The organism is Polaromonas sp., from assembly GCF_041689105.1.
In the GTDB taxonomy this organism is placed as follows: domain Bacteria; phylum Pseudomonadota; class Gammaproteobacteria; order Burkholderiales; family Burkholderiaceae_C; genus Polaromonas.
This window is the reverse complement of record NZ_JBDNGU010000157.1, coordinates 1-56,070: the sequence shown is the minus strand read 5'-3', so window position 1 is coordinate 56,070 and position 56,070 is coordinate 1. Positions and strand designations below refer to the sequence as shown.

At 64.2% G+C, this 56,070-nt stretch carries 53 protein-coding genes and 1 pseudogene (1 of these 54 only partly in view); 19 read left to right on the top strand and 35 right to left on the bottom strand.

What is annotated here, in order from left to right:
• The 11 genes from ACESMT_RS16540 to ACESMT_RS16490 form a co-directional block, all read left to right on the top strand.
• Positions 1–519, top strand: partial view of a hypothetical protein gene (locus ACESMT_RS16540; RefSeq protein ID WP_372827695.1) — the 3' portion only. 252 nt of this gene lie to the left of the window's left edge; only the last 519 of its 771 coding nucleotides appear in the window; its start codon lies off the left edge, out of view; the stop codon is at positions 517–519.
• On the top strand, positions 519–1,319 hold the full coding sequence (locus tag ACESMT_RS16535) for a hypothetical protein (protein WP_372827694.1): 801 nt from the start codon (positions 519–521) through the stop codon (positions 1,317–1,319). The genes ACESMT_RS16540 and ACESMT_RS16535 overlap by 1 nt, the downstream gene beginning before the upstream one ends.
• Complete coding sequence (locus ACESMT_RS16530; RefSeq protein ID WP_372827693.1) at positions 1,316–2,563, top strand: helix-turn-helix transcriptional regulator; 1,248 nt, start codon at positions 1,316–1,318, stop codon at positions 2,561–2,563. Before ACESMT_RS16535 ends, ACESMT_RS16530 begins: the two co-directional genes overlap by 4 nt.
• Before the next feature lie 219 nt (positions 2,564–2,782).
• Complete coding sequence (locus ACESMT_RS16525; RefSeq protein ID WP_372827692.1) at positions 2,783–3,676, top strand: type II secretion system protein; 894 nt, start codon at positions 2,783–2,785, stop codon at positions 3,674–3,676.
• An 18-nt stretch (positions 3,677–3,694) separates the two neighbouring features.
• The gene (locus ACESMT_RS16520; RefSeq protein ID WP_372827691.1) at positions 3,695–4,366 is read left to right on the top strand and encodes a hypothetical protein; all 672 of its coding nucleotides are present in this window, start codon (positions 3,695–3,697) and stop codon (positions 4,364–4,366) included.
• On the top strand, positions 4,296–5,195 hold the full coding sequence (locus ACESMT_RS16515) for a prepilin-type N-terminal cleavage/methylation domain-containing protein (RefSeq protein WP_372827690.1): 900 nt from the start codon (positions 4,296–4,298) through the stop codon (positions 5,193–5,195). Before ACESMT_RS16520 ends, ACESMT_RS16515 begins: the two co-directional genes overlap by 71 nt.
• A 30-nt stretch (positions 5,196–5,225) precedes the next feature.
• Entirely contained in the window at positions 5,226–5,705 is a 480-nt protein-coding gene (locus ACESMT_RS16510) for a hypothetical protein (protein WP_372827689.1), read from the top strand.
• Positions 5,702–6,970 (top strand): hypothetical protein, encoded by a 1,269-nt coding sequence (locus ACESMT_RS16505; protein ID WP_372827688.1) that lies wholly within the window; start codon positions 5,702–5,704, stop codon positions 6,968–6,970. Before ACESMT_RS16510 ends, ACESMT_RS16505 begins: the two co-directional genes overlap by 4 nt.
• Positions 6,967–8,652, top strand: coding sequence for a GspE/PulE family protein (locus tag ACESMT_RS16500; RefSeq protein WP_372827687.1), 1,686 nt, complete (start codon positions 6,967–6,969; stop codon positions 8,650–8,652). The genes ACESMT_RS16505 and ACESMT_RS16500 overlap by 4 nt, the downstream gene beginning before the upstream one ends.
• A complete protein-coding gene (locus tag ACESMT_RS16495; protein ID WP_372827686.1) occupies positions 8,649–9,863 on the top strand; it encodes a type II secretion system F family protein in 1,215 nt (404 codons plus the stop codon). The genes ACESMT_RS16500 and ACESMT_RS16495 overlap by 4 nt, the downstream gene beginning before the upstream one ends.
• Positions 9,860–11,425 carry a hypothetical protein gene (locus ACESMT_RS16490; protein ID WP_372827685.1) on the top strand — a complete coding sequence of 522 codons (1,566 nt, stop codon included), beginning with the start codon at positions 9,860–9,862 and terminating at the stop codon, positions 11,423–11,425. Before ACESMT_RS16495 ends, ACESMT_RS16490 begins: the two co-directional genes overlap by 4 nt.
• A gap of 173 nt (positions 11,426–11,598) precedes the next feature.
• Here ACESMT_RS16490 and ACESMT_RS16485 read toward each other — a convergent pair whose 3' ends face one another.
• Both ACESMT_RS16485 and ACESMT_RS16480 read right to left on the bottom strand, forming a co-directional pair.
• Positions 11,599–12,234: a hypothetical protein gene (locus tag ACESMT_RS16485; RefSeq protein WP_372827705.1), complete on the bottom strand. Its 636-nt coding sequence runs from the start codon at positions 12,232–12,234 to the stop codon at positions 11,599–11,601.
• 348 nt (positions 12,235–12,582) lie between these two features.
• Positions 12,583–12,909: pseudogene (locus tag ACESMT_RS16480) on the bottom strand (DEAD/DEAH box helicase family protein); the annotation flags it as partial.
• Here ACESMT_RS16480 and ACESMT_RS16475 point away from each other — a divergent pair.
• Positions 12,888–13,235, top strand: coding sequence for a site-specific integrase (locus ACESMT_RS16475; protein WP_372827684.1), 348 nt, complete (start codon positions 12,888–12,890; stop codon positions 13,233–13,235). The pseudogene ACESMT_RS16480 and the gene ACESMT_RS16475 overlap by 22 nt on opposite strands.
• Positions 13,236–13,400: 165 nt before the next feature.
• On the opposite strand, the gene ACESMT_RS16470 is transcribed toward ACESMT_RS16475, so the two are convergent.
• The gene (locus tag ACESMT_RS16470; protein ID WP_372827683.1) at positions 13,401–14,636 is read right to left on the bottom strand and encodes a patatin-like phospholipase family protein; all 1,236 of its coding nucleotides are present in this window, start codon (positions 14,634–14,636) and stop codon (positions 13,401–13,403) included.
• 82 nt (positions 14,637–14,718) lie between these two features.
• Between ACESMT_RS16470 and ACESMT_RS16465 the strand changes: the two genes are divergently transcribed.
• The gene (locus ACESMT_RS16465; RefSeq protein ID WP_372827682.1) at positions 14,719–15,249 is read left to right on the top strand and encodes a YgjP-like metallopeptidase domain-containing protein; all 531 of its coding nucleotides are present in this window, start codon (positions 14,719–14,721) and stop codon (positions 15,247–15,249) included.
• Here the strand turns inward: ACESMT_RS16465 and ACESMT_RS16460 are convergent.
• The 24 genes from ACESMT_RS16460 to ACESMT_RS16345 form a co-directional block, all read right to left on the bottom strand.
• The gene (locus tag ACESMT_RS16460) at positions 15,235–15,516 is read right to left on the bottom strand and encodes a BrnA antitoxin family protein (RefSeq protein ID WP_372827681.1); all 282 of its coding nucleotides are present in this window, start codon (positions 15,514–15,516) and stop codon (positions 15,235–15,237) included. The genes ACESMT_RS16465 and ACESMT_RS16460 overlap by 15 nt on opposite strands.
• Entirely contained in the window at positions 15,497–15,799 is a 303-nt protein-coding gene (locus ACESMT_RS16455; RefSeq protein ID WP_372827680.1) for a BrnT family toxin, read from the bottom strand. The genes ACESMT_RS16460 and ACESMT_RS16455 overlap by 20 nt, the downstream gene beginning before the upstream one ends.
• 58 nt (positions 15,800–15,857) lie before the next feature.
• The gene (gene nagZ / locus ACESMT_RS16450; RefSeq protein WP_372827679.1) at positions 15,858–16,916 is read right to left on the bottom strand and encodes a beta-N-acetylhexosaminidase; all 1,059 of its coding nucleotides are present in this window, start codon (positions 16,914–16,916) and stop codon (positions 15,858–15,860) included.
• 25 nt (positions 16,917–16,941) lie between these two features.
• Positions 16,942–17,343 carry a holo-ACP synthase gene (gene acpS, locus ACESMT_RS16445; protein ID WP_372827704.1) on the bottom strand — a complete coding sequence of 134 codons (402 nt, stop codon included), beginning with the start codon at positions 17,341–17,343 and terminating at the stop codon, positions 16,942–16,944.
• A 130-nt stretch (positions 17,344–17,473) separates the two neighbouring features.
• Positions 17,474–18,268, bottom strand: coding sequence for a pyridoxine 5'-phosphate synthase (locus tag ACESMT_RS16440; protein WP_372827678.1), 795 nt, complete (start codon positions 18,266–18,268; stop codon positions 17,474–17,476).
• A gap of 24 nt (positions 18,269–18,292) precedes the next feature.
• Complete coding sequence (gene recO, locus ACESMT_RS16435) at positions 18,293–19,042, bottom strand: DNA repair protein RecO (protein WP_372827677.1); 750 nt, start codon at positions 19,040–19,042, stop codon at positions 18,293–18,295.
• A 128-nt stretch (positions 19,043–19,170) separates the two neighbouring features.
• Entirely contained in the window at positions 19,171–20,100 is a 930-nt protein-coding gene (era, locus tag ACESMT_RS16430) for a GTPase Era (RefSeq protein ID WP_372827703.1), read from the bottom strand.
• A 173-nt stretch (positions 20,101–20,273) separates the two neighbouring features.
• Entirely contained in the window at positions 20,274–20,957 is a 684-nt protein-coding gene (gene rnc, locus ACESMT_RS16425; protein WP_372827676.1) for a ribonuclease III, read from the bottom strand.
• Between the two features lie 15 nt (positions 20,958–20,972).
• Positions 20,973–21,314: a DUF4845 domain-containing protein gene (locus ACESMT_RS16420; protein WP_372827675.1), complete on the bottom strand. Its 342-nt coding sequence runs from the start codon at positions 21,312–21,314 to the stop codon at positions 20,973–20,975.
• A gap of 82 nt (positions 21,315–21,396) precedes the next feature.
• Entirely contained in the window at positions 21,397–22,374 is a 978-nt protein-coding gene (lepB, locus tag ACESMT_RS16415) for a signal peptidase I (RefSeq protein ID WP_372827674.1), read from the bottom strand.
• Positions 22,374–24,185, bottom strand: a complete 1,812-nt coding sequence (gene lepA, locus ACESMT_RS16410; protein WP_372827673.1) for a translation elongation factor 4 — start codon at positions 24,183–24,185, stop codon at positions 22,374–22,376. The genes lepB and lepA overlap by 1 nt, the downstream gene beginning before the upstream one ends.
• Positions 24,186–24,734: 549 nt before the next feature.
• On the bottom strand, positions 24,735–26,192 hold the full coding sequence (locus ACESMT_RS16405; RefSeq protein WP_372827672.1) for a DegQ family serine endoprotease: 1,458 nt from the start codon (positions 26,190–26,192) through the stop codon (positions 24,735–24,737).
• Positions 26,193–26,310: 118 nt separating this feature from the next.
• Positions 26,311–27,330, bottom strand: a complete 1,020-nt coding sequence (locus ACESMT_RS16400) for a MucB/RseB C-terminal domain-containing protein (protein WP_372827671.1) — start codon at positions 27,328–27,330, stop codon at positions 26,311–26,313.
• A 45-nt stretch (positions 27,331–27,375) separates the two neighbouring features.
• A complete protein-coding gene (locus ACESMT_RS16395) occupies positions 27,376–28,005 on the bottom strand; it encodes a sigma-E factor negative regulatory protein (protein WP_372827670.1) in 630 nt (209 codons plus the stop codon).
• A 96-nt stretch (positions 28,006–28,101) separates the two neighbouring features.
• On the bottom strand, positions 28,102–28,737 hold the full coding sequence (gene rpoE / locus ACESMT_RS16390) for an RNA polymerase sigma factor RpoE (protein ID WP_372827669.1): 636 nt from the start codon (positions 28,735–28,737) through the stop codon (positions 28,102–28,104).
• A 2-nt stretch (positions 28,738–28,739) separates the two neighbouring features.
• The gene (locus ACESMT_RS16385) at positions 28,740–29,252 is read right to left on the bottom strand and encodes a hypothetical protein (protein WP_372827668.1); all 513 of its coding nucleotides are present in this window, start codon (positions 29,250–29,252) and stop codon (positions 28,740–28,742) included.
• A gap of 63 nt (positions 29,253–29,315) precedes the next feature.
• The gene (gene fabF / locus ACESMT_RS16380; protein WP_372827667.1) at positions 29,316–30,560 is read right to left on the bottom strand and encodes a beta-ketoacyl-ACP synthase II; all 1,245 of its coding nucleotides are present in this window, start codon (positions 30,558–30,560) and stop codon (positions 29,316–29,318) included.
• A gap of 81 nt (positions 30,561–30,641) precedes the next feature.
• Positions 30,642–30,881 (bottom strand): acyl carrier protein, encoded by a 240-nt coding sequence (acpP, locus tag ACESMT_RS16375; RefSeq protein ID WP_007873885.1) that lies wholly within the window; start codon positions 30,879–30,881, stop codon positions 30,642–30,644.
• A 179-nt stretch (positions 30,882–31,060) separates the two neighbouring features.
• Positions 31,061–31,807, bottom strand: coding sequence for a 3-oxoacyl-ACP reductase FabG (gene fabG, locus ACESMT_RS16370; protein WP_372827666.1), 747 nt, complete (start codon positions 31,805–31,807; stop codon positions 31,061–31,063).
• Between the two features lie 78 nt (positions 31,808–31,885).
• Positions 31,886–32,836 carry an ACP S-malonyltransferase gene (gene fabD / locus ACESMT_RS16365; protein WP_372827665.1) on the bottom strand — a complete coding sequence of 317 codons (951 nt, stop codon included), beginning with the start codon at positions 32,834–32,836 and terminating at the stop codon, positions 31,886–31,888.
• A gap of 52 nt (positions 32,837–32,888) precedes the next feature.
• Positions 32,889–33,866 (bottom strand): beta-ketoacyl-ACP synthase III, encoded by a 978-nt coding sequence (locus ACESMT_RS16360; protein WP_372827664.1) that lies wholly within the window; start codon positions 33,864–33,866, stop codon positions 32,889–32,891.
• Positions 33,867–33,874: 8 nt separating this feature from the next.
• Complete coding sequence (gene plsX, locus ACESMT_RS16355) at positions 33,875–34,978, bottom strand: phosphate acyltransferase PlsX (protein WP_372827663.1); 1,104 nt, start codon at positions 34,976–34,978, stop codon at positions 33,875–33,877.
• A gap of 85 nt (positions 34,979–35,063) precedes the next feature.
• On the bottom strand, positions 35,064–35,246 hold the full coding sequence (rpmF, locus tag ACESMT_RS16350; protein ID WP_372827662.1) for a 50S ribosomal protein L32: 183 nt from the start codon (positions 35,244–35,246) through the stop codon (positions 35,064–35,066).
• A gap of 159 nt (positions 35,247–35,405) precedes the next feature.
• Positions 35,406–35,948, bottom strand: coding sequence for a DUF177 domain-containing protein (locus tag ACESMT_RS16345; RefSeq protein WP_372827661.1), 543 nt, complete (start codon positions 35,946–35,948; stop codon positions 35,406–35,408).
• A gap of 26 nt (positions 35,949–35,974) precedes the next feature.
• Between ACESMT_RS16345 and ACESMT_RS16340 the strand changes: the two genes are divergently transcribed.
• Together ACESMT_RS16340 and ACESMT_RS16335 are read left to right on the top strand one after the other, a co-directional pair.
• Complete coding sequence (locus ACESMT_RS16340; RefSeq protein WP_372827660.1) at positions 35,975–36,625, top strand: Maf family nucleotide pyrophosphatase; 651 nt, start codon at positions 35,975–35,977, stop codon at positions 36,623–36,625.
• A complete protein-coding gene (locus ACESMT_RS16335) occupies positions 36,622–37,389 on the top strand; it encodes an SAM-dependent methyltransferase (RefSeq protein WP_372827659.1) in 768 nt (255 codons plus the stop codon). The genes ACESMT_RS16340 and ACESMT_RS16335 overlap by 4 nt, the downstream gene beginning before the upstream one ends.
• 64 nt (positions 37,390–37,453) lie before the next feature.
• Here ACESMT_RS16335 and ACESMT_RS16330 read toward each other — a convergent pair whose 3' ends face one another.
• From ACESMT_RS16330 to ACESMT_RS16315, 4 genes are all read right to left on the bottom strand, one after another.
• Entirely contained in the window at positions 37,454–38,506 is a 1,053-nt protein-coding gene (locus ACESMT_RS16330; protein ID WP_372827658.1) for a S49 family peptidase, read from the bottom strand.
• A 10-nt stretch (positions 38,507–38,516) separates the two neighbouring features.
• Positions 38,517–38,885, bottom strand: coding sequence for a Rieske (2Fe-2S) protein (locus ACESMT_RS16325; RefSeq protein ID WP_372827657.1), 369 nt, complete (start codon positions 38,883–38,885; stop codon positions 38,517–38,519).
• A 304-nt stretch (positions 38,886–39,189) separates the two neighbouring features.
• Complete coding sequence (locus ACESMT_RS16320; protein WP_372827656.1) at positions 39,190–39,855, bottom strand: HAD family hydrolase; 666 nt, start codon at positions 39,853–39,855, stop codon at positions 39,190–39,192.
• A complete protein-coding gene (locus ACESMT_RS16315; RefSeq protein WP_372827655.1) occupies positions 39,830–41,029 on the bottom strand; it encodes an RluA family pseudouridine synthase in 1,200 nt (399 codons plus the stop codon). Before ACESMT_RS16315 ends, ACESMT_RS16320 begins: the two co-directional genes overlap by 26 nt.
• Positions 41,030–41,550: 521 nt before the next feature.
• On the opposite strand from ACESMT_RS16315, the gene ACESMT_RS16310 reads away from it, so the two are divergent.
• Positions 41,551–44,730 (top strand): Rne/Rng family ribonuclease, encoded by a 3,180-nt coding sequence (locus tag ACESMT_RS16310; protein WP_372827654.1) that lies wholly within the window; start codon positions 41,551–41,553, stop codon positions 44,728–44,730.
• A gap of 195 nt (positions 44,731–44,925) precedes the next feature.
• Here ACESMT_RS16310 and ACESMT_RS16305 read toward each other — a convergent pair whose 3' ends face one another.
• From ACESMT_RS16305 to hemC, 4 genes are read right to left on the bottom strand one after another with little or no spacing between them, the layout of a single operon-like run.
• Positions 44,926–46,215 carry a heme biosynthesis HemY N-terminal domain-containing protein gene (locus tag ACESMT_RS16305; protein ID WP_372827653.1) on the bottom strand — a complete coding sequence of 430 codons (1,290 nt, stop codon included), beginning with the start codon at positions 46,213–46,215 and terminating at the stop codon, positions 44,926–44,928.
• 7 nt (positions 46,216–46,222) lie between these two features.
• Positions 46,223–47,344, bottom strand: a complete 1,122-nt coding sequence (locus ACESMT_RS16300) for a uroporphyrinogen-III C-methyltransferase (RefSeq protein ID WP_372827652.1) — start codon at positions 47,342–47,344, stop codon at positions 46,223–46,225.
• Entirely contained in the window at positions 47,341–48,168 is an 828-nt protein-coding gene (locus ACESMT_RS16295) for a uroporphyrinogen-III synthase (protein ID WP_372827651.1), read from the bottom strand. Before ACESMT_RS16295 ends, ACESMT_RS16300 begins: the two co-directional genes overlap by 4 nt.
• Positions 48,150–49,082, bottom strand: coding sequence for a hydroxymethylbilane synthase (gene hemC, locus ACESMT_RS16290; protein WP_372827650.1), 933 nt, complete (start codon positions 49,080–49,082; stop codon positions 48,150–48,152). The genes ACESMT_RS16295 and hemC overlap by 19 nt, the downstream gene beginning before the upstream one ends.
• Before the next feature lie 113 nt (positions 49,083–49,195).
• On the opposite strand from hemC, the gene ACESMT_RS16285 reads away from it, so the two are divergent.
• The 3 genes from ACESMT_RS16285 to ACESMT_RS16275 form a co-directional block, all read left to right on the top strand.
• Complete coding sequence (locus ACESMT_RS16285) at positions 49,196–52,150, top strand: phosphoenolpyruvate carboxylase (protein WP_372827649.1); 2,955 nt, start codon at positions 49,196–49,198, stop codon at positions 52,148–52,150.
• A gap of 195 nt (positions 52,151–52,345) precedes the next feature.
• Complete coding sequence (locus ACESMT_RS16280; RefSeq protein ID WP_372827648.1) at positions 52,346–52,567, top strand: hypothetical protein; 222 nt, start codon at positions 52,346–52,348, stop codon at positions 52,565–52,567.
• 4 nt (positions 52,568–52,571) lie between these two features.
• On the top strand, positions 52,572–56,070 hold a 3,499-nt coding region (locus ACESMT_RS16275), incomplete at its 3' end, for a DUF3131 domain-containing protein (protein ID WP_372827647.1).

The following is a 56,070-nucleotide window of genomic DNA, read 5'->3' as shown; positions in this document are numbered from 1 at the left end:
GCCCGGCCCATGCGGCGCGGGCAGTTCGTGCTGGCTTACTGGCTGGCCGGTGCCGCCGTGGCCTGCCTGCTCGCGGTCATCCCGATCGCCGGCCTCTTCCTGCTGAGCCCGCCGTCGCTGGCCGGGCTGGCTGTCTGGTCGGCCAGCCTGATCCTCGAGAGCCTGCTGGTGGTGGCGCTGGCCCTGACCATCTCGCTGGCCATGGGCAGCGCGGTCGCTGCCACGCTGGCCACGCTGGCGGTCTACGCGCTGGGCCGGGAAATCGGCTTTTTGCTCGCCATCACCGGCAGCCAGAGCGGGGCCCTGCAAAGCAGCGGCGCTGCGGCGGCCTGGTCCGACACCCTGCTGCAGGGTCTGGCCCTGCTGGTGGCCCGGCTCGACATGTTCGGCCAGAGCGCCTGGCTGCTCTACGGGCCGGCAGGCGGCATCGGCGATTACTGGTTTGCAGCCCAGGCGGTGGTGTACACCGGCTTGCTGCTGGTGCTGGCCAGCGTTGACCTGCGGCGCAGGAGGTTTTAGTGCAGCGCGTTATCGCCCTGCTGCGACGCCCCATCAGACTGCGACGCCTTGCACGCCCGACCGCCACCACCTGGCTGCTGCTGGCGCTGTTCGCGCTGCAGTTCGCCCTGTGGCAAGGTCGGCTTGCCGGCATCCAGCCCCGGCTGGATGTGGTGCCCCCGGCACCGCAGCGGCAGGCGCTGCTTGCCTCCACCTTTGGCGATGCCCAGACCGCTTTTCGCTGGCGGGTGCTCGAGCTGCAGGCCTTCGGCGACGCCGGTGGCCGCACCACCCCGCTGCAGCAGTACGACTTCGCCGAACTGGTGCGCTGGTTCGAAGCCCTTGATTCACTGGACGGGCAAGCCAGCGTGGTGCCGACCATGGCCGCCTTCATCTATGGGCAGACCCCGGATCCGGCCCAGCTGCGACAGGTCGTCGACTACCTACGCCGCCGCGGTGCCGCCAACCCGGCGCGCGAATACCGCTGGACCACCCACGCCGCCATGCTGGCGGCGCACAAGCTGGGCGAGCCGGCCCTCGCCCTGGACATCCTCAGCGACCTGAAACAGGTGCCGGAGTCGGCGCTGCCCCGATGGGTGCAGATGATGCCGGCCTTTGTGTACGCCCAGGTCGGCGAGCGCCAGTCGGCCGCCGACTTGCTGCGGGCCATTCTTGGCGACGGCAAGCCGCTGGCGCCAAGCGATCGCCAATACCTCGAGTGGCAGATCGGCCGGCTGACCAGCCCACCCGGCGCGCCGCCGGCGGCGCGCGCCCAGGGCAGCCGCGCCCCGTCAGCGCCATCAGCCCCATCAGCGCAATGACCCCGCCGCTGATACCGCTGATCCTGCTGTCGCTGTGGGGCTCGCTGTTGCTGCAGGCACTGGCGATTTCGGGGGCCATGCTGCCCGGCGCACGGCGCAGCCCGGATGCCGGCACCCTGCTGCTGGCCATGCTTAGTTTGGCGGGCCTTTCGGCGGCCCAGTGGCTAAGCCTGCTGCCCGGCATGGATCCGCGCTGGTCAGGCATCGCCTTCCTCGGCGCCCTGCTGCTTCCGTCGGTGGCCTTGATGCGGCTGGAGCAGGAGTCGGGCATCAGCCGTGGCCCGCTGGCCCGCAGCATCACCTTCGCCGGTGCCTTCCTGCCGGCCTTGCTGCTGCCAGCGCAGATTGTCGGCACGCTGGTTTGCCTGGCACCGGGCAGCTGCTCGCCGGCCGGGCCGCTGATCTTGCTGCTGCACCTGGCCACCGGGGCGCTGCTGCTGATGCTGGCGCTGCCGGCAATCGCGGTGCTGTCGCGGCCTGGCCGCAGCCGCAGCGGGCCGTCGTTTTGGCGCAGCGCCGGCGGCGCGCTATACCTGATGGCCCTGCTGCACCTGGCCAATGTCTTTATGCGCATCAGCGAGACGGCGCGGCCCGACCTCAGGCGCGAACTCGCGGTTGGCGCGCTCCAGCTGGTGCTGATGTACCTGCTGAGCGCGCACATTTTGGCATCGCTGAGCCGGCCAGCCCAATCCAGCGCCGCCGCCGCAGTCGAACCGGCGGCCTGCGCGGCGCAGCCGCTGGCCGAGCTGGCCTTGCTGGCCGAGCCCGCCAACGGCTGCAGATTGCAGCAGATCGCAGCACCCGACGAGCCCTTATCGGGCGAAGTCGATGCAGCGGCGGCGGTCCAGATGCAAGACCCGGTGCTGTTTGCCCGGATCAGCGAGGCCGCGCTGGCGCTGCTGCGTGATCAAGGCCTATACCGGCAACCGCAACTGCGGCGCAAGGACCTGGCCGAGCGGCTAAAGGTGGCTGATTACTTGCTGTCGCGGGCGCTCAACGCCAGCACCGGCCAGTCTTTCGTCGACCTGGTCAACGGCTTGCGCGTCGAGGAGGCGCAGAGCCGCCTGCTGCAGCTGGGCAGCGAGCGCATCACCACCATCGGCTACGATGTCGGCTTCAACAGCCTGGCCGCCTTTAACCGCGCGTTTCGCGAGGCCACCGGCCAATCACCCACCGAGTACCGCCAGCAGCCCGCCAGCACTGCGCCGCTGCCGCTGGGCCAGGCCAGCGAGGCCACGGCATGAGCGCGCAATTCGCAATCTGCACAGCCGCGCTTAAGGCAGGCGCAGTCGCAAGATGCGCAGCCGCTGTTGCAGCATGCGCGTGCAAAAACAAAGCCTCCTTGCTTCGCGAAGCAGGTAGCCTCCGCAGCGCAGCGGCGGTGAAATACAGGCTGCTACTTCACTATGGGTATGCCGGCGGCATCAAGACGTCGTTATTTTCAAAACTTCAGGAGTGTTCAAATGTCCCAATCCCTTAGCCGCCAGCGCGGCTTTTCTCTGACCGAAATGGCTGTTGCCCTGTCGGTGGCCGGCCTGCTGACCGGCGGCGTGCTCAAAGGCGTTGAGCTCATGGAGCAGGCCCGCCTGCTCAAGTCCGGCGCACTGCTGGAGGCCACTAGCACCGGCCATCAGCTGTTTCTTGACAAATACCAGTACATGCCGGGTGACCTGCCAGGCGCCACGCAACTCATCGCCGCCAGCCTGGTCAACGGCAATGGCGACAACATCCTCACGGTCACCGGGGATGACAAAGACAACGACGGCTGGACTGGCGAGGCTTACAATTACTGGGCCCACCTGAGCGCCGCCGGACTCGGCCCCGGTGCGCGTGGCGAGACGGCTGCGGACATGGCAACAGCCGCTGCTGCCGCAGGACTCCAGAGCATGGTGGACGGCTCGCAATACCCCATGTTTCCGCTGGGCGGCTATATGCAGGTGATCAGCGGCGCTACCGCGCGTAAGATTCCTGAGACTGGCGGCGTACCTAGGACGATTACCTCCATCGCCACTGGCACGGCGTCCGCCTGGCCCCAGATGCAGCTCAACGAGGTCTATTACCGTATAGGCACCAGCCCGGCCAGCCAGACCGCAACCACTGCTGGCGTGCTGAGCTTTGCCGCCTCAAACAACGCTTTGACCGCCGTCAACCAGATCGATCTCTACCGCATGGATCTGAAGTTCGATGACGGCAAGCCCAGCTCGGGCCGCCTGATGACGACCTCGGCGGACTGCATAGGCGCCGACACATCGGCCAACCAGTACATGCCGGGCACCATTGGGGTTGGGGTGTCCACCTCCTGCCTGGCACTGTACCGCGCGGCCTCAACCGGCGGCTCGCCAAATATAGTTGATTAAAAATTAAACCCTAAGGCCGTGAAGAAAATGTTAGCGCTCTGGGCTCACCGGGCATGGCGCAAGTTGGCTGCCGGGCTGGCCTGGCGTGGGCTTTCTTTGCGAGCGGCCGGTTTACGGGTGGCCTGGCTGGCTGGCGTCAGCATGCTGGCGGCTGGCTCCATGGTGCTCGCCGACGGCCTGGCGACGCAGCTGCCAAGGGCGCCGCAGGGCCGGCTGCTGAACGGATTCGACGGCCTGCGCTTTGGCTGGAGCCGGCGGCAGGTCGAAGATGACTTGCGCCGCCGCGATGCGCTGCAAGTCGATCTGGTGCGGCTGGTGGCCGGCGACGAGTTGCGCTACCGGACCTTTATCGGCGACCTGCCCTTTGATGTCTTCCTGCAGTTCGAAAGCTCGGGGCAATGGAGCCGCGCCATTGTGCAACTGTCTGGCAGTACCTTCGGCCAGACCGCGCAGCGCTGCGCCCAGCTGCACGAGCGGGTGGTCTACCTGGTAAGCCTGCAGTACGGGCCGCCAGAACAGCGGATCGGGCCCTCGGGCCGGGCCCTGCCAAGGTATTACACGCAAAACGCGGAGTACCAGTTTCTCAATGCAGCCACCGTGACGGTCCACAACCGGTTCGATGCGGACACCTGCTACAACCTGGTGGTTTATGACGCTACGCCGCGGCGGCCCGTGCCCAGCACCTTCTGAGTCTGCGCCTGCCGGCAGACCAACGCGCCACAAATCAGTCGCGCAGCCTGTTCGCAGGCTGCGCGGCTTTTCCTTGCTGGAGCTGGTGCTGGCACTGGCCGTGCTGGCCATAGGCGTCGGCCTGGGCAACTCACTGGTCGCCGAGCAGCTGCGCCGCAGCCGCACCGCGGCGACGCTGGCCAGCGCAGAGCGCATCGTGCTGGCCGTGGGCGCCTATGTCGCGGCCAACAAACGGTTTCCATGCGCCGCCGCCGCCGCCCAGCCCGGCATCGCCCAAACCGGCACGGCCTGCACCAGCACGCCGCGCGGAACCGTGCCCTGGTCCGATCTGGGCCTGCAGCGGCGTGACGCCGAAGACGGTTACGGCCGGCTGCTGGCCTACCACGTCGACCCGGCCTTTACCAGCTTGGCCACCACCACTATCGCCCAGCTGTGCAGCACCAGCGCCAGCACAGGCAGCGGCACGGCAAGCGACAAACCGCTCAAGGCCTATGTGACGGTCGCCGGCAGCCTGGCTTCCCCCACCTTCGGCCAGCAACTGCTGGCCGGCCTGGCCATTCCCTTCACCTTGCTGAGCGCCGGAGCCAACGGCCACGGTGCGATGACCTTTGACACCACGACGCTGACGATACGCAGCAGCGCCGCGCCGCCCGACAGCCAGCTGGCCGAGGCCATCAACGCCGCAAGCACTGCGGCGGGCAGCAATTTTGGCAGCTACATAGACCGCGACGCGCGCCCCGCCCTGCCCGACAGCGACGGTTATGACGACATGGTGTTTTACCGGTCGCTGTCCACCTTCATCGCCCTTTACGCCGGTGGCCTTTGCTGACCACGCCCACTAACCCACTGACCCACGCCCATGACCCCCATACGCCCCTTCCCCCGCTTGCGTTCGGCCGCTGCCATAGCCTTGGGCTTGCTGGCGCTTGCCGTGGCCGGCTGCGCGATGCAAGCACCCTACGACGTGGTCGAGCAGGGCGAACAGCGAACGCTCACTGTGCACACCGCCGCCAACGCCGCCGACTTCACACATTGCCTGCAGATGCAACTGCTGCGCGTACCCTACCCGAGCTTGCTGCCGGGCGGCATCTCGACCAGCGTGCCGGCGGTACGGCGCATCTCGCTCAAGGATGGCTTCGAGCTGCGGGGCATGAGCGCCCATGCGCATTTCGTGGCCCATGTGCAGCCCCGCGCTGGGGCCATCGATCTGACCATCTTCAGCAACGGCTGGCCGGGCGTGCCGCCCTACGGCACGCTGCTGCAAAGCTTCGCCCAAGGTTGCGCCGCCGCCGCCGCCCCGCGCCCGCCCGGGCGAACGCGTAAAGGGCTAAAGCCATGACAAGCAAGATCTGCCCCACCGCCAAGCGGCCGCGCTGGAACTGGCCCATGGCGGCCGCCGCCGCACTGCTGGCCTGCCCGCTGTCGTTTTCAGCCACTGCCGAGACCGACCTGGCCTGCGAACAGGCGATCGCCGCGGTCGAGGCGCGCACCCCCGATCTGCCGCGCGGCCTGATGCGCGCGGTGGGCAAGGTGGAGTCTGGCCGCCGGGCCAGCGACGGGCAGATTCGCCCCTGGCCCTACACCATCAACGTCGACGGCAAGGGCCACTATTTCCCTTCGGCGCAGGCGGCCATGGCCTTTCTGCGCGAGCCGGGCACCTGGCTCGCACGGTCGGTGGACGTGGGCTGCATGCAGATCAACCTGCGCTACCATCCGCTGGCTTTCGAAGCCCGCGCCGACGGCTTCGATGCACACCCCAACGTGCAGTACGCGGCCCAATACCTGCTGCAGTTGCGCCAGCAACATGGCAGCTGGGACGCCGCCGTGCGCCACTACCACAGCAGTGACCCGGTGCGGCAGGCCCGTTACCTTGGCCTGGTCAACCGCTGGCGCGGCGCTGCGCCGGCCGAGCTGCAGTCCGCCCCGCTGCAGCCGGCCACGGCGCTGGCCCCGGCAGCGCTGATCCGGGTCTCGGACGTCGCGCCCCAGGTCCGGCCAGCCGCGATGGACGGCACGCTGGGACAGGCCCGCACGGCCATGGTGCGCGGCGAGCACGAGACCGCCGCCCGGCTTTGCGCCGCGGTCCCGGCGGATTCCCCGATGCACGTCGAGGCGCTGTTCTGCCTGGCCCTGGCCGCGGAACGCCGCGGCGATGCCCGCGCAGCGATGCGCCACTACGCCGCGGTGCTGATGCGCAAACCGACCGACGGCGCGGCCCTGACCAGTGTGCTGCGGCTGGCGCAGCAGTCGCCAGCGGCCATCGCTGACTGGGACAAGGGCGTGCGCTGGAGCCAGCCGCACGATGCGCTGCCAGCGCTGCTGACACTGGCGCGCACCGGCGCGCCCAAGTGGGAGGAGCAGCTGGCCCGCGCCGAGTTGCTGGCGACCGAACCGCAAGACCTGCAGGCGCTGCTGCTGATCGCCATGACCTGGGAGCAGGCCGGGGAGTTCGAGCGCGCCCGGCGCTCGTTCAGCCAGCTATTGGACCGGATTCCGAAGAACCGGGAGTCGCTGGCGCTTGCGGTGCAGGAGCGTATCAATTCACTGCCCGATCCGGCGCCTGCCGCAGCGCCGGCTTTGCCGGCCAGCCAGGTGCGCCGGTGAGCCCGCTGGACCAGGCGGACCTGCGGCTGGCCAGCCGGGGCATGGCAAGGGTGCTGCAAACACTGGTGCAGGCCGGCGACCTGAGCGCAGCCAACCTGGCTCAGGCCCAGCAGCTCGCGCGACGGCGCCAGGTGCCGATCGACGCCGCGCTGCACGATTTAGGGCTGGTGCCGGCACGCCGGCTGCTGCAGGTTTTGTCCGCAGTGACCGGCTTGCCGGTGAACCAGGCCGCCGACACCCCGGTCGACCCCGAGCTGGTGCGGCGCCTGCCGCGTCGCGAGGCCGAGCGCTGGGGCGCGGTGCCGCTGTCCGATGACGGCCGGCGGCTGCGCCTGGCTCTGGTCGATCCTTTCGACCCGGCGCTCGACGACCGGCTGGCCACACTGTTCAAGGGCCGGCAGATCGCCAAGCAGCTGGTCACGCGTGACGCGCTGGCCGACTTGCTCAACGCAGCCTGGGGCACCGAACCCGACTTCAGCCGCATGGAGGCGCTGCTCGACGGCGCTGGCGGCGCCCTGCACCTGCCGCCTGCCGACCTGCAGTCGGCGCGCTCGCCGCTGGCCCGCCTGTTGGACGACTTGCTGGGCCATGCGGTGGCCCGCGGCGCATCGGACCTGCACCTGGACCCGGGCGAACACCTGTTTCGCATCCGCATGCGCGTCGATGGGCTGATGCGCGACGTGCACAGCATCAAGATGGTGCACTGGCTGCCGGTGATCAACCGGCTGAAGATCCTGGCCGAGATGGACATCGGCCGCCACATGGATGCCCAGCATGGGCAATTCAGCATGTCGCTGCACCACCGGCGCGTGACTTTCCGGGCCGCCATCCTGCCCTCGCTGTACGGCGAGTCGATGGTGCTGCGGCTGCTTGACCGGCGACATGGGGCCGATGGGCTGGGGGACCTGGCGGTTACGCCCACAACCCGCGCGCGGCTGGAACGCATGCTGGCCCGGCCCGATGGACTGGTGCTGGTAACCGGCCCCATCGCGAGCGGCAAGACCACGACTGCGGCTGCGTTGCTGCGAACCCTCGCTGCGGCCCAGCGCTGCATCGTGACGCTGGAAGACCCCGTCGAGGTGCATATCCACGGCGCGCGGCAGGTGCCCGTGCATGCCGAGCGCGCCTGGGGATTTGGCGAGCTTATGCGCCACGTGCTGCGCCAGGACGCCGACGTGGTGTTCCTCGGCGAAATCCGTGATGCAGGATCTGCCGGCGTTACTGTCGCGACCGCCATGATCGGCAAGCGCGTGCTCGCCACCCTGCATGCGCGGGACGCCGTGGCCGCCATCACGCGGATGCTTCTGCTGGAGGTGGATGCGGGCGGGCTGGCAGAAGCATTGGTGGCAGTCACCAACCAGCGATTGCTACCGCGGCTTTGCCTCTCATGCCGAACACCGGACAAAGCGGCAGCCGCAGGTCCGTTCGTGGCGCCCGGCTGCCCGGCCTGCCACGGCACTGGCATCAGCGGACGCGCTCCAGTGATGGAAGTGCTGCTGATCGACGACCCCATGCGCGACGCGATCGCCCGGCGTGACCTGCGCGCGCTACGGCAGGCCGCCGCCGCGGACCTCCACGGGCAGGACCTGCAGGCAGCGGCACTGGAACTGGTGGCCGGCGGAGTAGTGGGCCTGCGCGATGCGGCGGCGCAGCTGACGCTGCAGGCCAAGGCGCTGCCATGAAGCTGTTCGAGTACAAGGCGCTAGGCGCCGACGGCAGGCGCTTGCGCGGCCTGCTTAGCGCCGAGCACGGCGCCGACCTGCGACAGCAGTTGCAGGAGGCCAGCCTGCTGCTGGTGCATGCACGCCCGATGACGCAGCTGCGCTGGCGTCTGCGCATCGCACCCAACGTGCCGCTGCGCGACCTGGCCGCGTTCTTCGGCGCGCTGGCGCAGGTGGTTTCGGCGCGCACCCCGCTGCTGCGCGGCTTGCGGGCCATAGGCGCCGGCACGCCCAACCGGACACTGCGCGAGGTGATCGACGACCTGGTCAATCAGGTCTCGCGCGGTCGGCCACTGGCCCTGGCGCTGGGCACATTTCCGGCCGTGTTCGGGCCCGTGGTGGTGGCCTTGACCGCTGCCGGCGAACGCACCGGCCGGCTCGACCTGGCGCTGCGCCAATGCCAATTGCACTGCGACTGGCAGGACCGCACCTCGCGCCGGTTGTCCCAGGCACTGGCCTACCCGATACTGCTGCTGGGACTGACGCTGGCGATGGTGGTGTTCCTGCTCAGTTGGCTGGCTCCCAAGCTGTTGGCCTTTCTCACGGTGCTCGGGCAGGCGCCGGGCCCGGCCACCCGCACCTTGCTCGGGCTGGCGCAGTTCCTCGAGCGCCATGGCGGGCTCGCGGTCACAGCCCTGGGCGCGGTCGGCGCCGCACTCGTGGCTGCTGCACTGACCTCCGCCACGGTACGGCGGCAGTTGCACGTGTTCGTGCTGAAGATCCCAGTCGCCGGTGGGCTGGCGCGCCGCGTCGATGTCCAGCGTTTTGCGCAGTTCGTGGCGGTCGGCGTCACCAGCGGGCTGTCAACCCAGCGTGCGCTCGAGGTGGGGCTGCTGGTGGTGCGCAACGCGGTGTTGCGCGAGCAGCTCGAGCTGGCCTTGGCACGCCTGGGCGAGGGCTGGCCCTTGTCCACGGCGCTGGCTGGCACCCAATTGTTCACCCCCTTGATGCTCGAAACCATGAGCAGCAGCCAACTCACCGACGACCTCGGCCCCGCTTTCGAGCGAGTCGCACGTGCGGCTGGTGAAGATCTGGACGCCCTTGCGGCAGCCGTCGTCGGTGTGGTGCCGACGGCCCTGACATTGATCGTCGGCGTGCTGCTCGCCTGGGTGGTGGCCGCGCTGTACCTGCCGATCTACTCGACACTGTCATTGGAAATGCTGTACCGATGAAAGGCCAGGCCCGTGGCGCCGCGCGCCGCCAGCGGGGCTGGCTGCTGCTTGGCGTGTCGATCAGCCTGTCGGCGACGCTGCTGATAGGCGCGGCGTTGCTGCACCGGCAATCGGGCTCCGCAGGGGCGCTGGACGCCGTGGCAACGCAGACCATCGCCCGCCAGGCGCGGCTGGCCAACGCGCTCGCCGCCCACGCTGGCCGCTACGTGGTCGACGAGGAGCGCGACATCCTTGCGATGGACGGGCTGGTGCTGTGGCTCGATGGCGCGGACGCTTCGACGCAGTTCAGCGACGTGGACGGGCTGGTCGCGGCGACCGACCGCGCCAGGCTGGCACTGTGGCGCGACAAGAGCGGGCGCGCCCACCACCTGCTGCAGCCACAACCATCCCTGCGGCCCACGGTCTATGTCGGGGGGGCCGGCCGGCGCCATGTCCAACTGCTTCCCAGCGAGGGCCTTGCCAGCGCCGCCGCGTCCGTCGATTACGCCGGTGCGACCAGCTTCATCGTCTGGCAGGCGGTATCGGTGACGGATAGCCGTCGCCTGCTCTCGCACAAGGAGACGCTGACCAGTTCGGTTTCCCTGCTGGCCTGGCAGCTCGATAGTGGGGCGCTGCTCTGGCGTTCAGGCTCAGGTTCCGCCTCCAAGACCGCCGAGTCACCGGCCTGGCAACTGAGCACCGGTATCAACGATGCGGCAGGCGGGCGGCAATGGCTGGCGGGCGCAAACCCGCAGGCCAGCACCAACGTGCTGGGCACGCAAACGCTGGCAGGCGCCTTCGAGATCGGCACAGATACAGCTAGCGCTGAAAATTACCTGCGTATTGCCGAGGTCCTGCACTTTTCTCGCCCGCTGGCGGACGGGGAGCGCGAGCGCGTCGAAGGCTATCTGGCCTACAAGTGGACGCTGCAGGGGAGCCTGCAGGCGCCGCACCGGTTTCAGGCGCCGCATCCGCTGCCGTGCCCGGCTAACCCTGCCGGAACCGCGGCGGGAAGCTACACCGCCTATGACGACGCCGGGCTGGAGACGCGCGACGCCACCACCGGCAAATGTTCTACACAGGTGGGACTGCTTCCTTGGCAGACGCTCGGCCTGCAGCGCCGCGATGCCTTCGACGCCTACGGCCGGCCGTGGACTTACGCTGTCACGCCCCTGTTGGCAGAAACATCCGGCGCGCGTCGCAGTGCGTTTTGCGGTCAGGCTAGCGCCTTGCTCGATGCCGGCGCCGATACGCAGCGCCTTGGCCTGAGTGCGGCCGGGGACAGCGATGGCGCGACGACCGCAAGCGAGGTCGTTGCAGTCGCCCTGGTCAGCCACGGCGCTAACGGCCAAGGCGCGTATGGCGCCAACCGTTCCCGGAGGTCGCTGCCCGCCGGGTCAGATGAATATCTTGCGGTTGAGAGCCGCAACTACGACGATGCGCAGGGCGACGAGCAGGCGCGGCGCCTGGCAGCGGCCACCGTCACGCGGCTGCCCGGGACCACCGGCTTTGACGACCTTTTGTGGTCGGCCACGGCACCGGCATTGCTGCTGCGGCTGCCGGCACGCGCCCGCTGCCCCTGAGCAGACGCAACAATGCGGCGATGGTTTGCCCCGATTCCCGGACACCCGCCCAAGCCGCTGCTGGCGACTGGCATCAGCGCGGCGAAGGGGTGAGTTCAACCCGGTGGAGTTTGGCAAAGGAATGCTTGTCCGCAAAGCGGGCAGTCAAACCTTTATAGCCAGACGATTGCCTGCTACCTCAAGAACGCCTTCATCTTGCATGCGCCGCAAAGTCCGGTAAAGGGCTTCGTGGCTAATGCCCAGTTCGGCGGCCCAGGACTTGCCGGACTGATTAAATGCGATGGCCGCGGCACTATGGGTGTGGTGGGCGGCCTGGGCTTTGTGTCACGCCCGGTGGGCGCCAGCAGCGTGGCAGGGGTGAAGGTGGGCGATGTGGCAGGTGTGCCCGTGAAACGGAGAGTGAACCAAAACGGGTTCTGACGCAATAGGGGTCGATTTGTTGTCCATGTCGTAAGTGACGATTCGGATTGCAGCTCCGACGTGATGTTTTGCAAGCCGTCATGCAGCTCCTGCATTTCATCGCTGGCGGCGTACAGGGTGAGTGCGTCGGTGAGGTGGTTGGCCAGACCGATGTAGTCCACGATGTAGCCACGCTTCTTGCCCTGCCTGACCCGGTTGGTGCGGGCGATCGCCTGCAGCAAAGTGTGCTCGCGCAGCCGCTTGTCGATGTACATCACCTGCTCCACGGGCGCATCAAAGCCCGTCAGCAGCATGTCGCACACGATCAGGAAGGCTATTCCGGTGTTCGTCTTGTCCGGATCTTCCAGATCGAAGCTTTTGCAGAAATTGTCCACAGCCTTCAGGCGCATGGCCTCTTTTCGGGCGTGCGTGATGAAGGCGGCCTCGTTGGTTCCGTCGGATGAAATCACCACCGCCGTTTTCAGAAACTGAAGGCGTTTGATCAGTTCGGCATCCGGCGTCGCTTGACCTTGCTCCATCGCTATGCGTTCTGCCAGGGCATTCTTGATGCCATTCTGGTAACGCACGCAGGCCAGCTTGGAGTGGCACACCACCTGAGCCTTGAAGCCGTTGGGCAGAATGTTGTCCACATAGTGCTTCACCAGGTCGCGGGCGATGGCGTTGATGCGGTTTTCCGCCTCCAGGATGTCGCCCGTGGCACCGTATTTCTTCTTGATGGCCAGCAACTCCTCCGGGCTGCGGTCCTTGAACAGGTCTTCGAACTTGTCGTCAAATGCAGCCTTTTCGTTCAGCGCGCTGTCTGCCGTTTTGCCCTCGTAAAGAATCTGCAGCGTCGCGCCGTCGTTCACCGAATCCATCAACCGGTAGGTGTCGATGTACTCACCAAAACGCTTGTGCGTCTTTTTCTCGCCGTGGCGTTCTGTCAGCAGTGGCGTGCCAGTGAAGGCGATACGTGTGGCATTGGGAAAAGCCTCAAACAGGTTGTCGCCCAGGTCCGAGCTTTGGGTACGGTGCGCTTCGTCGATCAGCAAAATGATGCGTTTTGAGGTGTTCACCACGCCAAAGGTCTTGCCCGCCGACCGAGCAGGCTTATGTGTACTGGGTTCGTTTTTTTGTTCGCTGGTGTGGCCGGGGCGGGCAGATGCGGCATCCGCGCGACATGGGCGCTTTGGAGGTCACGCAGTTCCTGACGATGCTCGCCAATGAGCGGCATGCGTCGGCCTCTACCCACAATCAAGCGCTCAGCTCCCTGCTGTTTTTATACCGGGAGGTGCTGGGCCACTCTGACGTGAGCACCCCCATGATTTACACCCACGTGCTGAAGGTAGCGGCGGGCGGCACCGCAAGCCCGCTGGATGCGCTGGTGCCTGATGCGCTATTGATTCAATAGCTTCTGAACCCCGTGGTTAAAGGGCTAGCGCGTGTTTTTATGCACAAACTGCACGGCCGCAGTCCCGCAGCAGGTAAAAAGGCGCTGGACCATGCATCGAATTGGCCTCTGGCCCTTGTCCCCTGTGGGGCAGTAGCTATCAACTACGTAGCAGGCAACGATGCGCTACAGCAGCCCAGCCCCTGGCAAATACGTCGGTGGCTGCTCGGGCGTATCAGGCGCAGCAGGCCCGGCCACCACTGGCGGCGCGGGCTCCGCCTTCTCTACCGGCATGCGCAAGTCGTCCAGGTAGTCGCGTGCAATGTTGACGGTGCTTTTGACGCCCAATGACTCGAAGCGTTTGGCCAGCCACTCCTTGCCGCACACCACGCCCAGGTCGCGCAGCGAATGGATCAGGTTTTTGTCGGTGGACGACTTGGTTTGGGCGGTGAACTTTTCCAGCGCCTCGCCGCCATCGACGCGGTGCATCAGCACGTCTTTGTAATGCGCGGGGTCGAGCTTGCCTTCGGCCAGCAGGCGTTTGACGAAGTCGATGGCGCGCATCTCGGCGATCAGCGCGGCATTGAAGGTAACCTCGGTCATGCGGTCCATGATCTCGCCGGGTTTGGTGGGCAGCTCGCTGCGCTGGATCGGGTTGATTTGCACCAGCACGATGTCGCGGCTGTCGCAGTGGTAGATCAGCGGGTGGATGGCTGGGTTGCCGGAATAGCCGCCGTCCCAGTAGTGGTCACCGTCAATCTCCACGGCCTTGAAGACCATGGGCAAGCAGGCCGAGGCCATGACGGCGCTGGCCGTGAGCCGCTTGCCTGAAAACACCTCGGCCTTGCCGCTGGCCACCCGCGTGGCGACCACAAACACCTTGGGTGCTTCGGGGCCGGCCGCTGCGGCCAGTCGTTCAAAATCAACCTGCTTTTCCAGAAAGTCCTTGAGTGGGTTGATGTCAAAGGGGTTGCTCTGGTAAGGCGACAGCGCGTTGGACCAGTACTGCGTCATCGCGTCAGTCCACAGCTTGGTGGCCCAGTTGCCGCCGCCCATCTGACCGAACAAAATACCGAAGGGCGCACGCTGCAGTTGCGACAGCGACGATGACAGCGCGCCCATCTCGACAACGCCGTTCCAGAAACTGTCGAGCGCCTGGCGCGCGGCGTCCAGCCGCGCGGTACGCGGCTGGCCTTGGGCAGTGGCATAACCGTGCGCCAGCGCCACCGCGTTCATGGCGCCGGCACTGGTGCCGCTGATGCCTTCCAGGTCCAGCCGCCCGTCTTCGAGCAGCGCGTCGAGCACGCCCCAGGTGAAGGCGCCGTGCGAGCCGCCGCCCTGCAGCGCCAGGTTGATGCGCGGCGCGGGGCCTGCGGGGCCGTCAGGAGCGGGCAAGGGGTCTGCAACAGCTGCTGTGTTCATGCAGGGAGCTTAGCAAGAAACAGGCGCGGGACTAAAATCTGGTCCCGCCCCCCGACCCATTTGCCCAAGCACCCCCACCACCATGAACTACCTGACGGGTTACCCCGAAACCCTCCAGAGCCAGGTGCGGGAGCTGGCCGCGCAAGATCGCCTTGGTGCGCTGCTGCGGAAAAAGTACCCCGAGACGCACGGCATACGCACCGACCGGGCGCTGTACGACTATGTGATGGACCTCAAAAACAGCTTTCTGCGCAACGCCGAGCCGCTGAGCAAGGTCGCCTTCGACAGCAAGCTGCATGTCATCGCCCATGCGCTGGGTACCCACACCACCATCTCACGCGTACAGGGCAGCAAGCTCAAGTCCAAGCGTGAGATCCGCGTGGCCAGCCTGTTCAAGGAAGTGCCGATCGAGTTTTTGCGCATGATCACGGTGCACGAGCTGGCGCACTTGAAAGAGAAGGCGCACGACAAGCCCTTCTACCAGCTCTGCACTTACATGGAGCCGCAGTACCACCAATTTGAGCTGGATTTGCGGCTGTATCTGACGCATGTGGATGCCGGTGGTGCATCGCCGTGGTCGGTCCAGAGCCAGGGACTCTCAGTGGCTGTGTAACTTTTCCTGCAACCAGACCTTGATCAACGACTGGTAAGGCACATCACGTGCGTTTGCTGCGGTTTTGATGGCGTCCAGCAGATGCTGCGGCAAGCGCAGTGAAATCGTCTTCGTTGTGGGTTTCAAGTTTGGCAAGGTGACCTTGCGGGCCTTTGACCAATCAAGATGTTCGGTCGAGTCGTGCTTGGGATCGCGCGATTCCCAGAATGCACGCTCTTGCACTTCGTTGGCAAACTTCGGAATGCTTTTATTCGTAGGCTTGTTCATATATGGCTCGCTCCTTTCGGTGCATGTCCCTGGCTGAAATAACCCGGATCAATACTTCAGGCTGACGCAAGGTAAACGTGATGTGCAGTGTCCGGCCCTCATCGGTTTTGCCCAAAGCATGAAGTCGGGGTTCCCGTTGACTGTGGAAAACATCCTCCAAAAACAGCAACGGTGTGTTGAAAAAAACCTGCTCTGCTTCTGCAGTAGACACACCGTGCTTTTCATTTTTTCGGGCATTGCCATCGTCCCAGTCGAAGCCGGCAATCCTGGCCAAGTCAATCATTTTTGTATATTATCATCATATACGCCGTTTAGCTGAAGGATGGCCATCAGAAGGCTGTTCAGGGAAGCAACCCCATCGCATGCATGTAGGCCGGGTGCACCATCAGGTCGTCCCAGGTGTGAGCCGGTGTTATGGGCAGCAAGTCCAGCCGCCGCAGCTCACTGGACTCCAGCGGCTCCCAACGGCCTTTGAGCTGGGCCTCTGCCATGCCATCAAGCAGCTCGTCCACCTCCTCGCCCTTGCCCACCGACTGGTTGCACAGCAGCACCATGTCGCAGCCGGCCGTCAGCGCGGTGATGGCCGCCTCGGTGTAGCTGACCTGCTTGCCGTCGATGAGGCGGGCGCCGGCCATGCTGAGGTCGTCGCTGAAAATCGCGCCGCCAAAGCCGAGCTGCCCACGCAGGATGTAGGTGAGCCACTTCTCGGAGAAGCCGGCCGGGCGCGCATCCACCTTGGGGTAAATCACATGCGCCGGCATCACGCTGGTCAGCGTGGTGTTGAGCCAGTCATAAGGCGCGGCGTCGTCCGCCAGAATGGCTTTCAGGCTGCGTTTGTCCACGGGGATGTCGGTGTGCGAGTCGGCCTTCACAAAACCGTGGCCAGGGAAATGTTTGCCGCAGTTGGCCATGCCGCTTTGCAGCAGGCCGTGCATCAGGCTCTTGGCAAGCAACCCGACCACGCGTGGGTCGCGCGCAAAAGCGCGGTCGCCGATAACACCGCTGCCTCCATGGTCGAGGTCCAGGACCGGGGTGAAGCTGAAATCAACGCCGCAGGACCGCAGCTCGGCGCCCAGCACATACCCGCAGGCGGTGGCGGCGTTGGTGGCGGCCATGGCGTCCTTCAGCCACAGCTCGCCGAGCGCGCGCATGGGCGGCAGGTGGGTGAAGCCGTCGGTTGTGAAGCGCTGCACCCGGCCGCCTTCGTGGTCGACGCAGATCAGCAGGTCTTTGCGCAGCTTCCTGATCTCGCTACACAAGGCGGTGAGCTGCGCGCGGTTCTCCCAGTTGCGCGCAAACAGGATGAGTCCGCCGGTCAGCGGATGCTTGAGGCGTTGTTTGTCGGTCTTGGTCAGGCTCAAGCCGGCGATGTCGATGATCAGGGGGGCGTGTTGGCTCATGGGTCAGTCTTGAAAAAAAGGGGTTTCAGGGAGGCGTTGTTTGCTCAACCACGACAAAACTCGCAGCGTAATCAGTTTCGTCAGTCACGGTGACGTGGGCGCTCAGGCCTTTGACCTCGAACCATTCCTTGAGCGCACCGTGCAGCACGATCTCGGGCTTGCCGCTGGTGGCCTTGGCGATTTCGCAGCTGCGCCAGGTCATGGGCATACGCATGCCCAGGCCAATGGCCTTGCTGAAAGCTTCCTTGGCAGAAAACCGCGTGGCCAGGTAACGCAGCCCGCGCTCGGGCCAGCGCGCGCTGCGGGCTTTCCAGGAGGCGAGTTCGGCGTCACTGAGTATTTTTTGGGCGAATCGCTCGCCATGTCGCTCGAAGCTGGCCCGCACGCGGCGCACGTCGCAGATATCGGTGCCAATGCCGTAAATCATGTGGAGGTAGCCCCCACGGTCGCGCACTGCGTGTCGCTCCCTGCCCCCCGTGGGGGCCGCTGCGCCTGCGGGCCGGCAGAGCCGGACCCGCGGCCCCTGCTTGTAAAGAGAAGACACGTAGACATTTTCATCATGCGGCGGGTAACGCTTCGTCGATGCAACGCAGATAAGCGGCGACGGTGGCGCTGTAGCCGAGCTCCAGCGCGTCGGCGATCAGGGCGTGGCCGATGGACACTTCGAGCACGCCGGGCACGGCATGCAAAAACTCGGCAAGGTTGTCGCGGTTCAGGTCGTGGCCGGCGTTCACTCCTAAATGGCTAGCCGCTGCAGCCCGCCCAGCCTGGGAAAACTGCTCAAGGACCTTGTCTTTGTCGGGCGTGCCCCAGGCCCGTGCATAGGTCTCGGTATAAAACTCCACCCGGTCCGCGCCAACCTCTCTGGCAGCCGCCATCGCTTCGGGCAGCGGGTCCATGAACAGGCTGACCCGCACGCCGCGGCTGTGCACTTCTTCAATCAGCGGTTTCAGGCGTGCAGCGTCGTCCGGAAAGCTCCAGCCGCGGTCGCTGGTGAACTGGCTTTCGCCGTCGGGCACAAAGGTGCACTGGTGCAGTGGCAGGCCGCGCGCAGCCAGGCTCCGCACAAAACCCATGAGGTTCTGCAGCGGGTTGCCCTCGACATTGAACTCGCGGTCCGGCCAGTCTTTCATCAAGGCAGCCAGCTCGTAAACGTCATCGCTGCGGATATGCCGCTCGTCAGGCCGGGGGTGCACGGTGATACCCTGGGCGCCCGCCTCCAGGCACAGCTGGGCCGCGCGCAACACATCGGGAATGCCGAGGTGGCGCGTGTTGCGCAACAGGGCCACCTTGTTGATATTGACTGAAAGCGCCGTGCGGTGGCGCGGAGCCGGGGCATGTACAGGAGTCATAAAGCTTGCCTTGATAACGCAGACCTAGAAAGCCTGCAGATCGATCATCATCTGCCGGGTTTTGAGAACCTTCACATCGCAATGGTAGTGCAGCAGCGTGCGCAGCTGGGTTTTCAGCGCGGGCAAATGGTTGACACAGGCCTGCACCGTGTCGGTAAACGGTGCGTCTTCGGCCAACGTGTGCTGCAGCGCCAGCCATTCCTGGCCTTGCAGGCTGGCACGGTCGTCGGCATGCGCCTCGCGCAGGCCAGACTCGGCCACCAGCACGTAGCGGGTCTGCGCTTGCAGGGGCACCAGGGTGGCGGTCTGCGCGTCGAGCGTCGGCAACAGGCCGATATCGCGCAGCAGGCGCAATTCAAAGGCGCGCAAGGCTACTTGCAGGGTGTCGGCGCTCTGGCTGGCCAGCAGTTGCACGGTGGTGGCATAGGCGTCGAACAGCACAGGGTGCGGATCGTCGCGGGCCAACAGGCGCATCAGAAGCTCGTTGAGGTAATAACCCGACAACAAGGCATCACCCGTCGGCATGACGTGCCCGCCCTGCCACTCGGCGCTGCGCAGCATGCGGATCTCCGCGTCACCGCCAAAAGCCAGGTGCAGCAGCTGCAGCGGCAGCAAAATGGGCCGAAAGTTGGAGCTTGGTTTCTTGGCCCCACGCGCCACCAGCGCGATGCGCCCGTACGTGCGGGTGAAAACCTCCAGGATCAGGCTGGACTCGCTCCAGTCGTAACGGTGCAGCACATACGCCGGCTCGTCACTGATGCGTTTGGTGACCACAAGCAGTCGGTCAGCGACGCAGACGTGCGACTAAGCAAGCCGGGGCTGCGGAACCGGCTTCGCCGGGCCGCAGGCGCAGCGGCCCCCTCGGGGGGCAGGGAGCTACACGCAATGAGCGACCGTGGGGGCTACTCATATCCAAAGGTTTTTACCCGTGCTTCGTCGTCAGCCCAACCAGAGCGCACCTTGACCCATATCTCCAGAAACACCTTGCCGCCGGTCAGCGCTTCCATTTCGTGGCGTGCCTCGGTGCCTATGCGTTTGAGCTTTTCGCCCTTTTCGCCAATGATCATGCCCTTGTGGCCATCGCGCTCCACCACGATAGTGGCGGCGATGCGGCGCAGCTCACCCTCCTGCTCGAACTGGTCAATGATCACGGTCGAGGTGTAGGGCAGCTCGTCGCCGGTCAGGCGAAACAGCTTTTCGCGGATGATTTCGGCCGCCATGAAACGTTCGCTGCGGTCGGTCAACTCCTCGGCGCCATACATCCAGGGCTGGGGCGGCAGGTATTTTTCGCAGATACCGAACAGACGCTCGACATCCCGTGTATTGTTGGCCGACATGGGCACAAATTCGGCGAAGTTGTGACGCTCCTGCATTTCCTTGAGCCAGGGCGCGATCTCGGCGCGCCGGTGAATCAGGTCAAACTTGTTGGCCAGCAAAATCGCTGGGGTGCCGGCTGGCAGCAGCGACAACACCTTGGCGTCGGCCTGGTTGAACTGCCCTGCCTCGACCACAAACACAATCAGATCCACGTCATTGACGGCGCCCACCACGGTCTTGTTCAGCGAACGGTTCAGGGCGTTGCCGTGCCGCGTCTGGAAACCAGGCGTATCGACAAATACAAACTGGGTCGGGCCTATCGTGCGCATGCCGGTGATGCGATGCCGCGTGGTCTGGGCTTTGCGCGAGGTGATGCTGATTTTTTGCCCGACCAGCGCATTGAGCAGCGTCGATTTGCCCACATTGGGCTTGCCAACAATGGCGATCAAGCCGCAACGCTGGCCTTCGACCGGCGGCGCATTGTTGGCCTGCGATGTCATGGCCTTGGACAGCATGGCCTCCAGCGCGGCATCATGTGCGGGCAGGTTTGACTCAACAGGCGCAGCAACGGGTGCGGCCTTGGCCGTGCCTGCGGGCAGTGCCTTGCGTACGGGCTTTTGAGAGGTCTTTTTTGCGGGAGTCATGAGGGTCGCCAGTTGGCGGCTGCGTTAGCAGCGCCGGTTTCAGGTCAGTTAAGCGTTTTCACATAAGCCAGCATTGCGGCGGCAGCCGCCTGCTCACCGGCACGCCGTGAGCCGCCAATGCCGCGTTCGGCACGGCCGTGTTCGCTGATTTCACATTCCACGTCAAAGGTCTGCTTGTGGGCTGCGCCCAAGGTGCCGACAACGCGGTAAATCGGCAAATTCATTTTGCGACCCTGCAGCCATTCCTGCAACTCGGTTTTCGGGTCCTTGCCGATGGCCTGCATGTGGGGGTTGATCTCCACGTCCTTGAACAGGCTGCGCACCAGCTGGGCCGCCTTGTCAAAACCGGCGTCAAGATAGACCGCCCCAATGAGCGCCTCCAGCGCGTCGGCCAGGATGGAGGGCCGCTTCTGCCCGCCTGATTTAGCCTCGCCTTCACCCAGCCGGATCAGGGAAGGCAGGCCCAGCTGGACAGCCAGCTGATGCAGGGTCTCCTGCTTGACCAGGTTGGCGCGCACCCGCGACAGACCGCCTTCGGGCAGTTCGCTGAGCCGCTCATACAGCAGGCCCGCGACCGCGAGATTGAGCACGGAGTCGCCCAGGAATTCGATGCGTTCGTTGTGGTCCGCGGAAAAGCTGCGGTGCGTCAGCGCCTGCTGCAGCAGACGGGGATCGGAAAACTCATGCTCCAGCCGCTTTTGCAAGGACTGGAGACTGGGACTCAACAAGGCATGGGCACGCACTTACTTGGATCGGCCTGCGTACTTGATCAGCAGGAAAGCAGGGCCCGCGATATGGATTTCCTTGTCGTAGGCAAAGCTCACAACGGTTTTATCGCCCTCTTTGGTGATGGTCAGGTCTTTGCCAGCGATGGACTTGATGTCATCGATCTGGCCAGCCTTGTCGAAAATGGTCCTGACTTCCGCGACAGAAGCGCCTTCTTTGGCCTTGGTCGCGGCCTTGGTGATGGCCTGGAACTCAACCACAGTGGGAAAAGCCTGGGCCGCGATCAAGCCGGCGAAAGCCAGCACGCCGACCACAAACAGGACGCCTATGAAGGAGATACCACTTTGCCGATTGTTCATGTGTTTCTTCACTCCAGTGTTGCCAGTTTTCATGCGGTGGCAAGCCTGCGCAGCAGCTTGCAGCAGAGCAGCCTGCGCGCCCTCAGTCAATCTTGCCAATCCGCTTGAGACTACCAAAATTCATCCAGACAAAAAAGGCTTTGCCCACGATGTTCTTCTCCGGGACAAAACCCCAATAACGCGAATCGAGCGAGTTGTCTCGGTTGTCGCCCATCATGAAGTACTGCCCCTCAGGCACCTTGCAGACCACACCCTCACTACTGTAACGGCAATTTTGCCGATAAGGGAAGTCATCTGCCCCGGCGATAAAGGCCGGGCGGTCTGCGTCATTGAGCAGGCGGTAGGTCTTGTTGCCATTGGTTTCCTGAAACTGCTTGGCATAACGCAGGGCGTCTTCATCAAAAAAGTCGGCCAGCGCCACCTTGGGCAAGGCCTTGCCATTGACCGTGAGCTTCTTGTTCAGGTAGGCCACCTCGTCGCCCGGCACGCCGACCACGCGCTTGATGTAGTCCAGGCTGGGCTTGGGCGGATAGCGAAACACCATCACATCGCCGCGCTGGGGGCTGTTGTTGTCCAGTACCTTGGTATTGATGACGGGCAGGCGCACGCCGTAATGGAATTTGTTGACCAGGATCAGATCGCCAACCAACAGGGTGGGAATCATGGAGCCGGAAGGGATCTTGAAGGGCTCGAAAAGAAAGGAGCGCAACAGGAACACCACCACAATCACCGGAAAAAGCCCAGCGGTCCAGTCCAGCCACCAGGGCTGCGTGAGCAGTCGTGCGTGGGCGTCTGCCGTGTTGTTGTCTGTCTGGTTAATGCCCTGGGCGACAAGGTCTGCCCGACGCTGAGTGGCTTGCGCCTCCAGGCGGGCCGCCGCCCGGCGGCGCTTGGGCCAAAAGTAAAACTTCTCGGCCAGCCAGTACAAGCCGGTGACTACCGTGGCCAGGAACAGCAGCAGGGAAAAATTGCCCTCCACCATGCCGAAATACCAGGCACCACCGTAGCCGACAAAGACGGCCAGCACCAGTGCGGTGAGTGTGCTCATGAAACCCAGCATTATTCTTCTACCTGCAAGATGGCCAGGAAAGCTTCCTGGGGCACTTCGACCGAGCCGATTTGTTTCATGCGTTTTTTACCCGCTTTTTGTTTTTCAAGAAGCTTCTTCTTGCGCGAAATGTCGCCGCCATAACACTTGGCAATCACGTTTTTGCGAAGGGCCTTGATTGTCTCACGCGCAATGATGTTGGCCCCGATGGCGGCCTGGATCGCGACGTCAAACTGCTGGCGCGAGATGATCTCGCGCATCTTGCCCACCACGGCCCGGCCCCGATAGGCCGACTGGCTGCGGTGAACGATGATGGACAGCGCATCGACTTTTTCGCCGTTGAGCAGGATGTCCACCTTGACCACGTCCGACACCCTGAACTCCTTGAACTCGTAGTCCATGGACGCGTAGCCGCGCGAGACCGACTTGAGCTTGTCGAAGAAGTCCAGCACGATCTCTCCCAGCGGCATTTCGTAGGTCAGCATGACCTGCTTGCCGTGGTAGGCCATGTTGAGCTGCACCCCGCGCTTGAGATTGGCCAGGGTCATGACGGCGCCGACGTAGTCCTGCGGCATGTACAGGTGCACGGTGACGATGGGCTCGCGGATTTCGTTGACCTTGCCGGCGTCGGGGATCTTCGACGGGTTTTCGACCTTGATGAGCGTGCCGTCGGACTGCAATACCTCGTACACCACGCTGGGCGCGGTGGTGATCAGGTCCTGGTCAAACTCGCGCTCCAGCCGCTGCTGCACGATTTCCATATGCAACAAACCGAGGAAGCCGCAGCGAAAGCCGAAACCCAGCGCCTGGCTGACCTCAGGCTCATAGTGCAGCGACGCATCGTTGAGCTTGAGTTTTTCCAGTGCATCGCGCAGCGAGTCGTACTCGCTGGCTTCCGTCGGGTACAGGCCAGCAAACACCTGCGGCTGGATTTCCTTGAAGCCCGGCAAGGCTTCGGTGGCCGTGGCCGCCGCGCCGCCCGTGCCAGACCGGATCAGCGTCACGGTGTCGCCGACCCGCGCTGCCTGCAGCTCCTTGATGCCGGCGATGATGAAGCCAACCTCGCCAGCTTCCAGAGAGAGACGCGGTTCAGTGTGCGGCGTGAAGACGCCGAGCTGTTCGGCGTTGTAGGTGGCTTCGCTGGCCATCAGCTTGATGCGCTCGCCCTTGGCCAGCCGGCCGTCGACCACGCGCACCAGCATGACCACGCCCACGTAGGCGTCGTACCAGCTGTCGACAATCATGGCGCGCAGCGGCCCATCCGGGTTGCCCTGCGGCGGCGGCATGCGTGCGATCACGGCTTCGATAATCTCATCGATGCCCATACCGGTTTTGGCGCTGCACGGAATCGCGTCGGTCGCGTCAATGCCGATCACGTCCTCGATTTCCTGCTTTGCATTGTCCGGGTCGGCCTGCGGCAAATCCATCTTGTTGAGCACCGGCACCACCGTCACGCCGAGGTCCAGCGCGGTGTAGCAGTTGGCCACCGTCTGCGCTTCCACGCCCTGGCTCGCATCCACCACCAGCAACGCACCTTCACATGCGGACAACGAACGGCTCACTTCATACGAGAAATCCACATGGCCTGGCGTGTCGATCAAATTGAGGTTGTACACCTTGCCATCGAGTGCCTTGTATTTGAGCGCAGCGGTCTGCGCCTTGATGGTTATCCCGCGCTCTTTTTCCAGATCCATGGAGTCGAGCACCTGCGCGCTCATCTCGCGATCCTGCAAACCGCCGCAACGCTGGATGATGCGATCAGCGAGCGTCGATTTGCCGTGATCAATATGCGCAATGATCGAAAAGTTTCTGATGTGATTCATCAAAGGGAACGCCTAAGTGCTTGAAAATATTGCGAAGAGCGCGATGCGCATTCGCGAAAGACATAAAAAAGGGCGCGTCACTTGTGACGCGCCCTGAACCAACAATCTATGGCAACTGCGATAGCTGGAAACTTCATTGTAGGCAAAAAGCCGACGACGCATAGCCTCGAAATCGCCAAATTTTTCTCGTTGCAGGGCAGCAACATGAAACTTATACACAACTTGTTAACAATTTTAACCAGAAAGCTCTGGACAACTTGTGGGTGATCTGTGGATCAGCAGTGCATGGAGTGAATTCGTGCCAGGACACGGTTTTTTTGAGCTTCCATATATCGGAATAGATCCAAACCTGATGTCTATTCTATCAAAAGCGGTCCTTAAGTTTACTTTCAATGTTAGTAATCACACACATTTATTGAGGCTGCATGACAGAAAAAATATTTTTTACAGGCCAGGAAGGTGGTCATTTCAAACAAAACCCCCAACCCAGGCAGGGTATGGGGGCATGCTACTGGGCGTGGGTGACGCCCCACGGAACAGACCTTGCAATCAGCGCGCGGGGCGAATCAGGGCATATTGCGTCCACTCGCTGCGCCTGAACAGCACGTTGATGGCTTTGCCTTTTTCAATTTTGGCGAGCGCCGCTTCGAAGTCCTTCACGTTGCTGATCTCCGTGTTGGCAATGGCAAGGATCACGTCTCCCTCGCGCAGTCCGGCGCGGGCTGCGGCCCCCTCGCTGGTATCGACCTTGACGCCGCCCTTGAGCTTGAGTTCCTTCTTTAGCGCGTCGGGCAACTCGCTGACCATCAAACCCATGGCTTGCGCGGGACCAGCCACCGGCGGCTTGGCTTCGGGCGCCTGGCTCTTGCGCACGGGTTTTTCCGCCTCGACCTCACCGATGATCACGCTCAGGTCACGGGTCGCGCCACGCCTGAAAACCGTCACGGTCGATTTGGTGCCTGGCTTCACATTGCCGACCAGGCGCGGCAGGTCGGTCGCCTTGTCAATGGTCTTGCCTTCGAACTTGGTGATGATGTCCCCTGCTTCCACGCCGCCTTTTTCAGCGGGTGATCCAGCCTCGACCCCACGCACCAGGGCGCCCTGAGGTTTGCCCAGGCCAATAGATTCGGCCACGTCCTTGCTGACCTGGTCGATCTGCACGCCGATCTTCCCGCGCGTGACCCGGCCGGTGCTGCGTAACTGGTCGGCCACACGCGTCGCCTCATCAATTGGTATCGCAAACGAAATGCCCTGGAACCCGCCCGAACGCGAATAAATCTGACTGTTGATGCCAACCACCTCGCCACGCATGTTCAGGAGCGGGCCACCCGAGTTGCCGGGATTGATCGCCACGTCGGTCTGGATAAAGGGAAGGTAGTCGCCGGTGTCGCGCTGCTTGGCGCTGACAATGCCGGCTGTCACGGTGTTGTCCAGGCCGAACGGCGATCCGATGGCCATCACCCATTCACCGACTTTCAAACGGCTGATGTCACCGATTTTCACGGCCGGCAAACCGGTCGCCTCGATCTTGACCACCGCCACATCGGTGCGTTTGTCACTGCCGATGATCCTGGCCTTGAACTCGCGTTTGTCTGTCAGGGTTACCAGCACCTCATCGGCGCCTTCTACAACGTGGGCGTTGGTCATGATCAGCCCGTCGGAGGTCAGAATGAAGCCCGACCCCACGCCGCGCGGCTGGTCTTCGTCGGGTTGCGACCGGTCCGGGCGCGGGGCGCGCGGCATGTTGGGGGGCACCGGAATGCCGAAGCGCTTGAAGAATTCGAGCATCTGCTCGTCGGCGCCGCTGGCGGCACCGGCCTTGACTTTTTCCAGCGTGCGGATGTTGACGACGGAGGGGCCAACCGCCTCGACCAGGTCCGTGAAGTCCGGCAGACTGCGAATCTGCGCCATCGCCGGAGTGGCAGGCATCAGGCTCAAGGCGCTTCCCAGCGCCAAAGCGCCGGCGGCGAGGTAGGAGCGGCAGTGCTTCCAGTTCAGTGTTTGCATCATCAGCCTTTGAGAAATTGTCAGCGCAGCAAATAGGGGTTCAGGGGTTCAGAGGATCACCAGCCGCCGCAGCAGCCACGATGGGGAGCTACCGCACTGCAGATATGACATGGGGGCGCTATTTCTTGCGTTCAAGTCCGTCGGCAAACAAGCTCAGCGTGGCCGGGGGCACCTCACCCATCACCGTCAGCCAGTAGGCATCCATGCGCCGGGTCAGGGACTGGGTAGCGCCCATGGCCATCCGGGACTCCTTGAGGTGGCGCTGGGCGGCGAAGGGCTCCACAAAAATCGAAACCGACGCCAACCCGTCCGAGAAAACCCACTGCATGGGTGCATCGCCCGACTGCGCCGCGCGCGGCCGCTTGTGGCAGCTGATGGGCTGGAAGCCGGCAACCGGCTTCTGCAGCGCCCAGCCTTCCGCGCTGGCGGTGGTCTTGACCAGGCCGGATTTCTCGACCCGGTAGCCCTCAACCTTGTTCATCATTTGCGTCAGCTTTTCGATTTTGACGGGCGCATCAAACTGCAGCTCTGAAAAGGCGGACTGCTCCAGCACCTTGCCGTCCGCGTCCAGTGTCTGCAACTTGACGACCAGGCCCTTCTTTTGTTCGGCCCAGACGCGATAACCAAAACGCATGCCGTCCTTGGGAACGAGGGCAATCACGTCGGTATCCACGCCCGCGACCCGTTCACGGCCTTCCTGCCGGGCCTCATAGAAGTCGCCAATATGGCTGCTGGTGGACTTGAGCAATTCAGGAAAAAGGCCCAGCGACTCACGTTTTTCCGTACGCACCAGCTTGTGCTCGGGCATGAAAGTCACGACCTGGTCGTTGTGGCGGAAGGTCGATCGCGGCGGCCCCGTCAGGGTATCGACCCGCTCCATCTGCTGGGTTCCGTCGCACACATGCCAGATCTTGGCGCTGGACATGACACCGCCTGAGGAAACCACGAAGGTACCGATGTAGGAGGAGCGGTTTCGTGAGGCTTCATGCATGCGCATCAACCACTCGCTGATGTTCCTGGACTCAGCGGCTGGCGCGGCCGCAGCCGGCGCCGGTGTCTGGGGTTGAGCTGCTATGTAATTAGAAGCTGACAGCGCACAACCCATAAGGGCCAGGAGGCGAAATTTCTTGAGATTCATGGCTAAAAGCTGATCAATGCCGGTTGTGTCGTGTGCACTGAACGCCTACCGCCGCTCGCCTTGGGGGGGGCCAAACGTGGCATTTCGCAAAAACCCCGAGGGCATCTGCAGCGCAGAAGCAGCGCCGAACTGTTTGTGCTCTGCAAGCAGCTCCTGCAGCCTGGCGTCCCGCACCATGGGGCCCTGCTCTGACATCACCAGCACCTGCTGGGAAGGGGTTGATCGGGCCAGTTGCGGCGCGGCGGGCGGCGAGAGTAAACCGGAGCCGGCACTCCAGGCCACGGCTACCACAGCGGCGATGGAAGCAAAGCCCGCCACCAGCTTCCAGCGAAAATTGCTGTCGTTGGAGGCTTCGCGGCTGACGCCCGCGCTCATCGGGCTCGCTGCGAGCGCGCCCGCAGGGACGCCAACCACAACACCCCGCGCATCGAGGGCCGGCTCCTGCACCAAACGCGCGCGCAGACGCATCGCAAACGCAGTGTCTGGCGTTTGCGGCGCCAGGCCCGGCGAACGCAACACGTCGCCAATCAGGTGGTAAATGCTCCAGCTGGCCAATGCGTCTTCGTCGGTCTCACAGGCTGCCAGCACCGAGGCAAAGTTCTCCCCAACCAACTGGCCGTCAGCCAGGGCGGAAATCCACTCACGGTTTTGTGTTGTCGGTTTCATGGTGTTCATGGGCAGCTTATGCCTGCTGGTTCAGTCGTTTGCACTCGTTCCCCGTTGCTCGTTTCTTCGTCGCCATAGTGGCCATCTGCATGCCCTGGACACTGCTTACCAGCGCTTGCCGGACTGGTTTTCCAGCAAGGGCTTGATTTTCGCGGAGATGGCTTCCCTGGCCCTGAAAATGCGGGAGCGCACGGTGCCAATCGGGCAACTCATCGCCTCGGCGATCTCTTCGTAGCTCAACCCTTCAATTTCCCGCAGGCTGATGGCCTGACGCAGTTCCTCGGGCAAGGCATCCATGGCCGCGTTCACCATCTGGGCAATTTCCTTGCTGGCGAGCACCGCTTCCGGTGTTTCTGAACTGGTTAGTTCGTTTTCCAGCGGGGAAGTTTCATCGTCTTCGCCGGATTTGAAGGAATTTTCCGAGACTGTCGGATTGCGCTTCAGGTCCATCAGCGCCTTTTTGGCCGTGTTGACGGCAATCCGGTACAGCCAGGTGTAGAACTGTGCCTCGCCGCGGAATTGGGCCAGGGCCCGGTAGGCCCGGATAAAGGTTTCCTGGGCAATGTCTTCGACCAGGTCCACATCCCGCACCATGCGACCGATCAGGCGCTGGATACGGCGCTGGTATTTGATGACCAGCAACTCAAACGCCTTCTGATCACCCGCCACGGTGCGTTCGACCAGCATGGCATCGCTGTCGCCGGCACTCGCAGGTTTGGAAGAAGGAATATCGGCGCTCATGGTCAGTTAGGTGGCGGATGGGCGTGGGCTGGGAAATCCGCTGTGGCCACAGAGGTTGGCGAATCAGGTGGCAGGGCAGCAGGCAATGCCATGCGCCGAGAATATACAGCACGACGCAGATCCAGCCAGCGCTCGGGCATGGCCGCACGCTGGGCCCACAGCCACAGGGTGGCGTGGTCGTGGTTCTCCAGCCTGATCAACAGGATGCGCTGAAAATCAAGCGCAACGGACAGCGAACGCACCCGCGTTCCAGAAGGGTAACCCCGGCTTTCCCAGCACCAGTCCTGCCCGTCCCAGCGCAACCGCCCGGTGGGCGAATTTTTCCATCCGAGCCCGGCGGCCATGCCGGCGGCCAGCAGCGTGGCCGCGGACAGGCCGAAGCGCCAAGCTGCATCCGGAGTGGCAAGCCACCACAGAGCCGTCACCAGCGCCCCTGCCAGCCACAGTCCCAGCAGCAGCGCACCCTGAAAACGCGAACGCCCCAACGGATAGGCCACCGATGGGGCGTTATGCATGGGGGGATGGATCTGCTTGGCTCTGGCGGCAGGGGCCGGATGCTGGTGAGGGAAAAAAGGGCATCAGGCCCGCTTGAACACCAGGGTGCCATTGGTGCCGCCGAAACCGAAATTGTTTTTGACTGCAACCTCGATATGGGCGTCACGCGCGGTATTGGCGCAGTAATCCAGGTCGCACTCGGGGTCCTGGTTGAAGATGTTGATGGTCGGCGGAATTTTCTGGTGGTGCAGCGCCAGTACGGTAAACACCGACTCGATGCCGCCCGCGCCGCCGAGCAAATGGCCCGTCATGGACTTGGTGGAGCTGACCACCAGCTTCTTCGAATGATCACCAAACGCGGCCTTGATGGCGTTGGTTTCATTGAGGTCGCCCAGCGGGGTGGACGTGCCGTGCGCATTGAGGTAGTTCACCGCATCCGCATTGACGCCTGCATTTTTCAGGGCCATGACCATGGACCTGCGCGGGCCGTCCACATCCGGCGCCGTCATGTGATAAGCGTCGGCACTCATGCCGAAGCCGGTGACCTCGGCATAGATCTTTGCGCCGCGCGCTTTGGCATGTTCGTATTCTTCCAGCACCATGACGCCGCTGCCCTCGCCCAGCACAAAACCGTCACGGTCCTTGTCCCACGGGCGAGACGCTGTTTTTGGATCTTCGTTGCGGGTGGACAAGGCACGCGCCGCCGCAAAGCCGCCAATGCCCAGCGGCGACACCGTGGCCTCGGCCCCGCCAGCCACCATCACGTCGCAGTCACCGTACTCGATCATGCGTGCCGACAGGCCGATGGCATGCAGGCCGGTGGTGCAGGCGGTCACGACCGCGATGTTGGGGCCTTTGAATCCGAACTTGATCGACACGTGGCCAGAGATCATGTTGATGATCGAGGCGGGCACAAAAAACGGGGAGATGCGGCGCGGGCCGCGGTTCGTCAGTTCGGCGTGCGTCAGCTCAATCATCGGCAAACCGCCGATGCCCGAGCCGATGTTGCAGCCGATACGCGTCGCCTGCTCGGCGCCCAGCGCATCACCCGTGGGTAAACCGCTGTCGGCCACCGCCTGAAAAGCGGCGGCCAGCCCGAGGTGGATGAAGCGGTCCATGTGCCGGGCTTCTTTTTCAGGGATGTAATCCGTGATGTTGAACCCTTTGACCTCGCCTGCAAACCGGCAGGCCAGGTTGCTGGCATCAAATTGCGTGATCAGGTCGATGCCGGGTTTTCCGGCCAGCAGATTGGCCCAGGAATCGGCCACGGTGTTCCCCACCGGGCTGACACACCCCAGACCTGTCACAACAACGCGACGACGGCTCATGCGCAAATCCTGAAGAAATTCCCGAAAGGCCGAAAAGCCTTCCAGGCGGGATGAAAAAAGACCAGGTTAAGCGCCAGGCCTTCAGGCTTTTTGATGGGTGTTGGCGTAGTCAATCGCGTTTTGAACCGTCGTGATCTTCTCGGCGTCTTCGTCGGGAATTTCGATGCCGAATTCATCTTCCAGAGCCATCACCAGTTCTACGGTGTCAAGGGAGTCGGCACCCAGATCGGCCACAAAGGCTTTCTCGTTGGTGACCTGGCCTTCTTCCACGCCAAGTTGCTCGGCAATGATTTTCTTAACACGTGCTTCGATATCGCTCATAAGTCCCTCTGAGGGTTGTGAATTAATCCGTGATTTTAGCGTTGTTGGGGGTGGTTCCCCCATCCGCCAGCCGGACGGATAAAACCCGGCTTGTACCCCGGCACTTGCCAGCGGCCCCCGCGTCGCCATTATTCATGATCCTGGTGACGCACGCCCGGCCGGCAACTGCCGGATGTGTCTTACATATACATCCCGCCATTGACGTGTATTTCCTGCCCGGTGATGTAGCCTGCCTGTGGGCTGGCGACAAAGGCCACCGCGTGTGCGATGTCCTGCGGTTTTCCCAGATGGCCCAGTGGAATCTGTCCCAGCAGCGCTTTTTGCTGCTCTTCCGGCAGGCCGGCGGTCATGTCGGTCTCGATAAACCCCGGTGCCACGCAGTTGACCGTGATGTTGCGGCTACCCAGCTCGCGGGCCAGCGCGCGCGTCATGCCGGCCACGCCGGCCTTGGCTGCGGCGTAGTTGGCCTGTCCGGCGTTGCCCGACGCACCCACCACCGAGGTGATGCTGATGATGCGGCCGTAACGCTGCTTCATCATGGTGCGCATCACCGCGCGGCTCATGCGGAACACGGCCTTCAGGTTGGTATCCAGCACCGCGTCCCAGTCCTCATCCTTCAGGCGCATGGCCAGCATGTCGCGTGTGATGCCGGCGTTGTTGACCAGCACCTGCAGGCCGCCGTGGGCCTTGACGATGCTGTCGATCAGGGTTTCGGCCGCTGCAACGTCGTTGACGTTGAGGTTTTTGCCGGCACAACCGGGAAAGGCGGCCAATGCCTGGCTGATTTTGGCTGCACCATCGTCGGTGGTGGCCGTGCCTATGACCTTCAAGCCCCTGTTCGCAAGCTCCAGCGCGATGGCTGCGCCAATGCCGCGCGAGGCGCCGGTGACCAATGCCACCTGGCCTTCAAACTTCATATCAGACATCACTTCCCCCACATTTTCGGCTGCGCCGCTGCACTGCCCTCAAGGGAGCGTTCACGCCTTGGGACGGCCCGGCGGCGTTCATGCCAGTGCGTCCTTCGCCTGAGCCAGACTCTCCGGATCAAACATCGCCAGACCCGTCATGTCCACATCAATACGTTTGACCATGCCCGCCAGCACCTTGCCGGGGCCGCATTCGACAATGCTTGTGATTCCGCGTGCCTTGATCGCCTGGACGCATTCGACCCAACGCACCGGGCCAAAGGCCTGTTCGTACAAGGCTGCACGGATACGGTCAGGGTCGGTTTCGACGGCAACCTCGATGTTGTTGATCACCGGAATCAGCGGCGCGGCAAAAGCGGTCGCGGCAAGTTTTTCGCGAAGCTTGTCGGCGGCGGGCTTCATCAGGCTGGAGTGAAACGGCGCCGACACCGGCAGCGGCAGGGTGCGCTTGGCGCCCTTGGCCTTCAAAACCTCGCAGGCTTTTTCCACGGCCGCCTTGCTGCCCGCAATGACTGTTTGCATCGGATCATTGAAATTGACCGCTTCCACCACTTCGGCGGTGCCCAGACCAAAAGTGCGAACGGCTTCGGCACAACCCTCGATGACGCTGGATGCTTGCATGCCCAAAATCGCAGCCATTGCGCCGACACCGACCGGCACCGCATCCTGCATGGCCTGCGCACGAAAACGCACCAGCGGCGCGGCCTGCGTCAAAGTCAACGCACCGGACGCTACCAGCGCGGAGTACTCACCCAGCGAGTGGCCAGCGACGACAGCCGGTGCCGCGCCGGTCTCGGCCATCCAGGCGCGGTAAGCGGCCACACCGGCCACCAGCATCACCGGCTGGGTGTTGGTGGTCAGGCCCAAAGCTTCCTTGGGACCTTCCCTGATCAGCTTGCCGAGGTCTTCACCGAGGGCGTCCGAGGCTTCCCGCAGGGTTTCCCGCACGGCCGGGTGTTCGCCCCAGGCGTCCAGCATGCCCACCGACTGCGAACCCTGACCGGGAAAAACAAATGCAAAAGGTTTCATGGAAATAACTAATCAAAATGGCCGTCAGACCTTAGGGGATGGGAATAACCTGCTATAGATTAAGGAGCACCGCACCCCAGGTGAAGCCACCGCCCACACCTTCCAGCATCAGCGTGTCGCCTTTTTTGATCTTGCCGCTACGCACCGCAACGTCCAGTGCCAGCGGAATGGACGCCGCCGACGTGTTGCCATGCTGGTCCACCGTGACGATCAGCTTGTCCAGCGGCAGCTTCAGCTTTTTCGCCGTGCTGTTCATGATGCGGATGTTGGCCTGATGCGGAATCAGCCAGTCGATGTCGCTGTCCTGCAGGCCAGCCTTGGCCAGAGTGGCGCGGGCCGCATCTTCCAGCACACCAACGGCCAGCTTGAACACCGCCTGGCCATCCATCTTGAGCAAGGGGTCGCCCAGCACCTTGCCGCCCGCGACCGTGCCCGGCACACACAGGATACCGACATGTTTGCCGTCTGCATGCAGGTCCGTCGCCAGGATGCCCGGTGAGTCCGAGGCTTCGAGCACCACGGCGCCGGCGCCGTCACCAAACAGTACGCAGGTAGTGCGGTCTGAAAAATCCAGAATGCGCGAAAACACCTCGGCGCCAATCACCAGGGCCTTGGTGGCAGAACCTGTCTTGATCATCGCGTCAGCAACGGTCAGCGCATACACAAAGCCGCTGCAAACCGCCTGCATGTCAAAAGCAGGGCAACCGGCGATGCCCAGCTTGTTCTGCAGGATGCAGGCCGCAGAGGGAAAAATCATGTCGGGCGTTGAGGTGGCCACAATGATCAGGTCGATGTCTTCAGCTTGCAGGCCGGCGGCCTGCAAGGCGTTTTTGGCGGCTTCCACACCCAGGTCGCTGCTGCAGACATCGGGCGCCGCGAAGTGGCGGGCACGGATGCCGGTGCGCTCGACAATCCAGTCGTCCGAAGTTTCTATGCCTTTGGCAGCCAGCTCGGCCGCCAGGTCGGCATTGCTCAATCGGCGCGGCGGCAGATAGCTGCCGGTACCAGTGATTCGTGAATAAGGGCTCATGAATAAGTTTAATGCGCTGGCGCTGGGTCGGCCTGCCCGACAGCCACAGCAGCGAGCGTTGCCTCCGGCTGCCCCCGAGCCGCTTTGGCCAGCAGTGGGGCGGCGTGGGCAATTCGCTCCTGCACCCGATCCAGCAAGTTGTTGCGAGCTGCATCATAAGCGCGATTCAAGGCACGCTCAAAAGCAAATGCATCGGCCGAGCCATGGCTCTTGAATACCAGCCCGCGCAGGCCCAACAAGGCCGCGCCATTGTATCGACGATGATCTACGCGATTTTTAAACGCAGTTAACACCGGATAAGCAACGATAGCAGCGATTTTTGTGAATACGTTCTTTGAAAACTCAGCCCTGATGAAGCCACCAATCATGCTGGCCAGGCCTTCACTGGCTTTGAGCGCCACATTGCCGACGAAACCGTCGCACACAACGATATCGACCACGCCCTTGAAGATGTCGTTGCCTTCCACGTTGCCATGGAAATTCAAATCGCCGCTTTTAGCGGCAGATCGAAGCAAGTCACCTGCTTTTTTGATAACTTCGCTGCCTTTTATCGCTTCTTCACCGATATTGAGCAGTCCCACCGTGGGATTCGGTTTGTCGGCAATGGCAGAGACCAGCGCCGAACCCATGACAGCGAACTGAAACAGGTGGTCTTCGGTGCAATCGATGTTGGCGCCCAGGTCGAGCACGGTGGTGGCGCCGCCAGCGGCATTGGGCAGCTGGGTCGCAATGGCGGGCCGGTCAATACCGTCCAGCGTTTTAAGCACATAACGCGCAATCGCCATCAGGGCGCCGGTGTTGCCGGCAGACACAGCAGCCTGGGCCTCGCCGTCCTTGACCTGCGTGATGGCGACGCGCATCGATGAGTCTTTTTTGCGACGCAAGGCTACTTCGATCGGGTCGTCCATGGTGACGACCTCGGTCGCAGCCAGGACCTGGCAGCGCGGATGGGACTGGATGCGGGGAAACTGCGGGTGCGCGGCCAGCACAGCGGGCTGGCCGACCAGCACGACTTCGGCCTCGGGGTGGCCATCGAGAAAAGCCAGACTGGCCGGGACGGTGACCGACGGGCCAAAATCCCCGCCCATGGCATCGACAGCTATCCTGATCATGGCAGAACCGATGCAGTCAGGAAATGGGATGTCAACAAAACAAAGGCCCGCAGGATGAGTGCGGGCCAGTCGTTAAAGCGTGAAGTTACGCTTCAGATTTGGTTTTCAGCACCTTGCGGCCACGGTAGAAACCGGTGGGGCTGATGTGATGGCGCAGATGCGTCTCACCGGTGGTGGACTCGACGGCCAGACCTGGAACGGTCAGGGCATTGTGGGCACGGTGCATGCCGCGCTTGGAAGGTGATTTTTTGTTCTGCTGGACGGCCATGATCCGCTCCTGAGGGGGTATAGGGTTGGTAAATTGCGCTCTGAAACCGTGAGAGGGTCCCGGCGCGAAGCCTTTGATTATAGCGCGATACGGCCAGATTTTCCAGAGCCCGGCCTGAAGGTGGCCTGCCCCCTGTCCGTAAATATCGTCCGAAGCGACTTATTTAGGCTTTTTGAGCTGGGCCAGCGCGGCAAACGGGTGCGGCTTGGCCTCTTCGGGCTGTGCCAGCTCAGCCTCCCCCGCGCTGAACACCGGACTGACGGGACAGGTCTCGTGCATGGGAACCAGCGGCAACGCCATCAGCAACTCGTCTTCGACCACGGCCAGCAGGTCAAACTGCGGTGTCATGACCAGCAAGTCCTCCTCGGACGCGTCATCCTCGGCCATGGCGATGTCTTCGTCGGCGACAAAGCGGTACCACTGGTCGACTTCAAGCGCGGTAGCCACGGTGCCCATGCAGCGCTGGCAGGTCAGCGGCAAGCTGGTTTTGGCTTCCAGTCGCACCCAGACATCGTCCTCGACGCCAGAACGTTCCCGCAACTCCCCGCTGGCGCGCCAGTTGATGACCAGATCGGGCGCTGGTCCATGTATTTCCTGGGCCAGGCGTTCCATATTTTGTAGCGGGGTGAGCTCGACGAGCGGCACGCCTTGCTGGGCAAAAGCCGACATATTGAGCCGGCGAGCATTCAGATTGTTCGACATGGCCAGCAGTGTAAGAGAATCGACGTATGACGCCTGCTCCCAGCAACGATGCCCGCACTGCCCGCCCCAGCACACCGGCACGCCGGCTGATTCTGGGCTCGACCTCCCCTTATCGCCGTGAATTGCTTTCGCGCCTGGCGGTTCCCTTCGACGTTGTTTCCCCGGAGGTGGACGAAACCCCGCGGATCGGCGAGGCGCCGGCGCAACTGGCCCGGCGGCTGGCGCTGGCCAAAGCCCGCGCAGTGGCCACCAACTTCCCGCAGGCGGTGGTGATCGGCTCCGACCAGGTCGCCGACCTGAATGGCCTGTCGCTGGGCAAGCCCGGCAACCACGAACGCGCTGTCGTCCAGTTGCGCCAGATGCGCGGCCAGACCGTGATCTTCCAGACTGCCGTGGCGGTGGTGTGTATGCAAAGCGGGTTCGAGGAAGTCGATCTGGCGGCGGTCAAGGTTCGGTTTCGCAAACTGGGCGACGACGAGATCGAGAATTACCTGCGGGCTGAGCAACCCTATGACTGCGCCGGAAGCGCCAAAAGCGAGGGCCTGGGCATCGCCCTGCTGGAATCCATTAACAACGACGACCCCACCGCCCTGGTGGGCCTGCCGCTGATGCGCACCTGCCGCATGCTCCGCGCCGCCGGCATCACGCTGCTCTCCCTTCCAGGAGCAACACCATGACGGGCCAGGCCAAAGGCCGGCTGTACCTGGTGCCGGCGCCGCTGGACTTCGGCTGCGATGTGCAGGCGCCGCTGCTGGACGTGATGCCGCTGGGCACGCTGCAGATCGCGTCAACCCTACCCTGCTGGATTTGCGAAAACGCCAAAAGCACACGCGCCTACCTCAAACGTGTGGGCGAGGTTCAGCCGTTGTTGCAGCCGATGCAGGCCCTGCAGATCACGGAACTGCCGCGCGAGGTGCATAAAAAAGGTGATCACGGCGGCGGTTTCGATGCCAAACCGTTGCTCAAGGCCGCGCTGGAGGGCCGCGACATCGGGCTGGTCAGCGAAGCCGGCATGCCGGCCATCGCCGATCCGGGCTCGTCGGTGGTCCGCGCAGCGCATGAACTGGGCATCCAGGTGCTGCCGCTGAGCGGACCCATGTCGCTGGTGCTGGCGCTGGCGGCCAGCGGGCTCAACGGCCAGAACTTTGCGTTTGTCGGTTACCTGCCGCAGGACGGTGGCGAGCGCAGCCAGCGCATCCGGGAGCTCGAATCGCTGGCACTGAAAACCGGCCAGACCCAGATCTTCATCGAGACGCCTTACCGCAACACCGCCCTGCTGCAGGCACTGCTGCAGACCCTGCAAGCCAATACCCGCTTGGCCCTGAGTTGTGGCCTGAGCCTGCCAACGGGTTGGTCGCACAGCGCACTCGCCAGCGCCTGGAAACGCGACAAACCGGCGGTGCCGCTGGCCTTGCCAACGGTGTTCTGCATCGGGCGGTAAGCCTGGACGACGGCCACAAAAAAAGCCTGCATCAAGCGGGCTTTTTTCATGGGTTTCTAAAGGCTCACCGAATCGAGGGGATCGCCTTCAGACTGCGGATCGCCCCGTCGCCAATCGCCGCACCAAACCGTTTGGCCAGTCGCTCGGCGACGTTTTCCCGGCGCGTGTAGTCGATGATTTCCTCGGTCTTGACGATCTCGCGCGCCACGTATTCGAGCGAACCGAGGTTGTCGGCCAGGCCCAGTTCGATCGCCTGCTGGCCAGTCCAGAACAGGCCGCTGAACATCTCCGGCGTTTCCTTCAGGCGCTTGCCGCGCCCGGCTTTGACGACGGTGATGAACTGCTGGTGGATCTGGTCCAGCATGGACTGCGCATAAACACGCTGCTTGTCGGTCTGCGGGCTGAAGGGGTCGAGGAAGCCCTTGTTCTCGCCGGCTGTCAGCAGGCGACGTTCCACGCCGACCTTGTCCATCAGACCGGTGAAACCAAAGCCGTCCATCAGCACGCCTATGCTGCCGACGATGCTGGCCTTGTCGACAAAAATCCGGTCGGCCGAGGCGGCCACGTAGTAGGCAGCGGAAGCGCAGGTTTCCTCGACCACGGCGTATACGGGCTTCTTGTGTTTGGCCTTGAGGCGGACAATCTCGTCGCTCATCATGCCGGCCTGCACCGGGCTGCCGCCGGGCGAGTTGATCAGCAGCACCACGGCCTTGGCCCCCTCGTCTTCAAAAGCGGCACGCAGCGCGGCGTTGACGAACTCGGCACTGGCGTCGGCACCGGCGGCGATCTCGCCCTTGATCTCGACCACTGCGGTGTGCGGCGTGGTCACGCTGGCGGTGGTGCTGCGGTGCATCGCAAACCAGACCAGGAATACAAAGAACGCCAGCCAGGACAGACGCACAAAGGTTTTCCAGCGGCGGGTGGCTTTTTGCTCGTTCAGGGCCGCAAAAGCCAGTTTCTCCAACGTGGCGCGCTCCCATCCCGGCTTCAGATCAGCCGCAGTCTCACGCCCCGCTATTTTTTCAGACGCTGCTTGCGCAGACCCGGCGGGGGCTGGAGGCCGAGTTTCATCGAAACCCGGTTCGGTGGTCGGGTCGGTGCGGTTTGAATCATTCATAAGCAGTAGTTTAGAACTCGATGACCTTCAGGTTGTAGGAGGTATGCCAGAAAACAAGCCCGTCGCGCTCGGAAAGATCTATTTTTACCAGCCCCCCGTGGCAGGGCCCGCCGCTGCAGGCGCCAGTGTCGGGACGGTAGGCCGCGCCGTGGCTGGCGCACAGCAGCCATTGCCCGCTGTTGTCGAAGATCCGGTTGGGCTGCCAGTCCAGCTCCATCGCCACATGTGTGCAGCGGTTCAGGTAGGCGTGCGGTCGCCCCTCGAAGCGGATAGCGAAGGCTCGGCAGGTCTGACCGGCGTAATGCACATCAAAGGGCACGGCCTCGCCGCCGTCGGCCAGGTCGCTTGCCCGGCACAGCGCAATCGGCAAATCACTCATTACAAAACTCGTCGAGTTCGGAACGCGTGGCGCCAAGGGCAGGAGTTTCCTCTTCACCAGCCGCGGCCGCGGAACCGGCTTTGCCGGGGCGCAGGCGCAGCGCCCCCGAGGGGCTGGAGACTGCGGCTCCAAACCTGTTTGAGCAGGTTTGGACAGTCGACAGAAGCGAAGCCTCTGGCGAGCGGCGGCCTGCAAGGCCTCGTGCATTACACGAAGTGACAAGGGCTGGCCGGGCGTATACAACCGGCTCGTTCGCCTCGGGGGGCAGCGCATTACACGAAGTGACAAGGGTGGGGGCCATGTCCTAGGCCTTGAGAAGCAGCCAGTCGTGCAGCTCCTGCACAGAATGCGCGATGAAACGCGGCCTGAGCACAGGAAAAGCAGCACTCTCGTGTGCGCCGTAACTGACGCCCACACTGGCGCAGCCAGCATTGACCGCCATCTGCAGGTCGTGCGTGGTGTCGCCGATCATCAGCGTGCGCGCCGGGGTCACGCCGAATTGGTCCATCAACTCGTGCAGCATGCGCGGGTGCGGTTTGCCGGCGGTTTCATCGGCGGTTCGTGAGCCGTCAAAAGACCCCTTGAGCTCCACCGCCTGCAGCGCTTCGTCCAGGCCGTGCCGGCTTTTGCCGGTGGCCACCGCCAGCCTGTGGCCACGTGCCTTGAGCGCGGCCAGCAGGGGCAACACGCCGTCGAACAGGCTGATGTCGTTCTGGTGGCCGATGTAGTGGTGCCGGTAACGCACGCCGAGTTCGGGGTATTTGCTCTCGGGCACGTCGGGCGCGGCATGGGCCAGCGCCTGCATCAGCCCCAGGCCGATCACATACCCTGCGGCCTCGTCACTCGGCACGGTGCCGCCTACGTCGCGCACCGCAGCCTGGATGCAGCGCACGATGATTTTGGTGGAGTCGAACAGCGTGCCGTCCCAGTCGAAGGCGATCAGGTCAAAGTTCAGGGTAGGGCGTGGCATGGGCGGTAAAACTCTCGAGATCAGGAGGAAGCGCGGCCAGCAAGTCGATGCGTTTTCCGCTGGAGGGATGGGTGAACTTTAACCGCCAGGCATGAAGAAACATGCGTTTGAGCGCGGGGCCGGTGGCTTCTTTTTGCAGGGCCTTGTTCAGTTCGAAATCGCCGTACTTGTCGTCGCCCGCAATCGGATGGCCTTCGCTGGCCAGGTGAACGCGGATCTGGTGGGTGCGGCCGGTCTTGATGGTGACCTCCAGCAGGGTGAAAGCACCCGATGGCGAAGGCGACTTCACCTTGACCAGCGTCACGGCCCGCATGCCGTCCGGGTGGTCCTTGTCCACGACTTTCACACGCCGCTCACCATCGGAAAGCAGGTATTTTTGCAGCGCCTTGTCCAGCACCTTTTTGTTGGCGGGCCAGGCACCTCTAACCAGCGCCAGGTAAATCTTGTCGGTTTCGCGCTCGCGAAACTGCTCCTGCAGGTTTTTCAGTGCCACCCTTTTTTTGGCAACCAGCAGGATGCCGCTGGTCTCACGGTCCAGCCGGTGCACCAGCTCCAGAAAGTTCCAGTCCGGCCGCGCCATGCGCAGCTGCTCAATGACGCCGAAGGCCACGCCGCTTCCGCCGTGCACCGCCACGCCGGCCGGCTTGTCGATGGCCAGCAGGTGTTCGTCCTCGAACAGGATGGGAAATTCGCGCGACGGGGCACACCCACCGATGCTGGACGCCGCACCGTGCCGGGCCACTTCGACGGCCATGGCCTGGGCCTTCTGCTCGGCCCGCTCCGAGGTCCGCACCGGCGGCAGGCGCACCACGTCGCTGGTCTCCACCCGCGTGTCGGCCCGCGCCCTGCCCTTGTTGATGCGCACCTCGCCGCTGCGGATGATGCGGTAGACATGGGTTTTGGGCACGCCCTTGAGCTGGCGGATCAGGAAGTTGTCCAGCCGCTGGCCGGCCGAGTCCTCGTCGACGGTTACAAATGTGGCCTGCACTGCGGCCGTGTCTGGAATGGGGGCCAGGGTTTGCGGCCCTGCCGCAGGCACGGCATGGCCTGCTGCTGCGTTGGCCGGGGGTTTACCCGGGCGCCCTGTTTTGGCTGAACCTGCGCCTATAATGTGTTTCACTAGCGATAAGCTGTAAGTGGTTGATTTGTCTGGGAGTTTAGTCCACACACCCATCAACCCACTGCAACAGCCTTGCTGGAAGGTCGACGCCACTGGCAGCAATTGCCCGCAAGCGCACGGTGCCAGGCACCCCGCGGCAGGAAAATGTTGTGCAGACGAGTCGACGTTTTGCGAACACAACCACGGAATACCATGTGTTCAGCCCAGCAGGCTGGACACGGATAGCAGCGAAATCTGGTCTTTGAATGGGTAGCCTCTTGACAACACTGGTCGTACTGATGAACTTATGCCTGCGGCGCTTTTTAGCCTTGCTGTTCGGCATGAATCAGCCGCCAGCCCTTGTCCTGCGGGCGCAAGCAGCTACTTATTTTGTAGCAATCACCTGTCTGATCCCGCTTCGCCCCATCCACGCGCCTACGCCCAGACAGCGCAGCTGACCGGCTCACCCCGGTTCGCTGTCGCGCCGTCAAAGGCTCTCCGGCAATTCCCCACGTTCGCACTGCGTCTGCTCCCGGCGTCGTTTGCCCATTTTTCGGGCAGTGATGTTTGAGACAGAGAAGAACGAAGGAAACCCCATGAAACGCATGCTGGTCAATGCCACCCAATCGGAAGAACGCCGACTGGCCATTGTCGACGGACAAAAACTCCTCGACTACGAAATTGAAATTGAAGGGCGCGAACAGCGCAAGGGCAACATCTACAAGGCCGTCGTGACACGCGTCGAGCCCTCGCTCGAAGCCTGTTTTGTCGACTACGGTGAAGACCGCCACGGCTTTTTGCCATTCAAGGAAATCTCCAAGCAGTATTTCGCCCAGGGCGTTCCGGTCAGCCAGGCGCGTATCCAGGACGTGATCCGCGAAGGCCAGGAAATCCTGGTCCAGGTCGAAAAAGAAGAGCGCGGCAACAAGGGCGCGGCCCTGACCACCTTTGTCTCGCTGGCCGGCCGTTATGTGGTGCTGATGCCCAACAACCCGCGCGGTGGTGGCGTGAGCCGCCGTATCGAGGGCGAGGACCGGGCCGAGCTGAAAGAAAACATGGACCAGCTGGAATACCCGGCCGGCGCCAGCATCATCGCCCGCACCGCCGGCATTGGCCGCAGCGCCGCCGAGTTGCAGTGGGACCTGAACTACCTGATCAAGCTCTGGACCGCCATCGACGGCGCCGGCAAGGAGGGCAAGGGCGCCTTCCTGATTTACCAGGAATCGAGTCTGGTGATCCGCGCCATCCGCGACTACTTCAACAGCGACATCGGCGACATCCTGTTCGACACCGACGACGTTTACGAGCAGGCACGCCAGTTCATGGCCCACGTGATGCCCGAGCACGAGCACCGCGTCAAGCGCTACCGTGACGACGCGCCGCTGTTCTCGCGCTTCCAGATCGAGCACCAGATCGAATCGGCCTACGCCCGCACCGTGCAGCTGCCTTCCGGCGGCGCGATTGTGATCGATCACACCGAAGCTTTGGTGTCCGTGGACGTCAACTCGGCCCGCGCCATCAAGGGCGGCGACATTGAAGAAACCGCCACCCGCACCAACCTGGAAGCCGCCGACGAAGTGGCGCGCCAGATGCGTTTGCGCGATCTGGGTGGCCTGATCGTCATCGACTTCATCGACATGGAAGAGTCGCGCAACCGCCGCGATGTTGAAAACCGCCTGCGCGATGCGCTGCGGCAGGACCGCGCGCGCGTGCAGTTCGGCACCATCAGCAAGTTCGGCCTGATGGAAATGAGCCGCCAGCGCCTGCGCCCTGCGTTGAGTGAAGGCGCATCGATTCCGTGCCCGCGTTGCGGCGGCTCCGGCCACATCCGCGACACCGAAAGCTCGGCGCTGCAGATCCTGCGCATCATCCAGGAAGAGTCCATGAAGGACAGCACGGCCTCGGTGCTGTGCCAGGTGCCGGTCGATGTGGCGTCTTTCCTGCTCAACGAAAAACGCTCCGAGATCGCCAAGATCGAGATGAAGCAGCGCATCAACGTGCTGCTGGTGCCCAATAAAACGCTGGAAACACCGAACTACAAGCTCGAGCGCCTGAAGCACGACGACCCGCGCCTGGACAACATCGAAGCCAGCTACAAGATGGCCGAAGAGATGGAAGACCCGACCACGGTCACGCGCCGCAGCCAGGAAAAACACAACAAGCAGGAGCCGGTCATCAAAGGCGTGCTGCCCGATGCACCCGCACCGCAGGCCATCCCGAAACCAGCGCCTGTGACCGCCGCACCTGTCGCGGCGCAGCCGGCCCGCGCCGTGGCAGCTGCCCCTGTCGAGAAAAGCTTCTTTGCCAAGGTGAAAGAATTTTTCGTCGGCGCCGACACCGCCCTTGTGGCCGCACCAGCCAGGGAAGAGAAAAAAGACGAACGCGGCGAAGCTCGCCGTGACGGACGCGGTGAGCGCAACGACCGTGGCGGCGAACGCGGCGGTCGTGACGGACGCCGTGGTGGACGCGGCGGACGTGGTGAAGGTCGTGGCGGTGAAGGCCGCACCGAGCAGCGCGGCGAAAGCCGCAGTGGCGAACGCCGTGAACGTGGCGGCGAAGTCCGCAGCGAGCGTCCAGCCACGGAAGGCCGTGTCGAAGGCCAACGCCAGGACCGCCCGGCTGGCGAGCGCAACGAGCAGCCGCGCGAACCCCGTGAGCCGCGTGAGCCGCGTGAGCCACGCGGCGAGCGCCCGGAGCGTTTAGAAGGCAGTGCCGAGGGCCGCGAAGGTCGCAACCGCCGGGGCCGTGGCGGTGATCGCGGAGAACGTGGCGAGCGCGGTGACCGCGCGCCGCATGACGCCGAACAGCAGGACCTGGCACTGGCCAACCAGGCTGCCATGGCCGCAGCCATGGCAGGCGATGCCTCGCCGCGTCAGGAACGCGCAGTCGAAGCCGGTTCTGACGGCGAACGCCAGGACGGCAGCCGCACCAACGAAGCCCGCGCCGAAGGCCAAGGCCGCCGCGAGCGTGGCGGAGAACGTGGTGAGCGCGGCAATGGCCGACGTGGCGAACGCCGTGACGACCGCGGTGACCGGACGGATGGCAGCATGGCACCCGCCGCGGCTGCCCAGGCCGACAGTTTCGACGCCGCCCATCCCGCCGTCGTGGCAAGCCAGGACGAAGCAGGCAACCCGGTCGTGCCCGCGTCTTCGACCGATGCGCCAATTCAGACCGACGGTGAAGAAGGCCAGGACCGTCAGCCGCGTGATCGCCGCAGCCGCGACCGTTATGGTCGTGACCGCCGCGAGCGTTCAGAGCGCCCTGACCAGCCTGCCGATGGCATGACCGAAGGCGCCGCAGCGCCCACCGCAGTTTCTGAAAACTTCGAGTCACATCAGCCTTCAGCCCTTGAAAAACCGGCACCAGCTGCTACTGAATTCGTGGCGCAGACCGAGCCCGTACGTGCGCCCCAGATGACGCCGCAAGCCGCACCTGTGGTCGCCGCTCCCATCGTGACCCCGGCGCGCGCCGTGGCCGCGCCGGCAGGCCGCTCCCTGCCAAAAGTGCAAACCTATGACCTGCCGCTGCAGGACCTGGCCCAGGTGGCCCAGTCCTCCGGTCTGCAATGGGTTAACTCGGATACGGCGAAGATCGCCGAAGTCCAGGCCGCCATGGCCGCCGAGCCCAAGCCCATCCACGCTCCACGCGAGCGCCCACCGGCCGCGCAACTGGACGCCAGCCCGCTGGTGCTGGTCGAGACCAAACGCGATCTGCGTGATATGAACTTGCCGTTTGAACAAGCTGCTACGCCGGCAGCGGGTGAGCGCGCGGAGTAATTGCTCTGTTTGTGCCAGTCGGCACGAGATCAAAGGCAGCTTTCGGGCTGCCTTTTTTTCGCCTGTATGGTGGCCTTGCGCTGCCTGCGCTTGGTGAAGATATCGCTTGACCGGGCTGAAACAGCTTGCTGGCGTGCAACAAACATCAGAAGCAAAGAAGGCGCCAACAACCCCAGCCCGAATGGGCAAAAAAAATCAGACTTCCGCCGCCCTCTTATAAGCCTGCGCAGCAGCAACAGCATCCTCGCGCTGCTCTGCGAGAAGAGCCAGCGCGCGCCACGCATTGCGGTGCAACGTGGCGTCCTGCAAGGCCATCGCGGCCTGCGACAGCAATTGCTGGGCCTTGCCCCAAAGCTGTCGTTTCAGGCAAGCCATGCCCGCCAGGTACTGCAGGTTGGCGTCGCGCGGGCGCTGCTGCTGCGCGGCCTCAATCCGCGCCAGCCAGGCCGCGTCGATGGAATCGAGGCCCTGCTCGAGCACGTGGATCAGCTTGACGCGCAGGTTGTCGCTGATCTCCGAGCGCGGCTGCATCACCGGCTCCCAGACCTGCAGCAGCCAGGAGCGCGCCAGGTCCGCGTCACCGTGCAGCGCAATCAGGCGGGAGGCGGCGTGGATCACCAGCTCGGGCATCGCGCGCTCGGCTGCGTCCAACGACTGCCAGACGTTTTGCAATTGCGCTGGGTCGTGCGCACCGCCGAGCAGTTCGAGTGCCAGGCCGCGCACAATGCTTTGCGCCGCAGCCGGCGAGAACGCCCGGTGTTTGGCCAGCAGGCGCGCGGTGTCCAGTGCCTGCGAGGTCTGCCTGGCCTGGCGTGTCGCGCGCAGGCGGGTGCGCAGGGCCAGCGTGCGTCGCGCCGCGCCCTGCGGCAACTGGCCCAGCAGCTCCAGGGCGCCGTTCGGATCGCGGTCGTCCAGCGCCCAGCGCGCAGCGCGCAGTTGCACACCTTCGCGGGTTTCCTGGGCAATGCGGTGCGGGCTGATCTCCAGCGCCTGCTGCAGGTGTTCTTCGCGCATCGCCTTGTTTTGCAGAGAATGAGCGCTTTCGGCGGCCAGCAGGTGGGCCAGAAGCCGCAGTTGCGTTGCCCGCGCGGCGTTGTAGCTGCTCACGTCGCTGGACGTGCGCGCCAGCTCGCTGAGGCTTTTTTCCTGGATGACGGCGTTTTGCGCGAGCTTGGCCGCACGGATAAACCGTCCGGCCATCAGGTGCGATAGCGCGTCCATGAAGGCAGCGTACATCGCCCTTTCCTTTTGCTGCGCACGCCAGCGACGGGCTTCAGCCGGCAGCGAGAAAACGACTGACGAGGCGCGCAGCGCCACATACAGCAGCATGAAAAGACCCGCCAGCAGCAGCACCAGCAGATTAAAGGAGATGTCAATGCGGTGCGGCGGCCAGAACAGCGTGACCACCGCCTGGTTGTTGCCGGCCACCAGCGCCACCGCAACCGCGATGCCGAACAGGGCCAGGAGCCAGAGTGCGCCGCGCATGCTGTGCCTAGCGGCCAGCGGCCGCGGTGGCCAGCGCAGCCAGGGTCTCATCCAGACGCGGCAGCTCGCTGGACTTCATCTGGGTTTGCACCTGCTGCAGAAGTTGGCTGGCTGCCTGCGTCCGGCGCGACGCCGGGTCGAAGTACTTGGCCAGCACGGCCGACGCGCTGGTCAGATCGGTGCGCGCGCTGGAGGTTTGCCGCGACAGCAGGCCCAGCCGCGCATTGAGCAGCTTGAGCTTGAGGTTTTCACGCAGGAAGAACGATTGTTCTGGCGCCAGCAGGGCCGCGTCGGGCTGGTCAATGCGGCTGACGCGCAGCAGGTTGCGCGCTTCATCACGCACGCCCTGCCAGGTGCGCGCCCACCAGGCCTGCAGGGCAAGCTGGTCAAACAGAAAAGGCGCCGGGTTGACCGAAGGCGCGGCGGCGGAAGCCGGGCGTGCGGGTGCGACTGCGGCTACGCCGATGCGCGTATTGGCAGCCACCGGCATGGCGTTGGCCAGTGGCAGCTCGTCCACCAGCCGCGTCAGTTCGTCAAGCTTGAGCAGCAGCCCGGGTACATCGGTCACGGTGGTCGCCTTGATGCGCTCCACGTCGCGCGCAATGGCGCGTTGCAGGGGATTGAGGCGCGGCTGCGCGGCACGCGACAGGCGCTGATCGGCCGACTTGAGCGCCGCCAGCATGGGCTCGGCGCTGCCCGTCAGTTGCGCCTGCTGCTGAGCCAGCCGCAAGGCCGACTCCACATCAACCACCAGGTTTTCATCGCGTGAGCGCGACAGGCTTTGCATCAGCTCTTCAAGCTGCGTGCGCTGCAGGCTGACTTCGCTGAGCCGGGTTTCCAGCAGGGCCAGCCGCGCTGTCAGCTCGCGTGTGCCGTCCTGGGCCTGGCGCGCCAGCGTACGGGCCTCAATGGACTGCGCAGTCGCATCGGTACTGCGCCGGGCCAGCTCTTCCTGCATGTTGCCGAGTTTTTGCCACAACATGGCGCTGAGCAGCACACCGGCCAGCGCCACCACGGCGGTCACCATCAGCACCGCGCGCAGGGTCGCGCCGCCCGCGCGCGGCGTGGCCGGCACGTCAGACGCGGACGTCGACAGGGGGATCGCGGGAACGGATTCGTTGTCGCTCATGGTTGTATGGATTCTATCGAGGCCACGATGTCCTCCAGCGTCGGGCGTGACTCGGCTACAACACCCCAGCCGGCGGCGCGCACGGCCTGGGCAATGCGCGGGTGCGTGGCCACGGCGCGGGCCTGTGACCAATCTTGCGACGGCAGGTGGCCCACCGCTTCGGAACTGCTGAACAGCCAGACCGAACCGTCGGTCGCAGCTTGTTTCATGGTGAGCCGCTGCTGTGCCGTGAAGAGCGGCGCACTGCGCTGGTAGACCGCCACAAACGTGACCTGCGCGCCGGCCGCCACCAGTTGTCGCGCCAGCCAGTCACGGCCGTTGGCACCGGCCGCCGCATCGCCTCCCGCACTGTGTCCGCGCACAATCAGCACGCGCAGACCCCGCCAGACGCGGCCGCCCACCAGCGCCCACAGGGCTTCGGAGTCGAACTGGCCGGCATCTGCCGCAGGTGCATCAATGCGTGCGGCGGGCACACCGGCAGCCCGCAGGGCGGCCACTGTGCCGGGACCGGGTGCCATCCAGCGCAGGCCCTCAATCGCTATTGAATTAATAGCTGCTTGCCTACATTCGGCGGGGGCTGAGGTCTGATTTGATGCAAAAAAAGCCTCTACCGCATTGCCACTGACAAACATCAGCGCGGCATACGAGCTGATCTCGCGCCAGGCCTGTTGCAGCGCCGGCGAATCCGCCAGCGCCTCAATCCGGATCAGCGGCAGCGCCTCGGCCCGCAGGCCGCGTTGCGCCAGCAACTGCACCCAGCGCAGGGCATCGCGCTCGGGCCGGGTCACGATGACGCGCGCAGGCGTCAAGAGTTGGCGGCCCACACCGCGCCGCCGGCGCGTAACGAGGCGGCGACCTGCTCGCCCAGCGCTTCAGCTTCTGCGAAAGTGCTCACCAGCGCCTGATGCCCGGCACGCACCAGCGGCTGGCCGCTTCCCTGGCCGTCGGCGCCGGGCTCGCCCCAGGCTGCTTGCAGATGCATGCCGCCAGCAGCGCCGGGCTCACCGATGAAAGCCGCCAGCGGCATGGAGCAGCTGCCGCCCATGGCGCGCGAGACCGTGCGTTCGGCCGTCACCGCCAGCCAGGTCGGCTGGTGCGCGAGCGTAGCCAGCGCGGCAAGAAGATCCTGGCGGTCGGCACGCACCTCGATGCCGAGTGCACCCTGGCCGGCCGCCGGCAGCATCTGCCCGGGCTCGAAGGCCTGGCGGATGCGCGAGGTCAGACCCAAGCGTTTCAAGCCGGCCGCTGCCAGCACGATGGCCTGGTACTGGTCTTCGTCGAGCTTGCGCAGGCGCGTGTCGAGGTTGCCGCGCAGCGGCTCTATCTTCAGGTCGGGCCGCAGGCTCTTGAGCAGCACCAGGCGGCGCAGGCTGGAGGTGCCAACAACGGCGCCTGGCGGCAACTCGTCCAGCGATAAAAAGTGGTTGGACACCAGCGCATCGCGCGGGTCTTCGCGCTCAAGCACGCAGGCCAGCGCAAAACCCTCGGGCAGGTCCATGGGTACGTCCTTGAGCGAATGCACGGCCAGGTCGGCCCGGCCGTCCAGCAGCGCGGTTTCCAGCTCCTTGACAAACAGGCCCTTGCCACCGACCTTGCTGAGCGAGCGGTCCAGGATCTGGTCACCCAGCGTGGTCATGCCCAGCAGGCTGACCTGCCAGCCAAGGCGGGCTTGCAGCAGCGCCTTGACATGTTCAGCCTGCCAAAGCGCCAGTCGGCTTTCACGTGTGGCAATGACCACGCGAAGGGGAGTTGGGGAATCTGCGCGCACTCGTAACCTGTTCGTATCTTGGGGGTGTCACGGATGCTAGCATGCTGCACTGCAGTACAAGAGCCCAACAAAAAGGTGAACCCATGGTGACGACAGCGCGCACGAAACTCCTCAAGGAACTGCCCGGGGGAGCGTTCGGCAACGGTGAGCGCCCGCGCGCACGGACCAAGGACAATGAGCGGCCACTGGTCGAGGACATCCGCCTGCTCGGGCGCATCCTGGGCGACGTGATCCGTGAGCAGGAAGGCGTGGCCGCCTACGAGCTGATCGAGCAAGTGCGCAAGCTGTCGGTGACCTTTCGCCGCGATGCCGACGCGGAGGCCGACAAGTCGCTCAAAAAGCTGCTCAAGAGTCTGTCGGGCGACCAGACGGTCAGCGTGATCCGCGCCTTCACCTACTTCAGCCATCTGGCCAACCTGGCCGAAGACCGGCACCATATCCGGCGCCGCGCCATCCATGAACGGGCCGGCGACACCCAGGAAGGCAGCATCGAGGTGGCACTGTCGCGCCTGCGCTGGGCCGGCATCTCGCCCAAAACCATCTCGAACACGCTGGCGCATGCCTATGTCTCGCCGGTGCTCACCGCCCACCCGACTGAGGTGCAGCGCAAAAGCATTCTGGATGCCGAACGCGACATCGCGCAACTGCTGACGGCGCGCGACGAGATCAAGTCGCACGCGCTCGCCGTCAATGCGGCCCGCGACGCCTTGACCCCGCGTGAGCTGGCCGCCAACGAGGCGCAACTGCGCGCGCGCGTGATGCAGCTCTGGCAGACGCGGCTGCTGCGTTTTACCAAGCTCACGGTGGCCGACGAGATTGAAAATGCACTGAGCTACTACGAATCAACCTTTCTGCGCGAAATCCCCAAGCTCTATGCGGACCTGGAGCGCGCCCTGGGCAACCAGCCGGTGCACAGCTTCTTGCGCATGGGCCAGTGGATAGGCGGCGACCGCGACGGCAACCCCAATGTCAGCGCCGACACGCTCGAGTACGCGCTGCGCCGCCAGTCCGAAGTCGCGCTGCGCCACTACCTGACCGAGGTGCACTACCTCGGTGGTGAGCTCTCGCTGTCGGCCATGCTGGTGGGCTTCACGCCCGAGATGCGCGGCCTGGCCGAACGCTCACCCGACATCAACGAACACCGGCTCGACGAGCCTTACCGCCGCGCGCTGACCGGCGTGTATGCGCGGCTGGCCGCCACCCTGAAAGACCTGACCGGCCGCGAAGCCGCGCGCCATGCGGTGGCGCCGCAAAACGCCTACGTCGCCGCCGAGGACTTCCTGGCCGACCTGCACACCATCGAAGCCTCGCTACTCGCCAACCATGGCGGCGCGATGGTGGCACAGCGCCTGCACCCGCTGATACGCGCCGTCGAGGTCTTCGGCTTTCACCTGGCCACGGTGGACCTGCGGCAAAGTTCGGACAAACACGAGGAAGTGATTGCCGAGCTGCTGGCCGTGGCGCGCATTGAGCCGAAATATTCCAGTCTCGACGAGCCGGCCAAACGCGCGCTGCTGCTGTCGCTGCTCAAGGACGCCCGGCCGCTGCGCGTGGTCGGCGCCGCCTACTCGGACCATGCCCGCAGCGAACTGGCGATCTTTGAATCAGCCCGTGTCATGCGCCAGCGTTTTGGCGCCCAGGCGATCCGTCACTACATCATCAGCCACACCGAAACCGTCAGCGACCTGCTCGAAGTCCTGCTTCTGCAAAAGGAAGTCGGCCTGATGAAAGGAACACTGGACAACAGCGCCTCGCACGACCTGATCGTCGTGCCGCTGTTCGAGACGATTGAAGATTTGCGCAACGCCGCACCCATCATGCGCGAGTACTACGCATTGCCCGGCATCGCCCGGCAGATCAAGCGCAGTGGCGGTGAGCAGGACATCATGCTCGGCTACTCGGACAGCAACAAGGACGGCGGAATTTTCACCAGCAACTGGGAGCTGTACCGTGCCGAAATCGCGCTGGTCGAGTTGTTCGACCAGATGGCCGGTCGCGGCGCCGGGCCGTCCCAAGGCGCGAACGCCCCCCCGGGGGGCAGCGACAGACCTGCAGGGCTGAGCGTGGGGGCTCATGGCGTGCATGACATCCAGCTGCGCATGTTCCACGGCCGCGGCGGCACCGTCGGGCGCGGCGGCGGCCCGAGCTACCAGGCCATCCTGGCACAACCGCCCGGTACAGTGCGCGGACAGATCCGCCTGACCGAACAGGGCGAGGTCATCGGCTCGAAATACGCCAACCCCGAGATCGGCCGGCGCAACCTCGAAACCCTCGTGGCCGCCACGCTCGAAGCGACCTTGCTGCAACCCACCAAATCCGCGACCCGGGCTTTTCTGCAAGCAGCGGCTGAACTGTCGCAGACCAGCATGGCGGCCTACCGCGCGCTGGTCTACAACACGCCGGGGTTTACCGAGTATTTTTTCAGCGCTACACCCATCCGCGAGATCGCCGAGCTCAACATCGGCTCGCGCCCCGCGTCGCGCAAAGCCACACAAAAAATCGAGGACCTGCGCGCCATCCCCTGGGGCTTCAGCTGGGGCCAGTGCCGCCTGACCCTGCCCGGCTGGTACGGCTTCGGCTCCGCCATCGAGCAAATGCTCGGTCAGGGCGGCACACCGGCCAGCCGCAGGGAAGCGCTGGGCCTGCTGCAGAAGATGTACAAACAATGGCCGTTTTTTCGCACCCTGCTCAGCAACATGGACATGGTGCTGGCCAAAAGCGATCTGGCGCTGGCTTCGCGCTATGCCGAGCTGGTGGTCGATGTCCGGTTGCGCAAGAAGATTTTCAGCGCTATCGAAGCTGAATGGCACCGCACGGCCGAGGCGCTGAGCCTGATCACCGGCGACAAGCAGCGCCTGACCGGCAACGCCGCGCTGCAGCGCTCCATCCGCCACCGCTTTCCCTACATCGACCCGCTGCATCACCTGCAAGTCGAGCTGGTGCGGCGTTATCGCGAAGGCAAAGCCGATGAGCGCGTGCAGCGCGGCATCCACATCTCGATCAACGGCATTGCGGCGGGCCTTCGCAACACCGGCTGAGCGGCAGGCCAGCGCAGCCGGAGGTGGTCTTGTAGGCCCCGTCCTAGGGCAAGTCCAGCATCGTCCGATGGCGCGAGCGGCGGGCGCGTCCTAACATCAAGTTGAACATCCACCATCGGCAAGCACCTCAGAGCGACCCAGCGCCGCCACAGGGCCGTCTTGCCCATGCCCGTCCCTGTCCAGGAGCGCCTCACCATGTCAGCCCTGAAAATTGCCGAAGCGGCACCGGCCTCTGCCGATTTTGTATCGACCGACTCCGCCGACCTGGCGTCGCACATGCACCACTGCGCCATCTCGCACAGCCGCCTGTTCCCGATGTATACCGCGCTGGAATCCGCGCACGGGGTGGTGAGTGTGCGCATCGTGACCGTTGCCGCCATCGCGGTGATCGCCCTCGGCCTGCTCATCGCAGCCTGACGGCGTGGGCCTGGTCGTCCTCCATCGCCTGGAAAGCCTCAGCACCTTCGCCAGGGCCCTGCTTCTCGCCCGCGAGGGCGACATCCAGCCACCCATACGCGCTGAACTTTTTGGCGCCCAGCGTTTTGAGCAACACGGCCGCAGCCTGGCCAAAGCCCAGACGGTCCGCCCAGCTGGCAGCGACCACGGCCCCAGCTTTTTCCCGCGTGTCGAGGAAAACATCCAGGCCTTGCGGCTGGCCTACGACTACATCGCCCTCACCTCGCGCCGCGGCCATTTCGTCACGCCGGCGGCCGAATGGCTGCTCGATAATTTCCATCTGATCGAAGCGCAGCTTCAACAGATACGCGAGGGCGTTCCCCACCGCTACTACGCAGACCTGCCGAAACTGGCAGACAAGCCACTGGAGGGCCTGCCGCGCGTCTATGGCATCGCCTGGGCCTATGTTGCCCACGCCGACAGCGTCTTGGACCCGGTACTGTTCACCGCTTTCCTGCAAGCCTACCAGGAGGTCAGTGAGCTCACGCTGGGCGAACTCTGGGCTTTGCCCACCACCTTGCGTGTGGTGCTGCTGGAAAACCTGCGTCGCATGGCCGACCGCATCGCCTGGAACAAGGTGGCGCGTGAAGTCGCGCACGCCGCCTGGGATGCGGCCGATGAGCTGAGCCTGGAGGACCTTGATGCGCTGCGCACCTATATCCAGAGCCGTGGCCTGGAGCGCACCTACCTGACCCAGCTCTGGCAGCGCATGCCTGCTGAGCGCGCCGAGCCAGTGCCGCCGCTGACCGTGTGGACCGAACAGCACTGCGCGGACGGGCTGGGACTGATCGGCGAAGGGCAGACCGCCCAGGTCGAGGCCAACCTCACGGTCAGCAACATCATCACCACACTGCGGCTGATCGGCCAGGTCGAGTGGATCGAGCTGATCGAGCCGGTCAGCCATTCCCTGCAGGTGCTGCACCGCCTGCCGAGTTTTTCCCGCGAAAGCGAGCTCACACGGCAACAGATCACGCGAGCGATGGAAAGGCTGGCCCAGCAAAGCGGCTGCTCCGAGCGCACCGTCGCCGAAGCTGTGCTGGCGGCCACGCAGCAGCCTGGGCGTTCAGAGGTGGCACAGACGGCGGGTTACTACCTGATCGGTCCGGGCCGGCGCGAGCTCGAAGCGGCGCTGCATCCGGCTGGCCACCCTGCCGCACTGGGCCGCGCGACCGTCAACTGGCGCGCCTGGCGCCTGCCGATGTATGCCGCCGCGTGGGTCGCGGGCACCGCGCTGGCCCTGAACGCAGCCGTGCATCCGCTGTCCGGCCTGCAGGGGCCGGCCTGGGCGCTTGTGCTGCTCATGGCCTGGCCGGCGTCCGAGGCCGTCGCCGCGCTGATCCACCGGCTCGTGGCAGAGTCCACCCGTATCCAGCCCCTGGCCCGACTGGACTTTGCCGCCGGCATACCGGCCGAACACCGCGTGCTGGTGGCGATCCCGTGCATGCTCAGCTCTCCCTCGTCCAACAGCGAACTGGCCCACCGCCTGGGCCTGCATTGGCTGGCCAGCCGGGAAAACAAGGCACAGTTTGCGCTGCTGACCGACTGGACCGACGCGGACCGGCAAAGCCTGCCTGGCGACCAGGCCCTGCTTGCCGACGCGCTGGAAAAAGTTCACGCACTGAACCGCAGCTACCCGGCTGCCGTCGGGGAGCCTGCGCGTTTTTTACTGCTGCACCGCCCGCGCAGCTGGTCGGCCACCGAACGGCGCTGGATAGGCTGGGAGCGCAAGCGCGGCAAACTTGAAATGCTGCTGCGGCAGCTTGCTGAGGGCTCGGCACCGGTATTTTTGGACGTGTCTCCTGGCATGCAACTGGCAGAGGGCATCCGTTATGTACTGACGCTGGACAGCGACACCGGCCTGCCTGCGGGTTCGCTGCGGGAGCTGGTGTCCATCGCGGCGCACCCGCTCAATGCGCCACACATCGACCCGGTGACCCGCCGCGTGACCGCCGGCTATGGCATCTTGCAGCCGCGCGTGGTGACGCCCTTGCCGGCGCGGGGCGAGCGCTCTCCGTTTCTGGCCCTGTTTGCCGGCCAGGCCGGGCTGGACCCCTACAGCAGCGGCGTCTCCGACCTGTACCAGGACCTGTTCGGCATGGGCAGTTTCACGGGCAAGGGTCTGATACATGTCGCAGCCGCTCACGCGGTGCTGGACGGACGCCTGCCCGAAGGCGCGGTCCTGAGCCACGATCTGCTTGAGGGCAGTATTGCCCGGTGTGGCTACGTCGGCGACGTGGTGCTGATGGAAGATCACCCCCACCACACCGGCGTTGCCGCTTCGCGCGTGCACCGCTGGACGCGCGGCGACTGGCAGCTGCTGCCATTGATGCTGCGGGCCCGGCGCTTCGGCATCGACGCGCTGGGCCTGTGGCGCATGGCCGATAACCTGCGCCGCTCGCTGGTGGCGCCTGCCAGCGTCCTGCTGCTGGTGGCAGTCATTTTCACAGCGGCGCTGCCGCTGGCAACAGCGCTGGGCTTTGTGCTGGCGGCGCTGCTCGCCGGACCGCTGATGGGCGCACTGGCCGGACTGGTACCCACGCGACGCGGCATCGCCTGGCTGCATTTTTTCGATGTAGGCATGCGCGATGTGTTGCGCGGCCTGGCTGCAACGGCCTGGCAATTCACCCAGTTGTTTGCCCAAGCGGCCCTGCTGCTGGATGCCACCTTGCGTTCGCTGTGGCGGATGGTCGTCAGCCGCAGGAAGCTGCTGGAATGGAGCACTGCCGCACAGGCGCAGGCCGCAGCGCGTTACAGCCTGGCAGCCTTCCTGCGCAGCCATGCGTTCACTTCGGCGCTGTGCCTGGTGCTGGCGCTGGCGGCCGGCTGGAGCCCGCACCCATGGGCCGGGCCTGCCATCTTCCTGCTGTGGGCGATAGCGCCCCTGACGGCCTGGTGGGCCAGCAAGCCGGCCCTCGCCGCGAATGTCCTCGAGGCCGATGACCAAAGCTACCTGGAGCAGCTGGCGCGCCACACCTGGCAGTTTTTTGAGCGCGTTGTCGGCTCCGAGGACAACCACCTGCCGCCCGACAACCTGCAGATGGAACCGGAGCCGACCCTGGCCCACCGCACCTCGCCAACCAACATCGGCATGTATATGCTGGCCGTGGCCTGCGCCCGCGAATTCGGATGGATTTCCACCGCCGAACTCATCGCCCGGCTGCAAGCCACCCTGGCCACGGTTGACCGACTGCCCAAACACCAGGGCCACCTGCTGAACTGGTACGACACCCGCACGCTGGAGGTGCTGACGCCGGCCTATGTATCCACGGTGGACAGCGGCAACCTGGCAGGCCACCTGCTTGCAGTCGCGCAGGCCTGCAGGGAATTAGCCCCCACGCTCGTCGCTTCGCGTACTTCGCTGCCCCCCGAGGGGGCTGATTTTCCTTGGGGCGGCCCAGCGGAAAATTCGGCCCCCACGCTCGTCGCTTCGCGTACTTCGCTGCCCCCCGAGGGGGCTGATTTTC

What these genes read in the sequence shown, in the direction of transcription:
- ACESMT_RS16470 (WP_372827683.1), bottom strand. Translation starts at nt 14,636, where the DNA reads ATGAACACAGCAGCTGTTGCAGACCCCTTGCCCGCTCCTGACGGCCCC.
- rpoE (WP_372827669.1), bottom strand. Translation starts at nt 28,737, where the DNA reads ATGAGCGCCGATATTCCTTCTTCCAAACCTGCGAGTGCCGGCGACAGC.
- rpmF (WP_372827662.1), bottom strand. Translation starts at nt 35,246, where the DNA reads ATGGCCGTCCAGCAGAACAAAAAATCACCTTCCAAGCGCGGCATGCAC.
- ACESMT_RS16395 (WP_372827670.1), bottom strand. Translation starts at nt 28,005, where the DNA reads ATGAACACCATGAAACCGACAACACAAAACCGTGAGTGGATTTCCGCC.
- lepB (WP_372827674.1), bottom strand. Translation starts at nt 22,374, where the DNA reads ATGCTGGGTTTCATGAGCACACTCACCGCACTGGTGCTGGCCGTCTTT.
- ACESMT_RS16495 (WP_372827686.1), top strand. Translation starts at nt 8,649, where the DNA reads ATGAAGCTGTTCGAGTACAAGGCGCTAGGCGCCGACGGCAGGCGCTTG.
- plsX (WP_372827663.1), bottom strand. Translation starts at nt 34,978, where the DNA reads ATGATCAGGATAGCTGTCGATGCCATGGGCGGGGATTTTGGCCCGTCG.
- ACESMT_RS16310 (WP_372827654.1), top strand. Translation starts at nt 41,551, where the DNA reads ATGAAACGCATGCTGGTCAATGCCACCCAATCGGAAGAACGCCGACTG.
- fabD (WP_372827665.1), bottom strand. Translation starts at nt 32,836, where the DNA reads ATGAAACCTTTTGCATTTGTTTTTCCCGGTCAGGGTTCGCAGTCGGTG.
- ACESMT_RS16325 (WP_372827657.1), bottom strand. Translation starts at nt 38,885, where the DNA reads ATGAGTGATTTGCCGATTGCGCTGTGCCGGGCAAGCGACCTGGCCGAC.
- fabG (WP_372827666.1), bottom strand. Translation starts at nt 31,807, where the DNA reads ATGTCTGATATGAAGTTTGAAGGCCAGGTGGCATTGGTCACCGGCGCC.
- ACESMT_RS16485 (WP_372827705.1), bottom strand. Translation starts at nt 12,234, where the DNA reads ATGCGCCTGAAGGCTGTGGACAATTTCTGCAAAAGCTTCGATCTGGAA.
- ACESMT_RS16385 (WP_372827668.1), bottom strand. Translation starts at nt 29,252, where the DNA reads ATGCATAACGCCCCATCGGTGGCCTATCCGTTGGGGCGTTCGCGTTTT.
- ACESMT_RS16285 (WP_372827649.1), top strand. Translation starts at nt 49,196, where the DNA reads ATGGTGACGACAGCGCGCACGAAACTCCTCAAGGAACTGCCCGGGGGA.
- ACESMT_RS16440 (WP_372827678.1), bottom strand. Translation starts at nt 18,268, where the DNA reads ATGACTCCTGTACATGCCCCGGCTCCGCGCCACCGCACGGCGCTTTCA.
- ACESMT_RS16340 (WP_372827660.1), top strand. Translation starts at nt 35,975, where the DNA reads ATGACGCCTGCTCCCAGCAACGATGCCCGCACTGCCCGCCCCAGCACA.
- fabF (WP_372827667.1), bottom strand. Translation starts at nt 30,560, where the DNA reads ATGAGCCGTCGTCGCGTTGTTGTGACAGGTCTGGGGTGTGTCAGCCCG.
- ACESMT_RS16510 (WP_372827689.1), top strand. Translation starts at nt 5,226, where the DNA reads ATGACCCCCATACGCCCCTTCCCCCGCTTGCGTTCGGCCGCTGCCATA.
- ACESMT_RS16360 (WP_372827664.1), bottom strand. Translation starts at nt 33,866, where the DNA reads ATGAGCCCTTATTCACGAATCACTGGTACCGGCAGCTATCTGCCGCCG.
- ACESMT_RS16315 (WP_372827655.1), bottom strand. Translation starts at nt 41,029, where the DNA reads ATGGGTGTGTGGACTAAACTCCCAGACAAATCAACCACTTACAGCTTA.
- ACESMT_RS16530 (WP_372827693.1), top strand. Translation starts at nt 1,316, where the DNA reads ATGACCCCGCCGCTGATACCGCTGATCCTGCTGTCGCTGTGGGGCTCG.
- ACESMT_RS16330 (WP_372827658.1), bottom strand. Translation starts at nt 38,506, where the DNA reads ATGAATGATTCAAACCGCACCGACCCGACCACCGAACCGGGTTTCGAT.
- nagZ (WP_372827679.1), bottom strand. Translation starts at nt 16,916, where the DNA reads ATGAGCCAACACGCCCCCCTGATCATCGACATCGCCGGCTTGAGCCTG.
- acpP (WP_007873885.1), bottom strand. Translation starts at nt 30,881, where the DNA reads ATGAGCGATATCGAAGCACGTGTTAAGAAAATCATTGCCGAGCAACTT.
- ACESMT_RS16320 (WP_372827656.1), bottom strand. Translation starts at nt 39,855, where the DNA reads ATGCCACGCCCTACCCTGAACTTTGACCTGATCGCCTTCGACTGGGAC.
- ACESMT_RS16400 (WP_372827671.1), bottom strand. Translation starts at nt 27,330, where the DNA reads ATGAATCTCAAGAAATTTCGCCTCCTGGCCCTTATGGGTTGTGCGCTG.
- ACESMT_RS16490 (WP_372827685.1), top strand. Translation starts at nt 9,860, where the DNA reads ATGAAAGGCCAGGCCCGTGGCGCCGCGCGCCGCCAGCGGGGCTGGCTG.
- ACESMT_RS16300 (WP_372827652.1), bottom strand. Translation starts at nt 47,344, where the DNA reads ATGAGCGACAACGAATCCGTTCCCGCGATCCCCCTGTCGACGTCCGCG.
- ACESMT_RS16305 (WP_372827653.1), bottom strand. Translation starts at nt 46,215, where the DNA reads ATGCGCGGCGCACTCTGGCTCCTGGCCCTGTTCGGCATCGCGGTTGCG.
- ACESMT_RS16515 (WP_372827690.1), top strand. Translation starts at nt 4,296, where the DNA reads ATGCGGACACCTGCTACAACCTGGTGGTTTATGACGCTACGCCGCGGC.
- acpS (WP_372827704.1), bottom strand. Translation starts at nt 17,343, where the DNA reads ATGATTTACGGCATTGGCACCGATATCTGCGACGTGCGCCGCGTGCGG.
- lepA (WP_372827673.1), bottom strand. Translation starts at nt 24,185, where the DNA reads ATGAATCACATCAGAAACTTTTCGATCATTGCGCATATTGATCACGGC.
- ACESMT_RS16420 (WP_372827675.1), bottom strand. Translation starts at nt 21,314, where the DNA reads ATGAACAATCGGCAAAGTGGTATCTCCTTCATAGGCGTCCTGTTTGTG.
- ACESMT_RS16525 (WP_372827692.1), top strand. Translation starts at nt 2,783, where the DNA reads ATGTCCCAATCCCTTAGCCGCCAGCGCGGCTTTTCTCTGACCGAAATG.
- ACESMT_RS16455 (WP_372827680.1), bottom strand. Translation starts at nt 15,799, where the DNA reads ATGATTGACTTGGCCAGGATTGCCGGCTTCGACTGGGACGATGGCAAT.
- ACESMT_RS16405 (WP_372827672.1), bottom strand. Translation starts at nt 26,192, where the DNA reads ATGCAAACACTGAACTGGAAGCACTGCCGCTCCTACCTCGCCGCCGGC.
- ACESMT_RS16345 (WP_372827661.1), bottom strand. Translation starts at nt 35,948, where the DNA reads ATGTCGAACAATCTGAATGCTCGCCGGCTCAATATGTCGGCTTTTGCC.
- ACESMT_RS16335 (WP_372827659.1), top strand. Translation starts at nt 36,622, where the DNA reads ATGACGGGCCAGGCCAAAGGCCGGCTGTACCTGGTGCCGGCGCCGCTG.
- era (WP_372827703.1), bottom strand. Translation starts at nt 20,100, where the DNA reads ATGCTGTCCAAGGCCATGACATCGCAGGCCAACAATGCGCCGCCGGTC.
- ACESMT_RS16465 (WP_372827682.1), top strand. Translation starts at nt 14,719, where the DNA reads ATGAACTACCTGACGGGTTACCCCGAAACCCTCCAGAGCCAGGTGCGG.
- ACESMT_RS16280 (WP_372827648.1), top strand. Translation starts at nt 52,346, where the DNA reads ATGTCAGCCCTGAAAATTGCCGAAGCGGCACCGGCCTCTGCCGATTTT.
- ACESMT_RS16460 (WP_372827681.1), bottom strand. Translation starts at nt 15,516, where the DNA reads ATGAACAAGCCTACGAATAAAAGCATTCCGAAGTTTGCCAACGAAGTG.
- ACESMT_RS16505 (WP_372827688.1), top strand. Translation starts at nt 5,702, where the DNA reads ATGACAAGCAAGATCTGCCCCACCGCCAAGCGGCCGCGCTGGAACTGG.